This is a genomic window from Parabacteroides caeci (assembly GCF_023656795.1).
GTDB classification, from domain to species: Bacteria; Bacteroidota; Bacteroidia; order Bacteroidales; family Tannerellaceae; genus Parabacteroides; species Parabacteroides segnis.
In genome coordinates this window covers 1-57671 of the sequence record NZ_JAMOKT010000016.1, presented here as the reverse complement: position 1 = coordinate 57671, position 57671 = coordinate 1, and the positions used below count along the sequence as shown (strand labels likewise).

Sequence of the window (57671 nt, the reverse complement as noted above, 5' to 3'; positions counted from 1 at the left end):
ACATATAACAATCTCCTTTTCACGCGAACTGAGTGTCTGCTGTTCCTCTTCTCCCGTATCCGGGCAGGCTTCCTCTGCGTTTAGCCGTTCCAGTTTATGCTTTAACTCATCCGGGCTGTCGTAGATGTTAATCTGGTCATCGTACGACCGGAGCTGGGTATGGTCGGCAGCCATATACGTAAGGGCCAGGCATTTCATTTCGGGACATCCGCATTCCTCCTTTAAACGTTGTATGCCGGAATAACCGGGTAATGCCGGGTTAATCATCAAGACCTCCGGGCGATGCATACGGAGACTTTCTATGAGACATTCGGCGGTCGCTATTTCTGTGAGCTGGATGTGAAGTCCGGGCAGTCGTTTCAGTAAAGTAACCAGTCCGCAACGGATAATGGCAGACGGTTCGGCAATAGCTATTTTGATGTTAGGACTCATAAAGCAGTAGTCATTTTATTGTTTTTTCAATTGCCAGTACGGCGGGGACGAAGAGGTAATCTTCTACCCGGTTATGAGAAGCCAAATCCTGTTCGGTGGCAAAGATGTCGAACAGGACACTGTTCAGCAGGTAATTGTCAGGCCCGGGATAGTATTTGAGCAGGATATTTTTAAGCTCTACGATTTTCATCTCTATCTGGTCGTGCCGTTTGCGAAAAATACTGATATTGTATTTGGAGTCCTTCACACCGTCCTGTAGATTGCGAACATAAGGAAAGACAATCTTTTCTTCGTACGACATGTGCTTATGTACTTCATAAACATAATCGTCGAAGAATTTGGTGATGGCGAAGGCAATATCACCCGGGCAGCCGGTAATCGCTTCCGTCAGTTTGCGGCGGATATGCGGGAGGCGGAAGTTCAGGAAATAATCGTGCGCATTGTGCAGATAGGTAATCAGTGAACCGACAGAGAGGCAGTTGTCGATGCCGTTTATCACAGTGGGAGTTTCTTCCGTCAGGAAATTGACAACGGTCAGGAAGGTACAGCTGTCCACTTCATTTTGCCGGCATACGTCGCCGATGTTTTTCTCTCCGAATCCCAAGTCGATGCCGAAGCGGCTCATTACGAGAACCATTGGGTAGTTCTCGCAAATCAGGTCGCTCATTTTATCTGTCTCTGTGTATTTTCCTTGTTTATACATAGTTGTTATTTTTAGGATGTTATGTTTATAGACAGGGGTATTGCGGAAGGTCGGCCGGTATAATAGCCACGCATTCCGTTTCAATCAGCCATCCCGGACGGCATACCGGTGCCAGTACGATAAGGTGCGGCAATTCCGGATAATGGGTACTGATATATTTCTGTACATTCTCATAGTCTGCCGGGTCGCGCAGGTAAACGATGGCCTGCATGATGTCGCCGATGGAAGCCCCGGCCTCTTCCAGTAGGGCGCTGATGTTTTCCATCATTCGACCGGTTTGTTTCAATATGTCGCCGGGATAGACAATCTCGCCTTTATTGTCGATACTGGCTGTACCGGACAGGAAAATATGCTTCCGGTCGCCGTAGGAGACGGCGGTACCCCGTTCAAAAGTCACCCCGTATTCATAAGTCGGGTTGAGATGGGTAGGGGCATACAGGAACTGTATCTGTTCCGGTTGCAGGCCGTCGACCGTGTAGGCATCCATTTGTACCAATACATCCGGATCGGCATGGCGTCCTTCTATACCGGTGCTGGATATATAATGTGTCTTTTCCGTCAGGTTCTGCGTGATGAAAACTTCCTTGCGGGCTTTTACTACGCCGGCATAATTGACGTCTACATTCTGTACGAAGAACCAGGTCCGGATACAATCGGCAGCCAGGGTACAATGTTGTTCGGTCAGTTGCATCACATAGTCGTTGAGCAGCAACCGGGTCTGGTATTCGGAAGTCGCTGCCTTATTGTGTGCACCTCCGTTCCATAGGTGGCGATACCCGTTGTGGGATGCTTCAAACATTCCTGAGTTGCAGGTTTCTGTCGCCATCCCGGTTTGCAGCCAGGCCCATAAGGCTATTTTGGTGCCGTTGAGGGGTGCCTGTTGCACGATGGATAAGGCGCAGAACGGGTTTTCACACTCCCGTTCCATCAACCCATCCGCTTGGTTGGCCGCATCGCTCAGAAAGTAGCGACGGAAAACGGCTACGGCATTACCAGCCTCTTTTTTAGTCACTGCGTCGTATGCTCTTTGTAAAGAATCCAACTGTTCCCCGAAAGAAAGTGAAGGGTCGGTAACGGAAAACATAATATGATATTCCGTTACCCCTCCCTTGCCTTCAAATGAACAAATTTGAGCGGATATGGTGTTTTGTTCGTATGTTTTTGTTGTGAATCTCATTGTCTGTTTTGTTATTCCTCATTAATTATTTGGAGCTCCTTCTTGTATCCATGTTTTTATAAGCGCAAGAATTTCTTGCTTACCTGTACTGTTGAACATATCTTTATGGATAGGATTTTCTTCCAGTATCTCGAGTATAAAACTATTATGAGGATCACCGGGCGTTACATAGTTCATTCCTTCTTCCGATACAGGAGCTTTAACGTTGACTAATGATTTATAAGCTATATTTTCCCTTAAATCGAGGTTTCCGGCTAATCCCGAACTACTTTCTCCGTGACAGGAAAGACAGTTTGTTTTAAAGACTTGAGACTGGATACGTTTGAAGCTTGCCAATTCTAACTCTCCAAAATTAATTTCAATATTCTCTCCGTTGTTTTCAACTGGCTGGTTACAGTATGAATAGATCACTTTCTTCCCATTGCTGATAATGGCAATATTTATGCTTTTTGTATCAGGACTCAGGTTGTTCAGTTTGACTGTCCGTTCTCTCCCGTCGATTGTCGGTTTGGAGATGCGTTTTGTCAATAAGGGTATTTGCGTGTCTGTTCCAAAGGCTGCAAGAGATAAGTAGTTCTCTTTCGGCCAGGCATCAATACCCTTGAAGGTTACTGTTACGGAAGCGGTTCGTCCCGAGTCGATCGTTTCGTCCGGATAAATTGTTCCTTCATCGCATCCGCAAAGCATTAGAAGAAAGGAGCAAACGAGCCCTGTATATTTATTCTTCATAATACATAAGTTTGTTAGAACGTAAACTGTAACATTGCTGTTGCCGAATGGCGTGCGATACCGATGCCGTCTTCGTCGCGGTCACCTTGGGTAGCGTGTCCGGTACGTCCCATATACTGGTACATGACCTGCAATTTCAGGTTATTGTTGAAAAAGTAATAGTTCATTCCTACTGCCGGCATATTTAACAAACCACCGTCATCTGTAGCATTGCGGTCGAATACGTCATATCTCAATGCCCCCTGTAGTTTTGGTGTAATAAAGTAACCGGCCTGTGCATAAGCTCCCCAGAAATTTTTATCAGGTTTCTGCATGATTTTAGTAAAATGCATATTCATGAAGTAACCTTCCGCAGCAAAATACCAGCGGTTTTTGATCCAGGTAAATTCCAGTCCTACACGGGCATCGCTGGCGGAAAGAAATTCGGCTTCAGCGTTGTAAGAGGCAGAAACTGCGATAGACATTTTATCATCATTCAGATTTTCCGGTGAACCTTGGGAGTTCGGCATCTCTCCTTTTGGCATAAAGGCAAGACGGCCGGAGTAGAGTAGGGATGGTAACCATTCGTGATCATCGCAATTCGTCTTTGTCGCTGTATTGACATCGATGCCGGTCCCGTTGAATATACCTACTTGATATTCCCATTTATTATTGACTAATCCGTGTACCATAACACCCAGGTCGAAACCAGTCGACATACTCGGTATCACGTAATTGAGGTCATAAGGAAGTAAGATGGATTGAGTGGCCGAATAAGGTAATACAGGAAACAACGTTTCTCCCAATGTGCTTAGATAAGCGTGCATAAATGGTGTTTTGAATTTACCGGCGCGGATACGGAAAGATTCTTTTATAGCAATGTCGAACCATGCCTGCTGCAATAGTGCACCACCACTTTTGGCCGGATTCAATGATAAGTTGAAAGTAACTTTGTTGAATGCCTTCCCTGTAAAACCGAGGATGGCATTAGGTATGGCAAAACCAGAGTTCGCCACATTTTTAGCATAATGGCTTTCCAATCCTTGGTCGTCATATCGGTTATAGGTTGCACTAGCCTGTACAAGGGCATAAGGTTTGAACAGGAAATCACCTGCTTTTGTGGAAAAAGAGAACCCTTTTTTACCAGCCAAAGAGACCACATCGTTTTCTACGTATTTGTCGTCAATTTCTTTTTTAGTAGTATCTTGTGCTTGTATCTGAATTGTTGCAGATAATAATGCTGCTGTCAACGCGATATATAATTTTTTCATTTCAATTTGTTTAACTTGTTTATAAACTTTGAAGAAATTTAATAAGAGCTTCACGGTCATCTTTACTCATACGGGCGAATAATGTGCGGGATGCGGCTCCTTCGCCGCCATGCCACATGATGGCTTCCGTCAGGTTGCGTGCCCGTCCGTCGTGCAGAAAATAGCTATGACCGTTGACCACTTCCTGTAATCCCAGTCCCCATAACGGTGTAGTACGCCATTCGTTGCCGTTTGCTATTCCGCTTGGATAATCGTCACCCAGTTCTACTCCCATGTCGTGAAGCAAATAGTCCGAATAGGGGTGAATGATTTGATTGCCGAGTTGAGGAAGTTCTGTATTGTTGAGCAAGACGGTTCCTCGTGGCCGTGTCTTTAGGGTGGTTACATGGCAAAGGTGGCATTTAGCCTGATAGAATAGTTGCTCTCCTTTTTTTACAGTAGCGTCATTAATGTTGCGACGTGCCGGTACACCTAAAGTTTGCAAATATAAGTCTACATCTTCCATATCTTCAGTCGATACCTGTACTCCCGACATGGCAAATCCCATCATATTACTTTGTCCTTCGCCTACTTCATGCGGGAAACGGTCGTTTGTTACACCCAGGTCTGAAGAAAAACCGAGTTCAACAGTCAGATCCTGATGGTTCGCCTTGTTTCCGGAAAGACCGATCTGTTTTTTTCCTTTTTCCGTTACATAATTGAGTCGTCCGCTAATACCATATTCCGGATAATTACTTTTTGCTGCAATTTGTTTCAGTAAATCCAGATCGAGTGCCATCATTTGTCCCATTCCAACATGGCGTAGGGGTTGGCGGACAGATATGCGTATATCCGACATCGGGATACTGTCGGCATACCATTCTGTGATCTGGTAGTGAGGTGTCAGCAGTTCATATTCTTCACCGTCAGGAAATTTGTATTTTTGTGCCGATGTTGTTATCTTAAGACGTCCTTCCGGCTTTGTACCATAAATGGCCTGGTCGTGCAAGACACGCCCGTAGTCAGGGAAGTAACCTCCGCTTTTGCGGGAGATGTAAATCAGCATCGAAGAAAAACCGGCTCCTGACCCGCCATCTGCTATGGCAGGACGTGTTCTACCGGTACTTTTGTGGCAGCTTCCACAGGAATATCCGGCATATAGCGGACCTAAGCCACCTCCGGATACATTTTCTACGCCACGTGCGTCGTCATATAGTCCGTCGCCGCTGTTAAAACGTTTTTCCAGTTCTCCTGTCACCCACTCTGCCTGAGAGTCATAGGCGTCCGGCGCATTGGAAAAAATAGTAGAGATACCGGCAGAGAGTTCTTCGGGGGATGCTACCTGGCCATTCGGCTTTTTGACTAGCCAGTTCTCGATATCTTCCGTTTCACAACTGCAAAGCAAACATCCGATAATAGAGAAATATATGAGTAATCTCTGTTTCATTTTATTGGTTATTGATATATAGCTTAAATGCAAAAGAGGGGAGGAACCTTTTTGTTATAAGGTTCCTTCCCGATACTTATATTATGTTTGTGTTATTCGGCAGAAAGCTTGGCACGGATTTTTCCTAATCCGTTTGTCAATTCCTTGCATGCATCCGTCGCAGCCTTGATTTCTGTTTCAGCTCCCAGATTGTTACGGAATGGACGTGGCATGTCTTCTATCGCTTCAATTGTTTTGTCGATCTGTACAACCATCAAGCTATCCAATGTCGGGTTTATAACCTTGACCAGCGCATGCAGACTATTGGCACTTGCATTCTCTTTATCCAGGTCACGGCCTCCGAAGTATGAGTTTTTGATGCTGACAATATTGTTTGCATAGTCATCGATAGAATTCCAGCTATACCATGATTCTACGGCTAATACTCCCGGGTTGTTCGGGTCTGATGCATCTTTGTTACTGCCATTCCATTTATCAACAGGGTCCTGGATCTTTTGAGTTCCTACCTCGTTGGAAATACCAGCCATACCGTTATCCCCGTTTAATATTGTTTCAATGGCCTGGTAAACAGTACTTAACCCTGTATAAGCCGAACCGTCATGTTTTTTCATCGCATCCCCGTAAGAAGTTGGTACGTTGATATCTCCTAAACCTTTGTCCCATCCATTATATAATGCTGTAACATCTTTCAGCATGTGTTTAGATACAATTTGAAGATATTTCTTTTCATTGTCACTGAAAGGTGATTTCGATATTTGACGGGGATCACCGTTATCGAACAACATTCTTTCTGCTGTGTGGAAGCCACGAAGGTTTTGAGGAGCATCGGCAGGTGCGTCTTCGTCGTCATCAACATCACCATCTACATTACTAAAATCTCCGGACTCTATAATTTTATCAATCCCATTTTTATCCAATGGCCAGCTATCCAAGCTTGGATCATACAAACCTTTATCTGCGACACCGAAAAGAAAAGCTTCCGATTGTTCCCAAGGCACACGGGCAGCACGCCAGGCGGAACATGCATCGGAGAGGTCATTTTGACTATTAGATGCTACGAATTTGTCTACGGCAGCAGTATAAGCAGTCATTTTGTCTAATAAATCCTTATAGGTCGGTAATACAACATGATCTACGTATTGCGTAACAGTCGCACTCATTTGTGCTTCTGTCGGTTTTGTACCTGTGTCATTAGGCAAGAGGTCAAAAGTCCATCCCTGAACATTGTTGTCGGGATCGTCGTCACCGCAAGAAAAGAAACTCAATGAAACTCCCATTAATAAGAGGGGAAATAATGTACTCTTTTTCATCTTTCAAATTCTATTATAAATTTATACTTTCTCTTTTTATTTTTTTATGAACCAGCCTATATAAGCAATGCCTATAGATGCCATGTTTTGGCTGTTGTAATCGCCTCCACCTACAATTTTGTGGGTATAGTCTGCTTTTATAACCAGATTGGGGAGTGCATAATAATTTAAACCTGCCGTTATGAGGCTCTTTTCCAGACGTTTGTCTGCAACTTTGACATTACCTCCTTTTTCCATTTTGTACATGGGACTGTAAAATTCGTAACGTACAAACGGATAAATCTTAGGTGCTTTTTTTCCACAGAAAGAACCAATGTTATAGCCAACTTCACCTCCATAGCTTATGGCATTTTTGGCTACGGTTGATTTGGGGTAACCGGAAGCATTGGAAGAACCATTGTTTATGCTGGTCAATGCATCACTGTCCTCCAGATTGCCATATATGATGTTGGCACGAGCAATTAAATTGTTATTCACGCTTTTGTATTGAGCATCTGCCGAAAATATCGTAACCGGGAATTTATACTTACTGTTTCTTGTGGGTTTGGTTCCGTTTTTAGCCATTTGGTCGTAATAGAAAGAGGCTCCGACGCGTAGTCCCTGGAATGCCTTTACTCCATTATAGTTGACGCGTGCTACAAATGCCGGGCTTGTGAAATTGCTGATTTCGAAAGCGCCCTGAGTCGCTTTTCCTGCCCAGTTTTCTGTGCGGAAAGCCTGCGGGTCAAGACCGGAAACCAATTGTAATTCATAGTCGAAATTACCTAAGTCACCAAACAGCGCAACGCCTGTTTCATGCCAGGTGGAAGGCAGGATGGTCGTTTCACCCTCCGGACGATATACCCCGAAGAAATTCAATGGTTCATGATGCGCATTCGTTAATCCGACAGGAACGATCATGTGACCGAAGCGGAAATTTAAATGTTTATTCATTAAATAAGAAATATGAAATTGTTCGAGAGCTACTTCACCGCCCTTTTCAATTTCGGTTTCATATTCACCATTTTCTTCTTTCCATTCGATTTCCCGGGCAGCTCCGGTTCCTCCATATTCAAATTCGATTTCGGAACTTAACACCCATTTTGGGGAAAACTTGTAGTCAAACGCTAAAATAAAACGAGGTATGGATATTTCTCCTCTGTTTCTTTTTGCTGTTCCGTTGGCTGTTGTCCAATTCCAATCGTAATCTAAGTAACTGGCAGCCATCTCCCCATAACCTCCGAAACGAAACTTTTGATAATCATCGTAGACCTCTTTTGCTTTAACGGTAGAGTTCATATCGCTTTCTTGAGCTAAAACCGGGCAGCAAACACATATCGCTAACGTAAGGAAATTCACTAATCTTTTCATGCCTTTTTAAAATTTTTGGCAAAATTAGCTTGTGTAGGAAGCCTACGCAATCGCATATAGTAGGTAAAAAGTGGTTGAACTTACCTAGTTGTAGGTATTTGCTTTACTGACCTGGCATTACTTCCGGTTATATAGATTGTATTTTATCTGATTCTTGTTCGCGGAAAATAAAACCACTCCGGGAATCTTTATCCTTTGATTATATTTATATCTTTGTCTGTAATATTTATTTATTCAATAATTGTTCTTTATGTATTTAACAGATATCGAATAATTATTCAACAATTGTCAAACGAATAAAGAATATCTGTCGAATGAATAAATTTTCAAGACGAAGAATTAGATTTTTGAGGAAGCATATTGATTCGTCAAAAAGAAACAAACAATATTCAAATGACTAATAATTAATACTATGAGTGCATACTATGACCTGTATGAAACGCCTTCTCCCAAAGGGAAAGATGGCAAGAAATCGCTGCATGCCCGTGTCTGTCCGATAAAAACCTATACGCAGGAAGAGTTTATTAAACATGTGGCTGCCTTCCAACTTCTGCCGAAGAATCAGATTGCCGGGGCACTTACTGCCATTATCGATGACCTTTGTGATCTGCTTGCCGATGGGTACACCGTGGAAATGGGGGACCTCGGATTCTTTAGCACTTCATTGAAATGCCTTCAGGAGACGGATGACGAGAATGATAAAATCAGAGCGGAATCAGTTACCTTTCAAAATGTGCATCTGAGAGTCAGCAGCAAGTTCCGTAAAAGAATCAAACATGCGATGAAGTTCGAACGCGTGCATTCCCTTACACGAAAACAGAAAAAAATTACCTCTACCGTGGAAGAGAGAAAGAAAAGGCTGGTGTCTTTTCTTAAAATAGATATCTGTATCACTCGAAAGGAATATATCCGGCTGACCGGATTGACACCTTATGAAGCAATGAAGGAACTGAACGATTTTATTAGCCAGGGTGTTCTTCGCCGTCGTGGGGTGGGCAGGTCTGTGGTATATGTTGCGGGGGAAAATCTGAAGGTTGAATAATTATATAGGTAATATTTTACCCTGTAATCCCTATTTATGGTTAGAAATGAGCTCGTTTTACATATATATAGGTATTGCCAATGCCTTTCCGGGGGTTTACCTTTGCCGTATCAATTAAGTTTTACTATTAGTATAAATCGTCCTGACCAAAATCCGATTTGTTGATTTTTATGTACACCTATTATTTAAGGTAAATACCCATGGAAGGGAGTTTTTTTATTGGTTGTCCCTTTCATATATAAAACTGAGCCATCCTGTGAAGAATGGCTCTTTTTTGTTTATCAAAGAAAGCAATTTTCGCAAATATTGTTTATTCCAATGATCAATTTTCCCGATTATAACACAGAATAGGTAGTAGGAAGCTCTTTTTATACTATATAATAGGTATTGTGTACTCCCCTTGACGGCTCTATCTTTGCAACATAGAAAAAAAGTAACACTATTAGTATAATCGCTATATCAAAACCTTTTGCTAATTATGTAAGCATATAAGATGATTAAACGTGTGTCGGAAATTTTTTATTGGTTGTTTCCGACATAAAAAAGGGACTCTCCTGTGAAGGATGGTTCCTTTTTTATTTACGGACGGCGGGAAAAGAAAGATATTACTGCCTTGCATTAATTAATAATAAATGTATCAGACATTTCAGATGGATTAGTATCTTTGTATAAACGTTTTAATAGATATAAACTATGACATCAGAAAAGCAACAGGTTGATATGAAATATAGCCTGACCGACATAACAACGGAACCATCGGATGAACAGTTGTCTCAGCTGATGAAAGAAGTTGCTGAAGAGGCTAAACAGAAAGCAGACAAAGCTAATTCAGAATTTTTTCATAAAATGCAGGAGTATATTCGTGAACAGAAAATAAAATTTGCTACTCGTAATATCAACTTGAATAATGCATAAACCGGTATTAATAATTATAGCGGGGCCTAATGGATCCGGTAAAACTTCTATCACGTCGAAAATTATTAAACATGACTGGATGGAAGATAGCATATATATTAATCCTGATAATATAGCACAGGAAAAGTTTGGAGACTGGAATTCATCTGAAGCTGTAATGAAAGCAGCTAAATACTCGGAGGAACTAAGGGAACAATGTCTGAAAGAACGGAAAAGTTTGATTTTTGAGACTGTGTTATCTGTTTATGACAAGTTAGACTATATCTTGCGTGCAAAAGAGGCTGGTTTTTTTATCCGGCTATTTTTTGTCTGTACAAGTTCACCTGTCATTAATGCGTCTCGTATTGCGGGAAGAATTCTGGCCGGAGGTCATGATGTTCCAATTACAAAGATTATATCCAGATATCAGAAATCGATTATGAATTGTGTTATTGCATCTAAATTTGTAGATCGTACTTATGTTTATGATAATTCAAAGGATTTCAATGAAGCTCAATTACTATTCAGATTAACCGAAGGTAAACTGGAGAAACAATACGTTGATGTAATACCTAATTGGGCAAATTCAATTCTTACTTAGACATATTCTCGACGTGACGTAATCGAATATCTATGCCACCAAGAAAAAACCGATAGTTGTATTATTGATCATGCCTTCTTTTTATTTTTTTGATATTATTTATAATCCTTCCTGTTTGATACCTATATCAGGCGATACGCGGCACTATATCTACCGTTTTAGTAACTATTTGTAGGGATTTTGGCCGTTGGGAATACATGATGTATTTGTTGATTGTTTCGCATGCCATATAAATAACGTACCTTTGCATCGAAATTAAAACCGAAGAAAACAAAATAAGGTATGAAGTTTGAAAACGAGAACTGGGCGCAGTTCAAAGGCGAAATTTGGAAAAGAGAGATTAATGTAAGGGATTTTATCCAGAACAACTACAAACCTTACGAAGGGGACGACTCTTTCTTGAAAGACTCCTCAGACAAGACGAAGAAAGTTTGGGATAAATTGACCGAAATGTTTAAGGTTGAAAGGGAGAAGGGTGTTTACGACGCTGAAACAAAATATCCTCAAGGTATAGATACTTACGGACCAGGTTATATTGACAAAGAAAACGAAGTAATTGTCGGCCTGCAAACCGATGCTCCTCTTAAACGTGGCATTTTTCCGAAGGGTGGTATCCGCATGGTGGAAAACAGTCTGGAAGCATATGGCTACAAACTGGACCCGATGACAAAAGAAATCTTCACGAAATACAGAAAGACGCATAACGAAGGCGTATTCTCCGCTTATACAGATGAAATGCTTGCAGCACGCCGTTCCGCTATCATCACCGGCTTGCCGGATGCTTACGGACGCGGACGTATTATCGGTGACTACCGCCGCGTAGCACTTTACGGTACGGAAATCCTGATCGCTGAAAAGAAACATTATCTGAAAAGACTCGATATACAGGAACTGACCGAAGAGATCATCCAGAGCCGTGAGGAAATATCCGAACAAATCAAGGCGCTGAAGGCTTTCGAAAAGATGTGTGCCGGTTATGGTTTCGATGTGACTAAGCCTGCAAAGGATGCACGCGAAGCGGTTCAGTTTGTCTATCTGGGTTATCTGGCTGCGGTGAAAGACCAGGATGGGGCTGCTATGTCGTTGGGACGTACTTCTACTTTCCTCGATATTTATATTGAAAAAGATATCCGTGAAGGCAAGCTGACGGAAGAAGAAGCTCAGGAGCTGATCGACCAGTTTATTATCAAACTGCGTATCGTCCGTTTCCTTCGTACTCCGGAATATAACGACCTGTTCTCCGGTGACCCTGTTTGGGTAACCGAGTCTTTGGGCGGACAGGGTGTCGACGGCCGTTCATTGGTGACGAAGACGTCTTACCGTTATCTGCATACATTATATAACCTTGGCCCGGCACCGGAACCCAACTTAACGGTACTGTGGTTCAACAACGCTCCTGAAAACTGGAAACGTTTTTGTGCGAAGGTTTCTATCGATACTTCCGCTATCCAGTATGAGAACGACGACCTGATGCGTCCGGATTATGGAGATGATTATGGTATTGCCTGCTGTGTGTCTCCGATGAAGATCGGTAAACAGATGCAGTATTTCGGTGCACGTGCCAACCTGGCTAAATGTTTGCTGTATGCCATCAACGGCGGCCGCGACGAAAGATCAGGTGTACAGGTGGCTCCGAAGTTTGAACCGATCACCAGCGAATACCTGGATTACAACGAAGTGATGGAGAAATACGAACAGATGATGCGTTGGCTGGCTAAAGTCTATGTGAACGCACTGAAGATCATCCATTACATGCACGATAAATATGCGTATGAAGCATTTGAGATGGCTTTGCATGACGGTTCGGTAGAACGTATCCGCGCAACAGGTATTGCCGGCCTTTCTATCGTTGCCGACTCATTGGCTGCTATCCGCGATACGAAAGTAAAAGTGATCCGCGACGAACGTGGCCTGGCTGTCGGTTTCGAACGTGAAGGCGATTATGTTCCTTTCGGTAACAATGACGATCGTACAGATAGCATTGCTGTCGACATCACTGAAAAGTTCATGGAGTATCTGCGCCAGCACCAGACATACCGTAATGCAACTCCGACACAGTCTATCCTGACTATTACGTCTAATGTCGTATACGGAAAGAAAACAGGTGCAACTCCTGACGGTCGCGAAGGCGGTACGCCGTTTGCTCCGGGTGCCAATCCGATGAACGGACGTGATACCAAAGGAGCTATCGCTGCACTAGCTTCTGTCGCTAAGCTGCCGTTCCAGCATGCACACGACGGTATTTCTTATACATTCGCTGTTTCTCCTGCAACGTTAGGAAAAGAACGTGATATCCAGATCGCCAATATGGTCGGCCTGTTAGATGGTTACTTTACTCCTGACGGCGGACAGCATCTGAATGTGAACGTATTCGACAAGGAGCTGTTGCTTGATGCTATGGAGCATCCGGAAAACTATCCGCAGTTGACAATCCGTGTATCGGGTTATGCAGTAAACTTTGTGAAACTGACACGCGAACAGCAGCTGGATGTGATTTCAAGAACAATCAATCATTCTTTGTAATTGAAAGTTGGAAATTAAAGGAAACATACATTCACTAGAGAGTTTCGGGACCGTTGATGGTCCCGGAATTCGTTTTGTTGTTTTTATGCAGGGTTGTCCGCTCCGTTGCCTGTATTGCCACAATCCGGATACCTGGGATAGCAAAGGGCTTGCCAAATATCAGATGACGCCTGAAGAATTATTGGCTGAGGTTTTACGATATAAGAACTTTATCGCCAAGGGAGGCGTGACTGTTACCGGGGGAGAACCCTTATTGCAAGCTGAATTTCTCAGGGAGTTTTTCTGTCTTTGCCGGGAAGCCGGTATTCATACGGCGCTCGATACATCCGGCTATATCTGCACACCGAAAGCCCTGGCGGTTCTGGAATATGCCGACCTGGTCTTATTGGATATAAAAACCATCGATCCTGAACTGCATCCACGTCTAACGGCCGTGAAACTGGATAATACGTTACGTTTCCTGGACGAACTGGAAAAACGCGGTGTCCCGGTTTGGATACGCCATGTCATTGTGCCCGGACTGACGGATAATGACGAAACCTTGGATAAACTGGCCGAATACATCAGCCATTATACGGTTGTACAGAAGGCGGAACTTTTGCCTTATCACACGATGGGTGCTTATAAATACGAGGCACAAGGTCTCGACTACAAACTGAAAGAGGTAGAACCTTTATCGGCCGAACGTCTGGCAAATGCCAAAAAAATATTTAAGAAGCACGGTATCACGGTGTAACCTTATTCTGACGGCTCCCGAATGATCTTTACCGGCTGTCTGCGAACTTTGTTAACAATGCGTACACTATCGCTTTCGACACTGCTGACATCTCCTTGACAGTTGGTGAAATAGACATAATGACCTTCATCCTTGAAACGATATACTTTACAACCGTCATGCTCGAATAAATATTCAACCTTGTAACTGGGATTATTATCAGGAGCCACTTTGGATATTGGCTTTTCAGTAATACAGGAAGGAAGACATATGATACCTGACAGTAATGTCACAGTCGAGAGTATAATAAAATTCGTTCTTTTCATATTCTTTTTCTTTTAGTCTGTTTGTGGCCAAAGGTAACTTTTTATTGCTGTAAAAAACATAGTTTTGTTCTATATTGTTACTCAAATAAAAACAGGAATAAATTATGGAACAACATCATCACGATCATCACCACCACGAAATAACCTCTTTGAACAAGGCTTTCATTATAGGTATCTCCCTGAACCTGGCTTTTGTCGTAGCCGAATTTACGGCTGGCTTCTGGTATAATTCATTAGGACTTTTGTCGGACGCAGGGCATAACCTGGGAGATGTAGCCAGCCTGGTACTGGCTATGCTGGCTTTCCGGCTGGCTAAGGTGCACCCGACTTGCAGCTATACCTATGGATATAAGAAAAGCACTGTACTCGTATCTCTTCTGAATGCGGTCATCCTCTTGGTGGCCGTCGGTATTATTATTGCTGAAAGTATAGGAAAACTGCTGCATCCGCGTCCGGTCGAGGGTGATGCGATCGCTTGGGTGGCAGGTATCGGAGTCGTTATAAATGCACTTACGGCATGGCTTTTCATGAAGGATAAGGATAAAGACCTGAATGTAAAAGGTGCTTACTTGCATATGGCAGCCGATGCACTGGTATCGGTCGGCGTGGTTGTCTCCGGAATTGTTATTGCCCATACCGGATGGTATATCATCGACCCGATTATCGGATTGTTGATTGCGATCGTTATCATTGTTTCCACCTGGGGACTGCTGCGCGACAGTATCCGTCTCTCTCTGGACGGTGTACCGGCGGGAACGGACATCGATAAGGTGGAAAAGACGATACATTCGGTTGAAGGCGTTGAAGGCGTCCATCATCTCCATATCTGGGCGATCAGTACGACCGAAACGGCACTTACCGCCCATGTTTCCGTTGCGGATATTTCAGAAATGGAACGTATCAAACAGGAGATAAAACACGACCTTCAGCATGTGGGAATCCAGCATGCTACACTCGAATTTGAAACGTCGGGATTCAAGTGCGATGGGCGCTGTTGCTCAGACTAAAACAGGTATATTATAAACCTGATTTACTGATACTCAAAGATTTTGTCTATGACTGTATAAAACCTTTCGATTGGATTTTTTGTTCTTACCTCGAATCGGCAACTTATCTTTGCACCAGTAACAAAAACAAAATAGTAATAACGATTAAAATAAAAATTCTATGGAACCTATTATCAATTCACAAGCACCCGAGTTTAAAGTTCAGGCATACCACAACGGTAGTTTCAAAACTGTAAGCAGCGACGACATCAAAGGCAAATGGGCGATTTTCTTTTTCTACCCGGCTGACTTTACATTTGTTTGTCCGACCGAGTTGGTAGATATGGCTGACAAATATGACCAGTTCCAGGCAATGGGTGTAGAAGTTTACTCTGTAAGTACAGATTCACACTTCGTACACAAAGCATGGCACGATGCTTCTGAAACGATTCGTAAGATCAAATACCCGATGTTGGCAGACCCGACAGGCGTATTGAGCCGTGCATTCGGTGTAATGATCGAAGAAGACGGTATGGCTTACCGCGGTACATTCCTGGTAAATCCGGAAGGAAAGATTAAGCTGGCAGAAATCAATGATAACGGTATCGGCCGTAACGCCGACGAACTGCTTCGTAAAGTAGAAGCTGCTCAGTTCATCGCCGAACATCCGAGCGAAGTTTGCCCCGCCAAATGGAAAAAAGGTGGCGAGACATTGAAACCGAGCATCGATCTGGTCGGTAAGATCTAATAGTAAAACAGGAGGGCCGGCAACACATTGTCGGCCTTTTTTTGTTTAGCAAGATTTAAGCCATTCTATAAGTAGGAAGGCTTGATTATTACAGGTTCATTTGCCGTCTGCTTTAGCTGACGGATTACAGGCTGTCTCTCTTTTGGCTTTAGCCACATTTTTTTATATCCTGAAACATAAGAAAATGGGACTAAAGTCCAAAGATATATTCCATTATTAAGTCCGTCAGCTAAAGCAGACGGCAAATGAACCTGTAATAGCTAAGTCTTTTGACAATGGAAAAGCTATTTATGATTAAAATAAAGGATTCAACTATGTTAGATTCATCAATGAGAAATCAGTTATCCGGTATCTTTAGCGGATTGACGAACGAATATATATTTGATATACAAGTTTCTCCTGAACATGAAAGCAGGAAGGAATTATTGGAATTGCTGAACGATGTGGCTTCCTGTTCCGATAAGGTCACCGTACAGGTGGCAAACGGTGAAGGCCTGGAGTTCTCTCTGCTGAAAAACGGGGAAAAGACCGGTATTAAATTCCGGGGCGTTCCCAATGGACACGAATTTACTTCGTTGCTGCTGGCTATCCTGAACAGCGACGGCAAAGGCAAAAATATTCCCGACGAAAGTATTTGTAACCGTGTGAAGGCTCTGAACGGCCCGGTCAAACTGACTACATACGTCTCTCTGACCTGTACCAACTGTCCTGACGTTGTACAGGCTTTGAATGTCATGGCTACGCTGAACCCGGAAATCTCCCACGAAATGGTGGACGGTGCGATCAACCAGGAAGAGGTTGCTGCCATGAAAGTGCAGGGAGTACCTTCCGTATTTGCCGACGGTAAACTGATCCATGTAGGTCGTGGAGACTTTGGCGAACTGCTTGGCAAACTCGAAGCGCAGTATGGCGTGAAAGAGGAAGATCTGCCAGTGGTAGAAAAGAACTACGATGTTATCATCGTCGGCGGAGGTCCTGCCGGAAGTGCGGCAGCTATCTATACTGCCCGTAAAGGTTTGGCGGTGGCTGTTGTGGCCGACCGTATCGGCGGACAGGTGAAGGAAACTGTCGGTATCGAGAATATGATCTCTGTTTCGCAGACGACGGGGCAGCAACTGGCTCTCGACCTGATGTCGCATATGAAAGATTATCCGATCGATATCCTTGAACATCGCCGCATCGAGAAGGTGGAAGTGGAAGGACACGAAAAGCTCTTGACAACTTCTACCGGCGAAAAACTGATAGCCCCGGCCGTTATCGTAGCAACCGGAGCCAGCTGGCGCAGACTAAATGTCCCCGGAGAGTCCGAATATATCGGACGCGGTGTCGCTTTCTGTCCGCATTGCGACGGTCCGTTCTATAAAGGCAAGCATGTGGCTGTTGTTGGCGGCGGAAATTCAGGCGTTGAAGCGGCTATCGATCTGGCAGGTATCTGTTCAAAAGTGACGCTTCTCGAATTTGCAGAAGAGTTGAAAGCGGATCAGGTCTTGCAGGATAAGGCTAGAAGTCTTCCGAACGTGGAGATCTTTATGCATTCCCAGACGATGGAAGTATTGGGTAACGGTGAAAAAGTGACCGGTATCCGTATAAAGGACCGTAAGACAGAGGAAGTCCGCAACATCGAACTGGATGGCATCTTTGTCCAGATCGGCCTGGCAGCCAACAGCGGTCCGTTCCGTGAGGTGGTAGATACGAACCGTCAGGGTGAGATCGTGATCGATAGCCATTGTCGTACAAGCGTTCCGGGTATCTATGCGGCCGGTGACGTATCGACTGTCCCTTATAAACAGATCATTATTTCTATGGGCGAAGGGGCCAAAGCAGCCCTGACAGCTTTCGAAGACCGGATGCGGGGAATGTTATAAGCCGCAGAACTTTCCGGAAGGCATAAAAAATAATACCCGGGTATAAATCGATTCAGAAACGTTTCTATGTCGGTTTATATCCGGGTATTGCATTTGCATCAGTACAATTCTTTTACAGACTTTTTGGCGGATAGAGAGCTTCCCACCATTCCGGCTGCTCTTTCAGATATTTGGCGAACCAGGCATAGATGGTTTTATTCCATTCCGCCCGTTTCTTATAATCCAGTATCTGATGGTTTTGTCCCATTACCTGTATAAAAGCGGTTTCCTTACCAAGTAACTTCAGGGCGGTGAACATCTGGATACTTTCTCCTACAGGTACGTTTGTATCGACGGAGCCGTGCAGGAACAGGATCGGCGTGTTGATCTTGTCGGCATGGAACAAGGGACTTTGTTCTACATAGATATCCCGTGCATTCCAGGGATAGCTGTTGGCTGTAGCCAGTGCACTGTAAGAATATCCCCAGTAACCTTCTCCCCAATAACTGGTAATATCGCTGATGCCGGCGTGTGAGATAGCGGCGGCGAAGATATCGGTTTTAGTTTGCAGGTACTGTGTCATAAAGCCGCCGTAAGAGGCGCCGATGCAGCCGATCTTTTTGGCATCCACGAAACTGTGTTCCTCACAAAACTTTTTTGTTCCTTCGATGATCTCGTCTCCCGTACGTTTCCCCCAGGCATTGACGTGGCGCGCGGAGAACTCCTGTCCGAAACCGGTGGCACCGCTGGGTTGTATGATATAAACCACATATCCCAGTGCAGCATAGGTATGCGACGGATAACGGTTTTCGAGTGAGCGTTCCGTCGGACTTGTCCCGCCGTAATAATTAACGATCAGCGGATATTTCTTGCTCGGGTCGAAATGCGGCGGCAGATAGTAACGTCCGTAGATTGTATCTCCGGCAGCCGCCTGGAAATGCCAGTCGTGTACTTCGCCCAGGGTAATATCTTTCAGAATGTCTTTGGACAAGTCTTTCAGGCAAACAGACTCTTTCTCTTTCTTTTTCAGATTCATGGAGTAGAGTCGTTGTGAGTTGGAGGCGCTTTCACCGAAATAAACAAGTTCGGGGGCATTATCAGCAATTGTGAAATCCGATAATATATCTTCTTTCAGTGGAACCGGACTGATCTTTCCGTTTGCGGGATTGAGCGTATACAGGCGGACACAGTCTTTGTCTTCTCCTTGCAGGTAGATTTGTTTATCTCCGGTATTCCATGTAAATGATTGGATAGACGGATTAAAATCTTTGCTTACGGCTGTCGCCTGCTTATTGGAGAAGTCGTAGATGAACAACTGTCCGTCAGCCAGATTGGATGTTTGTCCCGGAGCAATATTCAAGCCAATCTTGTTGAATGCCTCTCCCGAGCCGGAAACAGCCAGTTGTTTTCCGTCCGGTGAAAAACTAGCATAGTTGATGAATGGATCTTCCAGGAGTGTATCAACCTGCCTGTTCTGCAAATCCATCCGGTAAAGGATTTTTGTGCTGAACGGACGCTTCGTCAGTTCGCGCCGGCTGCTGGTGAACAGCAGATAACGGCCATCTTTCGAAATGTCGTTAAGCGAAGTGGAATTGTGGCCGTAAGTGAGGCGTTCGAGAACACCCGTTGCCAGGTCATATTTGTGTAGGAAGGAACGGTTGCGCCATCCCGGCTGACGGTCGTCGGGCACGAGTATTTCTTCCATGTCTTTGTCTTTTTCCGGTCCTTTCTCGGAGATCGTGAAGATCAGGAAATCTTCTGTCGGGGCGATACTGAACCAGCCATCGGGTAAATTCTGGGAGAGGATTGTTTCGGCTTTTGTCACCGGATCGATAGTCACCAGTTCTTTTCCCTGTAATCCTTTACGGGTATAATAAAGACGGTTGCTTTGGGGCATCCAGTTGAAATTGTTCGTACTGCTTTCCATCAGTACCTGTCCGTTGGTTTTATCGGTAATTTGCTGAAAATATGCAGTCTGTCCGCCGGGATAAGTAGTCTGATAGGAGGTAAGCAGATATTTTCCGTTGGGGGAGAGGCTGACAGAGCGGAAACGTGTTCCGTCGAACACGTCGCTGATCGTATATCTTTTTTCCGGATCGGTGGTAGCCGTGATAACAGCCTCTTTTTCCGTATCGAACGAAACTTTCAGGGTTCCGGCTTTATCGCTTTCGGCTAAATATTTGATAACGATTTCGTAACGATGAGGTTCCAGTGACAGGGAAACCTTTCCGTCGGGGGCTGTTTGTTTTTCGTTATTTACATAGACCTCGTATGTTTCCGGGCCTTTAACCTGCAAAGTCCCTTTTACATACCGGTCGCTGTTCAGATAGAAAGAGGTCAGTCCGATATGAGAAGACTGGTTGCCGGCTGGAAGTGTACTTTCTCCGTCGGCGTTCGTTTCCAGCAATTGTGTGCTTTGACGCACATTGTTAAACGGAACGGCTGTTTTCAATAATTCTTTTTCGGTGAATTTCTTACTGTTTACGTCGAGGCTGTCTTTCAGGAACGGCTCTTTCACTTCATACGGGCCGGCATATCTGAATTGCCTGACTATGACCTCCTCAGCAAAGAGATTATAGCAGGAACAGATAGCTGCCAGAAGCAATAGGTTTCTTTTCATGGCGAATAAAATTTGATGTTTCCTGCAAAGGTATTTATTTTTTTCACAGGGAAACCTATACTTTTGAAATCCTGAAATGTATTGTAAGAAATGAAAGAAGAACTTTATTCAACCTTAATAGTGAACCAGAATAAAGTCCCTACCCCTTCTTCCGACTCCACACCCATCTCTCCGCCGAGCTTTTCTACGATGGTTTTGCAGATGGAGAGGCCGAGGCCGGTCCCTTGCTGGAAGTTGTTCAGTTTGACGAAACGTCCGAAGACTGAATCTATCTTATCCGCAGGGATGCCGCATCCGGTGTCTTTTACATAAAAACGTAGCCTGTAGCCTTCCTGTCGATAACCGAAGCGGATACTTCCCCGGGTTGTAAACTTCATAGAGTTGGTCAGCAGGTTGTTTATGACTTGGGTCAGGCGGTTTCGTTCCGTATGGATGATGCATTGCGGCAGACGTTCTTCAAAAAAGATTTGGATTTCCGGATGCCGGTTACGGATACGGTTGCTTTGTTCTATCTCCGTCAGTAAAGAATTCACGTCTACGTCCGAGTAGATGAACTCCAAGGTTCCTGCCTCAATTTTGGAGAGGTCCAGTATGTCGTTGATCAGTTGGAGCAATAACTCATTGTTGTTCTCGATGATCTTGATGAATTCTTGCCTTTCTTCCAGGTTTTCTTCATTGGCTAACAGGGTGGAGAAGCCGACGATCGCATTCAACGGGGTACGTATCTCATGGCTCATGTTTGCCAGGAAGGCCGATTTGAGGCGGTTGGCTTCTTCGGCTTTTTCGCGTTCGCGGATTTCCTGTCTCACCTGCCAGTAGAAGCGAAATCGCATGACGAGGATAATGATCAGGGCACAAAAAAGGGCTATGATACAAATGATAGCCAGCCTGTTCCTTTCGTAGAAATTCGGGGGACGTTGATAATAGATAGCATTGCCCGGATAGAGATTGCTGTCGGTATTATGCAGTTTCAGATGTCGGTAATTCAGGTAGGTTTGTGGTTCGCCTCCGGTGTGGGGCGGAATATTGCGTGCCGGAGTGCCATTTATAATCTTCTGTAAAGTGTGAATGGCTTCCTGGCTGAAATCGGATAGTGAGATGTAATGTCCTCCGGCAAAATTCCCGTTTTCCACTTGCAGGTCGGCGATGGTAAAGACCGGATAATGAGCAAATCCGTAAACGATCCGCTGTATGTTGTCGTTCAGGTAATTATTTTGTTGCATCTGTTTTGAGAACCATGAATAATATAAGATTCCGGTTTCCCGGTTATAGCGGGAGATAGTATCCAGTAATTGTTCAGTGGAAAGCCGTGTAGTGGTAAGAAGATGTAATTTCAGGGACGGATAATGGTCTGCCAGTGTTTGTTCCACTTCTTTTTGTGCACAGAGGCTGATATACCGGTTGTCGGAGATGAAAGCGATATTCCTGATCTCCGGCTGTATGCGTTGCATGAGTTCAAGAGTTTCTTTAATATAAAAAGGCTGGTAGATGGCTGTTATGTTATAGCCTTCCATCATCCGGGCGGCAGGGACAAGTTCTTTGTCCGATATGTTCCGGGAAAGGAGGTTCTCGATGCAGGAAGGCATTGATTTGCGTGAGTAACAGATAAGGACGGGGATTTCTTTCCATTCTTTGTCGAATAAGGGACGGCATACCAACCATCCGGGATCGCCGATAAAGACAACGGCTTTAGGGGGAAGAGGATATTTTTCCAGTAATGAATTTCTTTTGATGCCGGCTTCGTCTGTATTTGCGATGGTCGGAACCATCAGTTCTTCTGTATGGACAGCCTGTTGCGAGCCGTTAAAAGATTCGTAGATAGATTGATAGATACCATTCGTCCAGACTTCGTCGTAATTAACGGAGTTCAGAATAAGGATGTATTCCTGCTTGCCTTGATTATTACCGTATACTAGTGTGAAATGGCAGAGGAAAAGGCTTAGCATGATGATTGCTTTTCGCATAAAGCCTGTATAATTTGAAGTAAAAAAGCCGTCTGAAAGACTTACTGTCGGAAAGAGGTAAGTCTTTTAGACGGCTTTTATGTTGATGTTTTACCCTATTGAATAATAATTTCGTCTACGAACAGATAGGCCGGATTACCTGCGCCGCCATGCCATGCCGGCAGCTTGTCGCTTTTGATGATCACTTCCACGTAACGGGCTTTTACCGGATCGAAGGTAATTTCCTGCGGATAGATACCATCCTTATCGGTTTGTTTCAGGGACGGGATTGTTTTGGATACCACTTCCCTGAAGTTCTTACCGTCTTCGGATACCTTTACGGTAACTCCGGCAGCGCCCATGATCCAGTCGCCTTTGACCACATTGGTGTTGAAAGCCACCTTGCTGATTTCAACCGGCTGTTTCAGGTCGATTGCCGCATCCAGGTCTTTTCCCTGGAAACCCAGCCAACGGCCGGTTTTGTAATTCGTATCACCGGTCAGGCCGTCTGTCATTTCAGGACCACCTTTGAATTCGTATCCTTTACTCGGGGCTACACGCAAAGTAACGGGTTTTGCTGTCGATTTGCTGAAATTGATTTTTTCAGAGAATACGCGGCTGTTGCCTGTCGGACGAACGACAACGGCTTTTATGGTTGCGTTTTTCTTGATCTTTACGGGGGCTTCATATTTATTGCTTGCGCTTGTCGGTTCGCTGCCATCGAGTGTGTAGTAGATATCACCGTCACCCAGGGTAGAGAGATTTACGACGACTTCGCTGTTCTCCGTATCAGTGGTAAATTCTGCGTGAATGTCAAAGATATTCTTGGCATAGTTGTAACCCAGGCGGTCATACAGTTTTGTCATACGGACCAGGCGGGGCAGGAAGCTCTTATATTCCTTCTTACTCGGGTCGGTCCACTGCACTTCGGCAAGGGCTGTCATACGCGGCATAACCATGTATTCAACCTGTGAGAATGTCGGGATATACTCTGTCCAAAGGTTTGCCTGTACACCGATCACATATTTCTTATATTCGTCAGGAATACCGGTAGTCGGTTCCAGTGAATAAACCCGTTCCAGCGGCAGGTAACCTCCGATAGCCAGCGGTTCGTTTTCTGTGTCGGTAGACTGGTAATAGTCGAAATAAAGGTAGGTATTCGGTGTCATGATCACATTGTGATGCTGTTTGGCAGCCTCGATACCGCCGTCAACACCACGCCAGCTCATTACCGTCGCATTCGGAGCCAGTCCGCCTTCCAGGATTTCATCCCAGCCGATGATATGGCGTCCTTTGCTTTCCACAAATTTTTCCATGCGTGAGATCACGTAGCTTTGCAGATATTCTTCGGCGCTGTGTTTCTGGTCTCCCTTGATGCCTTCCGCTTTGATGCGTGCCTGGCATTTCGGACAAGTTTTCCAGCGTACTTTCGGACATTCATCGCCTCCGATATGGATATATTCGGACGGGAACAGGTCGATTACCTCTGACAGCACATCCTCCAGGAACTGCATTGCCTTGTCGTTTCCGGCACAGATCACATCGTCGGAAATGCCCCATTGTGTCCATACTTCATACGGGCCGCCTGTACAACCCAGGTCCGGATAAGCCGCCAATGCTGCCTGCTGGTGTCCGGGCAGGTCGATCTCGGGGATGATTGTGACGAAGCGTTCTTTGGCGTAGGCAATGACGTCGCGGATTTCGTTCTGAGTATAGAAACCGCCATAAGGCTTGCCGTCATATTCACCGGAGTTACGTCCGATCACTGTTTCTTTGCGTTGGGAACCGATTGTCGTCAGTTCCGGATATTTCTTGATCTCGATACGCCATCCCTGGTCGTCGGAAAGATGCCAGTGGAGAGTGTTCATATTGTGCAATGCCAATATGTCGATGTATTTCTTAATAGAATCAGTCGGGAAGAAGTGGCGCGACACATCCAGATGCATTCCGCGATAAGCGAAACGGGGATAGTCGTTGATCGTTACGGCCGGGAGTTCGATGTTCATCCCCTCGGCTACTGCGGGAATCGATTTGCGTAAAGTCTGTACGCCGTAGAATACGCCGGCTTCGCTCGCGCCAGCAATCTCGATTCCTTCCGGAGTAACGGTCAGCCGGTAACCTTCAGGGTTGGAGATGCTTTTGTCGACCGACAAATGGATCGGCTTGGAACTTTTTGCCGTCCCCACTTTCGGGGCATAGCCGGTTGCTTCCTTAATATAAGAAGCCAGGAACTCGCCAGCCTGTTTCAGTAAGTCATTCCCTTCCGGGTAAATGATAGAAGTAGAAGGCGTTAACACAAAAGAGCTTCCATTGACCATGGAAACTTCCTGCGGAAGAGGGATGATGCCGTAATCGCCTTTCGCGACTTTACCATCGGAACATGCCATCATTCCGGCAAAAGCTGCACATAACAGCGTTAGTTTGCTTAGTTTATTCATGCGTTATTAAAAGTTATAAATGATAATGTCTTTTTCATATATCTTATGATCTGTAACAGATTGTTTCCAAAGATAGTGATTTATTTTATTTCTGAAATGAATCCGGATGCTAATCGGTAAACTTACTATATTTCTATTGTTTTATCTTTCTTGAAAAAGTCGTTGACTTTCTTTACCGTACTGCATCTGGTATAAGCATCATGACAGTAAATAAGGACTTGACCTTCCCTGGCGGCTTCTTCCAGCATGCGGACTTTTTCCTGATAAGAAGTGACCGGGAAAGTATCGTAAGCCGAAATCCACTCCGGCGAAACACTGGCTGCCAGGGGAATCACGTCTCCGGCAAAGACGAAAGTCTGTCCGCCGGTTTGAATATAAGGTACGATCTGTCCCGGCGTATGTCCGTCGAAGAGGCGCAGGTCGATGTCCGGACAAAGCTGCGTGTCGGCATCGATGAGGCGCAGTTGCCCGTTGTCGGCTATCGCCTTCATGTTTTCTATGAAGTAAGAATCCTTTTCCAGTGCGTTCGGATGCAGGAAATTTTCCCATTGCCTGCGGCTGACCCAGTATGTTGCGTTGGGAAAGGCCGGATAGATTTCTCCCGTCTCTTCATTTTTTAAGGTTGAATAACCGCAATGGTCAAAATGCAGGTGGGTGAGGACAACGTCCGTCACTTGTCCGGGCGAGATGCCGCGCTTATGTAATTCTTCCCCCAGATCGACCAGGTCGAAGAAATTATAATAGCTCAGTTGCCGGAGATGTTTCGTGCCTGCTCCGTTGTCGATAAGGATCACTTTTTCAGGAACGGTTGATATGAGCAGGCTCCTCATTGCCAGGACGCAGCCGTTTGTTTCGTTGCTGGGGTAACGCCGGCTCCAGGCAGTTTTCGGAATCGCTCCGAACATGGCGCCGCCATCTGCATAAAAGTAGCCCGTATCGATTATCTGTATATCCATTTCACTTTTTTTGTGTCAAAGATAAGCATGTTTTTTCTATTCCTTATACGTTGATGCTTGATGAAAATGTGTACATTTGCGACAAATTCAAAGTGATGCGAAAAGTTCATTTAATCTCCGTAACCGAACCTCTTGTGCTTGACCTGGCTTTGGCTATTCATGAGAAGGGATATGATGTGAGTGTTTCCGGCAATGGTATAACAGAAGATGTGATAGCAAAGCTGCACGCTGCCGGTTGTACTTGTCATGGAAACGGTTGGTTTCCGGAGAGATTAACAAAGGATAATAATTTTGTCGTTCTGGGTGCCACTGTCAAACAGGATAATCCGGAACTGATAAGAGCTAAGGAATTAGGGTTATTAATTCTCTCTATACCTGAATTTATATTTCAGCGGACCAAAGAGAAGACACGGGTAGTTGTTGCGGGAAGCCGCGGAAAGAAGACAATTATCTCGATGATTATTCGTGCCCTTCAGCGGCAGAAGTTGGCCTTCGACTATGCCCTGACCAGTGAGATTCCTTTGTTGCCGAACCGTGTACATATGAGCTATGAAGCACGTATTGCCCTGATCGAAGGAGATGAACATGTTACGTCTGCTTTGGAGAAACGTTTCCAGCTGGAGTTTTTCCGTCCCCATATCGCGATATTGACCAATCTGTCATGGACACCGGATACCGACCATCCCACTCCGGATGCTTATTATGATACGTTCAGGAACTTCACGACCCTGATCGAGCGTGAAGGCAAACTGATCTATTTTGAAGGCGACCCGGCTGTGAAGCAACTGGCAGAGGAAGTGCGCGAGGATATTACAGCTATCTCTTACGGCGAACATCCTGTGATCGAGAAAGACGGGGCGACGTTCCTCCAGACCCGTTACGGGGATTTCCCGATACATGTCCCGGACAGTTATTTCCTGACAAACCTCAATGCTGCACGTCTGGCATGCCGTCAGTTAGGTGTTAAAGATGCTGATTTCTATCGGGCGATATCCGAATATAGTGTATCTTTGCAACCATGATTGTAGCGAAGCAAAAAAGAAAAGAAAATATAGCCGAGTATTTGTTATACATGTGGCAGGTGGAAGACCTGATACGTGCCAACCAGTTTGACATCGATTCGATCCGCCGTACGGTGATCGCCCAATACGACCAGCCGGACGAAGTGAAGGAAGAAATAGCCGGATGGTATGAGGAACTGATTGAGATGATGCGTAGCGAAGGTGTCAAGGAAAAAGGACATATCCAGTTGAACAAGAATGTCATCATTGCCCTGACCGACCTGCATCTGCGGCTGCTTAAATCTACGAAAGAAATGGTTTACGGGGCGGCCTACTATAAAACGCTCCCTTATATAGTACAACTCCGCGCAAAATCCGGAGGAGAGGACTTACCTGAACTGGAGACCTGTTTTAATGCAATCTATGGCTATCTGCTTCTCCGTATGCAGGGAAAGACCGTCAGTCCGGAAACGCAGGAAGCGATCAAACAGATCAGTTCTTTTTTGGCCCTCCTTGCCGAAAAGTATCGTGAAGATATGAACGGAGAATTGAAATTAGAAGATTAATGACATGAAAACAATTCTGGTAACCGGTGCCAATGGGCAACTGGGTAATTCGATTCGTTTGTTTGCCGGCAAATATTCCGGATATAATTTCCTGTTTACAGATGTCGACACGTTGGACATTACCGATCCTGCTGCTGTGCGGGCGATGATAAAGGACAACGGAGTGAACTATATATTGAACTGTGCCGCCTATACAGCCGTCGATAAGGCGGAAGACGACGAAGCCCTGTGCCGCCGCATCAATACTTTTGCTGTCGGTGTACTGGGTAAAGCTGCACATGAGGCGGGAGCTAAAATGATTCACATCTCTACCGATTATGTATTTAGTGGAACAAACTGTCGTCCTTATGTGGAGACCGATGCCACTCGTCCTGTTTCGGCTTACGGCCGGACCAAATTGGCCGGTGAAGAGATTTTACAGGAAGTTTGTCCCGATGCGGTGATTATCCGTACCGCCTGGTTATATTCGGAGTTCGGGAATAATTTCGTGAAGACCGTGCTCCGTCTGGGAAAAGAACGGGATGAGCTCGGTTTCGTATTCGACCAGATCGGGACGCCGACTTATGCAGGCGACCTGGCAGCAGCCATTCTCACGGTGGTTGACTCTGGCGAGCGGGATGCCTTTGTGCCGGGGATTTATCATTTTTCCAATGAAGGTGTTTGCAGTTGGTATGATTTTACGGTGAAAATCCTTGAGGTGGCCGGAATAGAATGCCGCGTCCGTCCGATCGAAACGAAAGATTACCCGACAAAGGCGGTCCGTCCTCCTTATAGCGTGTTGAATAAGAGGAAGATAAAAGAAACATACGGCATTGTCATCCCGCATTGGGAAGAGAGTCTCCGCGTTTGCATGGAGAAACTGTAGGTTGTTGATAACCCTGTTGATATGTTGATAAGTATGTTGAAAACCCTGTTCATAACCCTGTTTGAAATAAAATAAACGATATAAAAATGAGTCAGTATTCAGAAGAGATTAAAAGAAGAAGAACGTTTGCTATTGTCAGCCACCCGGATGCCGGTAAGACCACATTGACGGAAAAACTACTGTTGTTCGGTGGCGCGATCCATGTGGCAGGAGCTGTTAAGTCCAACAAGATCAAAAAGACAGCGACCTCCGACTGGATGGAAATAGAAAAACAACGTGGAATCTCCGTTGCAACCTCTGTGATGGCTTTCGACTATGACGACCATAAAGTAAATATCCTCGATACCCCGGGCCACCAGGACTTTGCCGAAGATACTTTCCGTACGTTAACAGCCGTAGACAGTGTAATTATTGTAATCGACATTGCCAAAGGTGTGGAAGCCCAGACCCGTAAGTTGATGGAAGTCTGCCGTATGCGCAAGACACCGGTGATCGTGTTTGTCAACAAGATGGACCGTGACGGTAAAGATCCTTTCGACCTTCTGGATGAGATAGAAGAAGAATTGCAGATAAAGGTGCGCCCTCTGAGCTGGCCGATCGATATGGGACAGCGTTTCAAAGGGGTATATAATATATATGAACAGAAACTCGACCTCTATACGCCGAGCAAACAGTATGTGACGGAAAAGATCGAGTTCAACGACATCAACAGCCCGGAGCTGGAAAACCATATCGGCGATACGCTGGCAGAAAAGTTGCGTGCGGACATCGAGTTGATCGAAGGCGTTTATCCGGAGTTCGATGTCGATACGTATCTGAAAGGGGATATAGCCCCTGTCTTTTTCGGCTCTGCCCTGAACAACTTCGGTGTGAAGGAGTTGCTGGATTGCTTTATCAAGATTGCTCCGTCTCCCCGTCCTATCCAGGCGGTGGAACGTGTGGTTGAACCGGAAGAGGATAGCTTTACCGGCTTTATCTTTAAGATACATGCCAATATGGACCCGAACCATCGCAGTTGTATTGCTTTCGTGAAGATCTGTTCCGGCCGTTTCGAGCGTAACGCTCCTTATAAACATGTCCGCTTTGGCAAACAAGTGCGTTTCAGTAGCCCGACTGCTTTTATGGCACAGAAGAAGGAGACGGTGGACGAGGCTTTTGCCGGCGATATTATCGGTTTGCCGGATACCGGGAATTTCAAGATCGGTGATACGCTGACTTCCGGTGAAGAACTTCATTTCAAGGGATTGCCCAGCTTCTCTCCGGAAATGTTCAAATACATTGAAAATGCCGATCCGATGAAAGCCAAGCAATTGAACAAAGGTATCGAGCAGTTGATGGACGAAGGTGTGGCACAGCTTTTCACCAACCAGTTCAATGGCCGCAAGATTATCGGTACGGTAGGGCAGTTGCAGTTTGAGGTTATCCAGTACCGCTTGCTGCATGAATACGGCGCACAATGTAAATGGGAACCGATCAGCCTGTACAAAGCCTGCTGGATCGAGAGTGACAATCCTGTTGCTTTAGAGAATTTCAAGAAACGTAAATCCCAGTATATGGCGCTCGACAAAGAAGGGCGTGACGTCTACCTGGCCGATTCCGGTTATGTGCTGACCATGGCACAGCAGGATTTCCCGGATATCAGGTTCCATTTTACTTCGGAATTCTGATAAGGAACGTGTCCGGCTTTGCCACTTTTCACCATAAATTGGGGGATTGGGATTCATTCAAAATTTATCAGGTTTGAGCTATCTTTTATAGCAACTGGTTGTAACTGGCTCCCCTCTGGAGAGGGGGAAGGGGGGGGGTCATATCCCCGCCATACAACCTCCATAATCAGAGTCACTTGACTATTACAGGTTCATTTGCCGTTTGCTTCAGCTGACGGTTTACAAGTTGTTTCTCTCTTTTGGCTTCAGCCACATTTCTCCTAGATAGAAACCTGTAAGAAATGGGACTAAAGTCCAATGAGATAACCCCTTGACTAATCCGTCAGCTGAAGCAAACGGCAAATAAACCTGTAACAAGGCTTGTTTTATTGACTGGCTTTAACACACCCCCTACCCCCTCTCAAGAGGGGAGCCAGTTACAACCAGTCAATAAACAGATGATTCGATTATTGCTATATTTGAACCTTTTCCAATAAGGTTTTTCAGCAAATCAACCATCATACTGTCATAAATGGATGTAATGTGTTTATTACTAATCTATTAGTGTTTGATAGTTGAAAGCCACAACTATCATATCACCTATCATACCCTCATTTTATCCGGGCATATGATACATATTTAACAAAATCATTGCTCTTTTACCTCCCGAAAAATCACTGTAAAGAAGAGTATTCTGCATCTCATATTGCTCTTCCCTACTTAATAATTTCTCTAAAACAATAGACTAATTCTCCGGGAATACTTGCTTTTTGTTTTTAAGATGCCCGTTTCGACCTGTTTTACACCCGGATGTCGACGATGCTCAGACCCGGGTGTAAAGGTTGTTGAGAGCTGGGTGTCAGGCAACATAAATAACTATACTGTTGAAAATAAGCAATATACTTAGTAGAAAAAGACTGTAGTGTATCAGGTTTCAAGACAAGGTTATGACGGATTATGACAGTTAAATGATAGTTGAAAATGATAGCTGTCATGGTGTAATATGCTTATTACATGCGTATTAAAAGAGAATATGATAGTATGATAGTTCATTTTGATAATGCAATTAGATTATCTACTCTCCCTCCCCTTTGGGTATTCTATTTACAAAATATTTTTTATCTCTTCCAGGCTGCTGACCGTATAGGTCGGGGTAAACTCCTGGGGCGGCAGTCCCTGCGGGTTGAACCAGAGTTGGTCTATCCGCGATTGGCGGGCGCCGAAGATGTCGGCCTCGAAGCAGTCGCCGATCATCAGCGTCTCGTTGCGGCGGGAGTTGGTATTGATCAGGGCAAAGTCGAAGATGCCCTTGTGCGGTTTCTGGATACCTGCGTCTTCCGACAGGATCATCCGCTTGAAATAAGGTGCCAGGCCGGAGTTGCGCAGTTTCTTGTCCTGCACTTCGCGGAAGCCGTTCGACAGGATATACAGGCGGTAGGAAGGACGAAGATATTCCAGCAGTTCGATCGCGCCGGGAACCAGCCGTGTCTTGGTGGTCGTGCGCCTGAGGAAATCATTGTTGACGGCCAGTACCGCCTGGGTATCTTCGATGCCCATCGGGCGCAGCATATAACGGAAGCGGTCGATGATAAGCGTCTGCCTGTCGATCTCTCCCGCACGGTATTGCTTCCAAAGTAGCTCGTTGTGCGGCCAATAGATAGCAAAGAAAGCCTCGAAGGAGGCATAATACCGGTCAAAGTGGTGATCGGTATAAAGCTCTTCGAGGCATTCTTTATTATTATGGTACGTATCCCAAAGGGTATCGTCCAGATCTATAAAGAGGTTTTTGTATTTCATCATCCTACTTCGATCACCAGGTATTTGCCCAGGCTCCAGAATGTTTTCGGGTCTGTGATGTTTAGTGTCAGGTTGCCGTCTTCGTCTTTCACGAATTCGTAAGAACCTTCCGGATGGTTGGATTTCAGTTTTGCCTTTGCTGCAAATAAAGGAATTTCCTTTACTTCACGAACGTCGACAGAGATGAAGTAATCCTTGTTGAAACCGCTCTGCAATACTTTTGATTTGGAGAAAAGGCCACCGCCGGAAAGGATTTTCTGGTCTTTCAGTTCTTTTGCCGTGCCGAAGCAGTAGTAAGCCGTGTTGAGCGCTTTGTCCTGTTCGCCCAGTTTTTCAGATTGGGCGGCAGCTGTTGTAGCCAGGTTTTCCACATCTTCGTTCAGTGAAGAGACCATTTCGTCCAGTTCCTGGATACGTACATTTTTCTTTGCCAGGTCTTCCTGCAAAGCGACGATCATCGTAGCTTTCTGGTCCAGTTCGGAAGAAAGGCGGCTGATTGTTTTCCGCAGGGCTGCTGATTGGATACCGCTCTTTTTCAGCTTGTCTTCCAGCTGGCTGATCGTTTCCTTGTTCTTTTTCAGAGTTTCGCTGATCAGTTGCATGTTCTGCTTGATCTGTTCGCGGTTGCTTTTGCTGAATTCACCGCCAGTCTGCTGCTGAAGGTTCAGATAGTTTTCCGCATCGCGGATAGATTGTATGTCTGCCTCTACATCATTCAATGTAGTGAGGATCTCGTTCATCTCGCTGGTCGCTTTCGTATTCTCGATCTTCAGAGAATCGTTTTCGGCTTTCAGCTTTTTGTATTCGGCTGAGTTCTGTCCGCAGGAAACCAGCAATGTCGCGCAGGTACAAGCTAATAATAACTTCTTCATGTTCTTTTTGTTTTTTGAGTTAAACATCTTTTTCTGTCTCTTTTTCCTTTTTATCTTTTAAGCCTGCTAATACAATAACAATCTCACCTCTCGGATCGTTCACGGTAAAATGTGCTATAACCTCTTCCAGGGTTCCGCGGACGGTCTCTTCGTGCAGCTTGGATATTTCGCGCGACACGGATACTTGTCGGTCGGTTCCGAAGAATTCGGCTAGTTGGGTTAGCGTCTTTACCAGTCGGAAAGGTGATTCGTAAAAAATGATCGTCCTGTATTCGACGGCCAACTCCTTCAGGCGGGTCTGACGGCCTTTCTTCTGGGGAAGGAATCCTTCGAAACAAAACTTTTCGTTCGGTAGCCCGGAGGCCACGAGGGCCGGAACAAATGCGGTTGCTCCCGGCAGACATTCCACGTCGACACCCTGCCGCACACATTCCCTGACGAGCATAAAGCCCGGGTCGGAGATGGCCGGTGTCCCGGCGTCGGATACGAGTGCGATGTTTTCGCCGCCTTTGATGCGGGAAGCGATCTGCTCCACAGTCTTATGTTCGTTAAACTTGTGGTGCGACTGCATCTTGTTCTGTATCTCGAAATGTTTCAGCAGAATACCGGTCGTGCGGGTGTCTTCGGCCAGGATCAGGTCGGCTTCCTTCAGCACACGGATGGCCCGGAAGGTCATGTCTTCCAGGTTTCCTACGGGAGTCGGTACAACTGTTAACTTTGCCATAATTTTCAATTCTTCAGAGGAATCGTTTTTCCAATAGCTTGATGAAGTCGGCTACGGCTTCATCTTCTATGTTCCATTTCAGTTCGTTATTCAGGTAGGTTACCGATTCTTCATACGAATGGATCTCGTTGAGGTCGGTAATCGCCTTGTTCATTTTCTCTTCATTGCCACCGAACAGTTCGCGACGGAAACGGAAACGGTCGTTCAGGCTGAATGCCTTGCGGAAGTCGGACAGGTTCTTCTTCTCCAGAATGTCACTCAGGAAAACACTTTGCTTTTCCGAAGTGACGGATTTATGGGGAGGTTCGGGCTGAGTTTTATGTCCTACCGGTCCGATAGGGCGTACCGGTTCAGGCTGTACGGTGACGGCCGGTTCCGGGATAACAACTTCCTCTTTGACTGTTTCCGGCTGACGGACCGGCTCCGGTTGGACGGTAACCTTTTCCTCGGTGACGATTTCCGTCTTTTCGATGATAACTTCCTGTACGGGTTCCACCTTTGGCTCCGGGGCGATTACGGGTTCTGCGACCGGCTCTTCTTTTACTTCCGGTTCTTTTACTTCCGGTTTGTATTCTTCGGGAGCGGGTGCCGCGGTGGCAACCGGGTTCGGAAGTGACTGTATCAATGCCTGATGGGCTTCCATTTGTTTACGTAACATTTCAATCTGTGCAGTTTCCAGCGAATGAAGGTCATTCAGTATTTTATGCGTCAGATTGAATGTCTGGCTAAAGAAGGATACCGGATATACTTCTGCGTCGCGCATACCGGCTATCAACGTCTCCAGTTCCTTGATATCAAGTAACAGATAATCTATTTTTTCTTTATTTGCCATTCCTTTATTTTAATTTGCAAGAGGCGTTGTGTCCCAAAAGGCACTATTTGCGACCTCTCTGTCTTATATTGCAGCAAAAATAACTATTTCTATTTATGTAACGTACTTAATATGTGAAAAAGTGTGCTGTCACTCAACAAATTCATCCGGTAAATTAACCAGATATAGCCGATGGGTGGCACGGGTGAAAGCGGTATACAGCCACCGGTAGAAATCTTCTCCCAGCATTTCTTCCGTCATATATCCGATATCGAGGAAGACATTCATCCATTGTCCGCCCTGTGCCTTATGGCAGGTGATGGCATAGGCATATTTTACCTGTACTACATTGTAATGCGGATCGGCTTTCATCTTCTTCATTTTTCCGGCTTTGGTGGGGATATCGTCATAATCTTCCAGGATGGTGAAGAACAGCTTGTCGTTTAGCTCTTTCGGCAGGGCAGGGGTGTCGGTCTGTAGGGTGTCGAGCAGTATCTTTATATCCAGTTCCAGGTCGTAATCCTGAAAGCGGACGGTCACATCGGCAAAACGAAAGCCGTAAAGCTCGGTCGTCCGTCTGACACGGAGTATCTGTACGATTTCGCCGTTGGCGATGAAGTCCATTTCCTTGCAGTCGCTGGTCCAGTAATAATTGTTTTTGGCAACCATTAAGCGGTCGCCGGTCGATAATTCCTCTTCCCGGTACAGTATCCGGTTGCGGATGCCGTTATTGTAGATGGTGGCTCGTTTGTTGGAGCGCGTGATGATCATTGTTTCTTCGATCCCGTCATGGCTGTAGGCCGATGATATTTCCTCGATCAGTTCATCCCCGTTGACCTTTCTGAAGTCGGTGAAACCTTTCAACTGAAGTTTAGGATAGATTTCTACGGTGTTATTCCGTAGCGCATCCCGCAAACGGGTTGCATTGAGCAGAATACCCGAATCTTCGCTTTGCCTGACGACCTGTGTCAGGGTGATTTCCTGTACTTGCAGGTTGTATCCTCTGAGTATTTCCGGGTTGAGTGCCGGGCTTTCGGTCTGCATGACAGGCGGCAACTGGGCTACGTCGCCCATCAGGATCAGGCGGCAGTTCTCCCCCGAATAAACATATTGTATCAGGTCGTCGAGCAACCGTCCCGTCCCGAAAGAAATCGAGTCGATTCCGTCATTGGAAATCATGGACGCTTCATCAACAATAAATAACGTATCTTTATGTAAATTATCAGCAGGCATGAATCCGGTCGGCTCGTTGGAGAATGCCTTCTGGCGGTAAATCTTTTTATGGATCGTATAAGCCTTTTGCCCCGAATAATTCGAAAAAACCTTAGCTGCCCTGCCTGTTGGAGCCAGCAGAAATGTTTTTTGTTGCAGTTCGTTCAGAGTCTTGACCAAGGCACCGACCAACGACGTTTTTCCGGTTCCTGCGTATCCTTTCAGCAACAGGAGTGTGTCCGATTCCACCGAAAGCAGAAAATCCGTGAGCGTTTTTAATGCAGAAAACTGGTCTTCTGTCGGATTATGTGGGAAATTTTGCGTAATTTGGCGGCTTAAATAACTATTTATCATTTTGATTGCAATAATTTTGGTGATAAAGGTAGTGTATTAAATATTCTTTTTTAAATTTGCCGAACGAAATAAATTCAAAAAAACAATACAAACCATGAAAGTTACATTAAAGATTTTATTAGCTGCTGCAGTTCTCCTGCTAGTTTACATTTGCTACAGAAGCATCATGACGCCGATTGAATTCAATGAAGCAAAAGATGCGCGTGAAAGTCTTATTAAAGCTCGTCTGATCGATATTCGTAAAGCTCAGATCGAGTACAAGAATGTGTATAAGACTCATGCTGGTAGTTTCAATGACTTGGTTAAGTTCCTGAAGGAAGATAAGCTTCCGTTCTTGATCAAGGAAGGTGTTTTGACTGACGAGCAGCTGGAAAAAGGTATGACAGAGAAAGAAGCTGTGAAGAAAGGTTTGATCCGACGTGATACTATCTGGGTCTTGGCAAAAGATACCTTGTTCGGTGCCAGCTACAATGCTGACGATCTGGCCAATGTTCCGGGAACAAGCGTTAAGTTCTCTATGGATACAGCTACACTGACTTCCGGTTCCGGTTATACTGTAAAAGTATTTGAAGCAGGCGTTAAGTATGACGATTATCTGGGTGACCTGGACAAACAGTTGGTTGTAAACCTGAAGGACAAAGCTGAAAAGCTGGAAAAATATCCGGGTTTACGTGTTGGTTCACTGACTGAAATTAATAACAACGCAGGTAACTGGGAATAATCAATTGCTTATGACTATCAGTATTCCTGATACGTTGACTGCTGATAATTCTGGAAAATACATAATGTCCATTCGGCTTAGGTCGGATGGACTTTCTTTTTCAGGATACAGCCCTTCGGAGAGCGAGACTTTCTTTTACAGAAACGTGGAGTTCGACCGGACGAAACCTTATGTCTCTTCCCTGAAAGAGTTTTTCTTTGAGCACGAGTTTATGACTTATTCGTATAGGCGGACGAACCTGGTTTGTGTCACGCCGCAGTATACGGTGGTGCCGGAGGAAGTCTTTACGGACAAGCAGAAAACGGATCTGCTGTCGTTTACGTTTTCTGCCCCGGAGAATAAATGTCTGCATAATTTGCTGACACGTGAGGCGGCAGAGGTCGTGTTCGGCATGAATGAAGAGGTGTATGAGTTTTGTTCCCGCTCGTTGATCAATCCGTCGTTCATCCACCATATTACTCCCCAGTTGGCTTTATGGAAACAGCAGAGCCGTATGTTGATCCCCCGGCAATTGTATGTAGTGCTGCACCGGAAGATGATGGACGTGGTTTGTTTTGCACAGGGGAAACTACTTTTTGTCAATACGTTTGAGTATGATAAGCCGGATGATATCCTGTACTATATATTATATGTATGGAAACAGGTCGGTATGGACCAGGAGAGGGACCAGCTTCATATCTATGGAGGTGTCTCCCTGCGTAACAGCATAACAACTACATTACGTAATTATATACAATATATAAGTCCGGCCGAGATACCGTCGGATGCTTATTTGTTGGGTGCCGAGGTTGTTCAGGCCCCGTTGGATTTAATAGCTTTATCTGTATGCGAATTATAAGCGGAATATATGGCCGGAGGCGTTTTGACGTACCGTCTTCTTTCAGTGCACGGCCGACTACTGACTTTGCGAAAGAGAATCTCTTTAATGTGATCAACAACCTGACCGACCTGGAAGGTGCCGATGCGCTGGATTTGTTTGCCGGAACGGGGAGTATCTCTTTCGAACTACTGTCGAGAGAATGCAAAAGCGTGACGGCTGTCGAGAAGAACAATGCACATGCCTCTTTCATCGCAAAGGTAGCGAAAGAGTTAAAGACAGATTCGCTTCATCTGATCCGTGGCGATGTGTTCCGTTATCTTCATTCGGCACCGAAACAGGGTTTTGATTTTATCTTTGCCGATCCCCCTTATGCGTTGAAGGAACTGCCGGAGGTTCCTGCCTTGGTTTTTGAGCGTGACTTATTGCGTGACGGCGGTATCTTCGTGATGGAGCATCCGAAAACGAATGATTTCTCCCACCTACCGTATTTTGACCAGCAACGTGTATACGGTTCGGTGAATTTCAGTATTTTCATAAAAGAAGAAAAGGCTTAAAGGAGCGGCGAGAACAGGCGCATGAACGATTCGGCGAGGCGCTGTTTGATTGGCCGTTTTAGCCAGCGTGAAGGAATCAGCCGTTCGCAGCTGTGCATATCGTGCATGAACACCCGCTTCATCTGTATGGCGAAAGACGGTTGATAGACGAATGCATTTATCTCGAAATTGTGTTCGAAGCTCCGGAAGTCCATATTGGCTGATCCGATGCAGGCAAGCGCATCGTCGGTTATCATCAGTTTGGAATGGAGGAATCCCGGCTCATAGAAATATACTTTCACACCAGCCTTCACCATCTCGTCAATGAAAGAGTGTGTCGCCATATTAGCGCTGCGGGTATCCGAGCGTTTGGGTAGCATAAGACGTACATCGATACCTCCCAACGCTGCGATCAGCAGTGCCTGGTTCAATCCTTCGGTCGGAAGGAAATAAGGGGTTTGTATATAAATGTACTTTTTGGCATTAGCGATGGCAAAGATATAGGCCTGCAACAGCGTGCGCCATTGCCCGACCGGACCACTGGTAGCTATCTGCATGATATTGTCGTCATGGTATATCGGAGTCGGCGGATAATATATTTTGTCGTTCAGCAATTTCTTACTGATAACATACCAGTCGATCAGGAAAGCGGACTGGAGGCCGTGTACTCCTTTTCCTATTATCCTGAAATGAGTATCGCGCCAGATACCCCATTCCGTACCTTTCTCATAGCGATCGGCAATATTCATACCACCCATATAGCCGATCTGCCCGTCTATAACGACAATCTTCCGGTGATTCCGGTAGTTCACTTTGCTGGTGAAGACCGGGAATGCTACTTTCAAAAAGGCATATACCTCAATTCCGGCTTCCTGCATTTCGTCGAAGAAACTGTTTTTTACGTTCCAGCAGCCTACGTCATCGTATAAAACTCGTACCTGGACCCCTTCTTTTGCCTTTGCAATCAGGGCATCTTTGAACCGTGCCCCGACTTCATCGTCACAAAAGATATAATATTGAAAGTGGATATGATGTTTTGCCTTTTGTATATCGTCCAGTAAATCCTTGAATTTGTCAGCTCCGTTCGTATATATTTTAATCTCGCTGCCATAGAGCAGGGAAGACTGATTGTTGTTACTCAGCAATGTGACTAACGGTTGGTACGGACCGGGGACAGTACAGGCGTCCTGCGGAAGTTTGCCTTCCTGCGGTCGCTTCATAATACGTTTGTAGGTTCTTCGGGAGATGATACGCTGTTTCCGGTTGTCCTGTCCGAAGAAGAAATAAAACAGCAGGCCGATACCCGGAGCCAGCAACAATACGATGACCCAGGGAATGGTTTTTAACGGATTTCTGTTTTCCGCTATAATAACCAGAACCAGTCCCAGGATGGTGACGGAGTATAATATAATGAATATTACTCCAACGACCCATTGTATGTGTATGGCTGCCAGCATTCTTTTTATACTTTGTTACAGGTTGATAAAGGTAGTAAGGTAATTTGTAAATAACAAATCTTTACTACATTTGCGGATATATCAAATAAAAGAAGATGATTACATATATTATTATAGGTATAACCGTTTTAGTGTCTTATCTCTGTTTCAATAATGCGGAATTGTTCCGTAAGCTGGCGTTGATACCTTTTCGCACGGTAAAGAATAATGAATGGTACCGGTTGATAACGCATGGCTTCGTTCATGCGGATATGACGCACCTGTTAGTCAATATGTTTACGTTCTGGTCGTTCGGAACCTATATAGAAACGGTTTTCGGTTATCTGGGTTTCGGAACCTGGGGATTTCTGGCACTTTATTTCGGAGGGATGATCTTTGCTTCCATTTATGACTTGGTGAAACATCATAATGATCCTTATTATGTCTCCATTGGAGCATCGGGAGCCGTATCGGCGATTCTGTTTTCCTATATATTGTTCGACCCCTGGAGTAAAATATTACTGTTTGCGATCATTCCTGTACCGGGAATTATCTTTGGAGTAGTTTACCTGGCTTATTGTCAATATATGGCTAAACGTGCGGGAGACAATATCAACCACAATGCCCATTTTTACGGGGCGGTATATGGTTTTCTGTTCCCGGCTTTACTTAATCCTTCATTGATAAAAGCTTTCCTGTCTCACTTTTAGACGGAAGATATTCAGAATATAATACTGTTCAAGTGTTTGTATTTTAAGGTATTATTTATAGATTTGTGGAAATATCTCAATTTCTCTAATACCATAATGCAGACATAATGAAAAGAAGAAACTTCATCAGGAGTGGGGCATTGGTTCTTGCCGGCTTCACTATTTTACCCCGTCACATTTTAGGTGGAACGAATTTTGTCGCTCCCAGCGATCAGATAAATCTCGGGATTATCGGTTGCGGGGCACAGGGACGTTGGACGTTAGCTCCGGAGTTTGCCCGCCGTGCGAATCTGATCGCAGCATCCGACTGTGAATCCCGGCAGTTGAATGCTATGCAGGCAATTGTCGAAAAAGAAACCGAAAAGGCAAAAGGACAGGCCTATAAAGGTTTTAAATTGTATGCCGACTATCATGAACTACTGAACCGCAGCGATATCGATGGCGTGATTATTGCCACACCGGATCACTGGCATGCGGTACAGACTATTGAAGCCTGCCGTGCCGGAAAAGATGTGTATGTGGAGAAACCCATGTCGCACAGTATCGAGGAAGGACGTGCCATGGCCGATGCCGTAGAGAAATATAACCGGGTATTGCAGGTCGGCAACATGCAACGTTCATGGCGAAACTTCCGCCATGCCTGTGAACTGGTCCGTAATGGGTATATCGGTGAGATAAAAGAAGTAAAAGTTTCCATCGGACCTCCTCCTGTTAAATATGATCTTCCGGCGCAACCGGTTCCCAAGACGCTGGACTGGGAAATGTGGATCGGGCCGGCTCCCATGAATGTATATAATGAGGAACTGGCTCCGCCTATGGAACGGAATATGTTCCCGAACTGGCGTAATTACCGGGAATACGGTGGCGGTATGATCTGTGACTGGGGTGCCCACATGTTTGACATAGCCCAATGGGCTTTGGGTATGGACGATTCCGGCCCGATTGAGTTTACTCCTCCTGAGGAAGGAGAACTGAAACCGCTTAGTATGCGTTATGCCAACGGAACAGTAATGACGCATGAGCCTTTCCGTAAGGCGGATGGAAATGCAGTCCGCTTTATCGGTTCGGACGGTGTGATCGATATCAGCCGTAGTTTTCTGGATACGATACCTGCTAAATTACAGGATGAAGTGATCGGTGATGACAAGATCAAATTGTATAAGAGCGACGATCATTACAATGATTTCCTCACAGCAATGAAGACTCGCAAACAGCCGCTTAGTACCGTTGAGATCGGACATCGTACGGCTTCGCTTTGCCATATCGTAAATCTTTGTTACGAGTTTGACCGCAAACTGGTGTGGAATCCGGAAAAAGAAGAATTTTTCTTTGACGACGAAGCCAACAGACGGAGAGGAAATCCGATACGCGAACCGTATAGCCTGAAAGTGTAGCTATATATAATAATGTATAGGAGAAACGGTAGCGGCGATAAAAGTTTATGAAGACTTTTACCGTCGCTATCTCTTTTATTCAGCCCTTGTTTAGAACCGTGGAGGAGGGCCGCCCGGTCCGCCATGGCCTCTGCCACCCGGTCCGCGCATATCGCTTGCAGAAGCTCCCCCTTTAAAGATGCTGAACCTGTAAATGAAGTGAACCATGAAGTAACTACTCAACGTATTGTATTCCGAATATTGTGTATAGTCAGCTGTTACGCTCTGAGAGATATTACTGCGTTGTTGCAGGATATCATAAATTTTGAAACGCAATGTCGCCTGGTTCCCTTTCAGGAAAGATTTGGATGCGGATGCATTCCATAAAACTTCCTTCTGTTGGTATCCGGCTGCGTAACCGGAGTTGGCCGACCAGGTTATGTCACTTTCAATCTTGAAATCGAGTGGAAGATAAATGGTCGTAGTTCCTCCCACGCCATAATTGTAAATATTCTGGTCGTTCTGGTTTTGCAAAGAGTTCTTAGTCCCACTATAACGGAAGTTTCCGTTTACTCCCAGGTCGATATAATCCGAACGAAAATCGATACCGGCACGTTCCATGGCCGAATAATTCTTGTTCGTATTTTTTTCTTCGTTGATGAAACCGTTTACATTTGCAAAAGAGGCCATTGTCATCGAGTTAACGGAGAACTTTCTGTTCTTCAGTGGCGTGTTGAACATGACGCGGAAATTACCGTTGTAGTTCCCGTTGACATTTTCATAAGTCGTCATCTTCTTTCCTGATTCCCCAACATAAATAGACTTCTTAACGATGTCGTTGACAACATAGTTGGCATTCAACATCAACATGAGAGCTGTCTGCTTTTCCGGAATAAATTTCTGGTAACGGGCAGAGAAGTTATTTGAATAAGTAGGTTTCAAATCCGGATTACCGGTGATAGTGTTCAGCGGGTCGGAGATGTCGGCTACGGGTTGCAGCTGGGTCATCGACGGCTGGCTGGTACGTCCGCGATAGTTGATGCGCAGGTTGGTACGTTTATCGAACCGGTAGTTGAACCGGATCATCGGTGACAGGTTGACAACGTTGCGCGTCAGCTTTGAAAGGGTCGTGTCGCCTACAAAATTCTCACTTACACTGTGCGAAGGCTCCAGGTTCATGCCGATGGTATAATCATATTTTTCCCGGACAGCCTTAAAGGCCAGGCTTGCCTGCTGGTTGATGAAGTTATTGCGGTAACTTTTGCTGTATGCAGTGTCAAGTACATTATAATCTTCGCTGTCTTCTCCCCTTACATAAGAGTTTTTCAGGGATTCCTGTTTATTCTGGCTGATACTGTAGGTTGCCTGGATGAAATTGTTATGCCCGATCGGCTCGACCCATGATAAATAAACGCGGTAGTTAAACCCTTTGTTATCATATCTGAATTGCTGGTCGATCAGTTCATCTTGGTTTTTCCCCATGAAATATTCTGTGTTCGAGTAATTCAATCCTTTGTTGTAGGAATCGCTGAGCCCTCCGGTTAAAGAACCACTGAAGACACGCCCTTCGTCATTCAGCTTACGGCTGAACTCCAGTCGTGCATTAAGGTTGTAACCTTCACCGTCGGATACGTAATCGGATTCTCCGAGGTTGACCGTATCGCCCAGGTTTGTCAGTGTGTTGAACGAACCGAACTCCCGGTTATGGCTGTTGCTATAACTGAAACTAGGCTGGAAAATGATCTGGGTTGCCGAATCCGGCTTCCATTCCATACGGAAATCGGCACCGACGTTATCGCTTTTCGTATTACTGTTGTTTATTTCGTTATAGATAGTAGAACTGTCGTTCGGCAAAATATTTGTCCGGTTGATTTTACTGTTCGCTTCATTGTCGGAATGTGAATAACGGACATTACCTCCCAGGGTCATTTTAGAGTTGAATTCTTTGCTGAAGTTCAGACCTACGTTTCCGGAGGTGGTGATACCGTTCCCGGCTCCTCCCGACCGTCCGCCCCGTCGTCCTCCCATACCGGAGAACATGTTAGAGGCAATATCGGAGAATCCCATATTGTTCGTGTTATTGATACCTCCCATAAGTGTGAACTGGTCGTTGTTGATAAACCGATTCACCATGAAATTACCTTCATACCGATCTTCGCTTCCATAGCCGGCAAAGGCATTGCCGAACCATCCTTGCTTCATTCCTGGCTTGACAGTCAGGTTGATCACGGTTTCTTCATCCCCGTCATCGAATCCGGTCATCCGTGCCATATCGCTCAGGCGGTCCAACACCTGTACTTTTTCCACCATTTTAGAAGGCAGGTTTTTGGAAGCTACTTTCGGGTCGTCGGAGAAAAATTCTTTTCCGTCTATCAATACTTTCTTGACTTCTTTTCCATTGACGGTAATCTTTCCTTCGCTGTCAACTTCCACGCCGGGCATCTTTTTCAGAAGGTCTTCCAGGACAGCCCCTTCGGTTGTCTTGTAAGAGTCGGCATTATATTCGACCGTGTCGTTGCGAACGACCACTTCCGGAGCCTTGCCGATCACGACGGCTTCACCCAGCTGGATAGCTCCGTCGCTTAATGCTAATTTACCTAATTTGACAGGATTTGTTTTTCCGGTGATACGGATGGGTTGGTATAAAGGATCGAATCCCACAAAGCTGACATGCAATAAATAACTGCCGGCTTTAATACCTTTCAGTGTAAAATTACCATTACGCGAACTGGCTACACCGCCAACCATCGTGCTGTCTTTTACATTCAACAAGCGTACTGTCGCCTGTTCGATTGGCTCATTGCTTCCATCTTCTACCACCGTTCCGGTGATGTCAACTCCACCCTGCTGCGCAAATGCCGGCAAAGAAAAGAGGATAAAAAATAACCATAATAAGTACCTTCCCAATTTCATAACTAATGTATTATCTGTATCTAACAAACATTCTCCCGGACTGGTTTCCGGGTACGAGAAGATAGACACGACGAAGGTTATTAAGTTTAAAAATATATGTGATGATTTTGATTTATTAACGAAAACATTTGTCAGCAAATTGACAGATGAAAATCCCGAACTGCCGGAATATCAAAATGCTATATCAAGTGGCTGGTGAAGGATCTGTATAAGATTGGTGGAAGAGGTGCTGTTTTTTATACAAACCTCGGAGGGGTTGAAGATGTTATAATGCTCTTGATGGTGAAGTAATTCTGCCATAATAGGAAATTAAAAAGGATATATGAATCCTTTTTCTGAAATAAATGATGATTGTTTGATATAACGATATTTTAATTATGCACTGTTTTTGAATCGTTCTGGAGAAAAAAACTGTTCGTAAACATACAATTCGGAGCTTGAAAAGTCCTTTTGAGATTGTCAATTAACATCTATTTGCACTGTTTTTTGCTTATAATAAATCTTCATCTCGTTTAAAACGAAAAAAAACTCGTTTTAAACGAGATGGAAATTTCTTTAAAATGAACTGAGAGCTGGATGGTAAGAATGATCGTTGTTAATTATTGTAAAAACAAATCCTGTAGGAGATAAGATTTGAAGAATTCACGTGTTATGATAAAATCTATTTGTGTAACATATTGACGCAATATGGTTGTGTTTTGACTTCTTTTGTCAAATCTATTTTCTCTTTTCAGGAAGGGAATCCGAATAAAAAAGAAAGCAGTGGCAGATAATCCCTTAGTCTGACACGCAGTATTTTCAACGCTTGGCTGATTCTGTATTCAACGGTTTTGACGGATACGCCGAGTTTAGTAGCTATCTGAGTATTCGTGAGTTCCCCGAAACGGCTTAAAGCGAAGGTGTCGCGGTAGGTATCAGGGAGTTCTTTAATAGCTTTGTTAATGTGTTCAGTTAGTTCATTTATAAAATAGTAATCAGGATCTTCAAACTGATCTTTAAGTTTGTCATATATATGGTTATGTATTCGTTCGTGATATAGTTGTTTCTTGATAGCATTCAGGCAACGGTGTTTGGTTGAAATGAAAAGATAGGATTTTAGAGAGGTTTCTATTATAAGGCTTTTCCTTGTTTCCCAAATGAACAGCATCAGATCCTGTACTAACTCTTCAGAATCTTCATCGGAAATATACTGGGAGGCATATTCGCATAAAGGTGAATAGTATTTTAGAAAAAGCTGTTTATAAGCGTTCTCATCACTATTTTGTAGCAAATTCAGAATCTGATCATCATTCATGGAGTTGGATTGTTTGTCTGTTGTGGTATCTCGAATCTATAAGCAAATGTAAATTGTTTCTTTATACATACAAAATATTTTATACGATTTACTAATTACTTTTTTTGAAAAAAGTAGAATATGAGTTTAGGGTACTGTACCTGTAGTTTTGTCGTATATATAGAATGGAAAAAGAAAATAGACATATTATCAGTAATGAACCGGATGAAGCTGTCCTTTTGAGATATATATCGGAAACCGCTTCGGAAGAGGAAAGAATCTGGGTTGACGGTTGGTTAAAGGATGATGAAGCCAGGGAGAACGTTTTATGGCAGTTGGCTACTATAGATCATGCTCTTCGCACGAAAAAAAGAATAGCAGCCCGTAATTCGCTGGAGGCTTTTTGTAAAGTGGAAAGGCGTATTAAACGTTTACAGAGAAAAAACTGGATAAATCGCACTTATCTGGCAGCAGCCTGCTTTTTGGGTGTCTTGATCTTATCCACTGCAATATCTTATTGGATGCAAAAAGGAACAGGGGATGAGGCACAGATAGTAACAGTTCAGGCGAATGCAGGTATGCGTACGCATTTTAACTTGCCGGATGGGACCGTTGCTTATTTGAATTCAGGAAGTGTACTTTCATATCCGTTGCATTATGATAAAAGGGAAAGGCGGGTAACGCTTACAGGTGAGGCTTATTTTAAAGTTACGCATAATCCGGAGCAACCGTTTATAGTTAGTGTGGCTAATGACCGGATGCGTGTTAAAGTGTTGGGGACGGAATTTAACTTGCAGTCTTATAACAATGAAAGTATAGTACAAACGACATTGGTTAGTGGGGCTGTAAATATAGAAGCTGTAAAAAATGGTGATATAGTGTCTAATATTAAACTTAAGCCTTCGGAAAGGGCTGTCTATGATATTTCTTCCGGTTCTGTTTCTATAGCTACCGTAAATACGGAGTATGATACGGCCTGGAAAGAGGGACGTTTAATGTTTAAAGACATGCCGATACCACAGGTTTTGAAGAAGTTGTCTTATTTTTATAATGTAAGGTTTGATGTAAAGGATTCTGTGATCAATACTTATCGTTTTACCGGAACATTTGAAAATAAACAATTGTCGCAAATCTTGGACTACTTGAAAATTTCTTCGCAAATAGATTATACAATTAAGCAAATGACATCGGATGATAGTTCGGGTATTCAAAATGAGACTGTCACTCTGAAGAAAATGAGATAGTGTTAAATCTGAATGTTTAACTTAAAATATATGCCTATGAAGTAATACAGGATTATTGTAAGCCTTATTGAAAACATACGGAAATATGCTGGTAACATATTCCCGTATGAAAATTCGAAAGGTCTTTGGAGACAAATCAAATATTTTTTTTAATCTTAAATCACTGCAAAAGTATGGTAAAGATTTATTATTTCCAATATAAAGGGAATATTAGTGCCTTTATATTACAATCTAAAATCACAAGAATCATGAAGTTAACCAGTCTATTGCTTTTTTTGTCAATCGGATTAGCTTGGGCATCGAATTCATATGCACAAAAGGCTATACTTTCGATGAACATGACTAATCGGACGGTTTTTGATGTATTGGAAGAGATTGAAACGCGAACTGATTTTCATTTCTTTTATAACAGCAAGATTATCGATATCCATAGAACAGTTTCGGTAAACGTAAAAGATAAATCCGTTTTTACAATCCTGGATCAAATATTTAAAAATTCAAATGTTGCTTATAAGGTCGTAGATAAGGATATTATTCTTTCGGCAAATGAAGCATCTGGAATTTTACAGGATAGGCGAAGGATAACAGGGGTAGTTAAAGATAAAAGTACAGGTGAACCTGTTATCGGAGTGAATGTCTTAGTGAAAGGCTCAACAAACGGAACGATTACTGATATAGATGGCAGGTTCTCTCTGGAGGTTTCATCGTCTGATATATTGTCTGTTTCTTATATCGGCTATATGTCACAAGAAATTACAGTAAGTAATAAAGAAGTGATCGATGTTGATTTACAGGAAGATTCGACTAGTTTGGATGAAGTTGTAGTTGTGGGATTCGGTACGCAGAAAAAAGTCAATTTGACAGGATCTGTATCGGCATTAAGCACGAAAGATATAGGGAAATTGAAAGTGACACAAACCTCTCAATTGTTATCGGGAATGGTTAGCGGTATAAATGTTACACAAGGTTCCGGACAACCAGGGGCAGATCAGTCTTCTGTAACGATCCGTGGATTGGGGACTTTCAGTAGTGCGGGAAACTCTCCATTAGTATTGGTTGACGGATTGTCTTCTTCGTTGGATAATGTGAATGCGAATGATATAGAGAGTATTTCTGTTTTAAAAGATGCAGCATCAGCTTCTATATACGGAACCAGGGCTGCAAATGGTGTCATATTGATTGAAACGAAAAAGGGAAAAGAAGGAAAAGCACGAATTACTTATCAGGGTAACTTTGGTTTTTCCCGTCCGTCAGAGACTCCTAAAATAGTGGACTCCTGGGTCTATGCAGAAATGTATAATGAAGCATTGATAAATGGAGGAGGAAGTCCGCAATATACGGCAGATGAAATTGCTAAATTTAAATCAGGGGAAGATCCGGATAATTATCCTAATAAAAGGCATTATGATGACTTGATAAATTCCGGAAGTGGTTTTCAGACCAATCATTATTTAGGTTTGACAGGAGGTACAGAAAAGAATTCTTATATGTTTTCTCTGAGTTATCTTAATCAAAAAGGTATTGTTGCGGAAACAAACTATCAACGTTATAATGTAATGTTTAATGCAAGCAGCAAGCTAAGAGATAATTTTAAAGTAAATGTGAAATTTTCCGGACAAAAAGGGGATAGTAATCAGCCAACAGCTGTTGACAGTAATCCTCCTGAAGGAGTTGAAGGTTTAATAAGCTATGCAATAAAAGTACCGAATACAATAGCCGGCAAACGTTCGGATGGTTATTATGGTAATCAGACGGGATTTACAATTGAAGGTTGGATGGATAGCGAGTCTTTCATTAAGAATGATGATGTAGATGTTATTGCAAGTGCTAATTTTGAATGGAATATATTGAAGGATTTAAAACTGACAGGAGTAGCAGGATATGATTATTCAGCTTCTGACTACAAAAGATTCAGGCCAACGTTGGTAATAGATCAATACCTGACTGCATCACCTTCCGATCTCAGGATACGTAAAGCTCGGAATACTCTTTTAACGTTGCAGGCATATCTGGATTATGACTGGTCTGTAAATTCTCATTTGTTCCATGCTCTTTTAGGATATTCTCAGGAAAGTAATAAAAACGATTGGGTTGAAGCCTTTCGTGATAATTTCCCCAGTAATACTTTGTATGAACTGAATGCCGGTTCGGCTTCTAACCAGCAAAATGCCGGTTCTGCATCAGAGTGGGCTTTGGCCTCTTTTTTCGGAAGATTGAATTATTCATTTCTGGATAGATACCTTTTGGAAGTAAGTGCCAGGTATGATGCATCTTCAAGGTTCCCCAAAAAGAACAGATGGGGCTTTTTCCCGTCAGTTTCCGGCGGGTGGATTATATCACAGGAAAATTTCTTCAATGTACCGGTTATAAACAATTTGAAACTGAGAGCTTCCTGGGGTAAATTAGGTAACCAGAATATTGGGGATTATCCTTATCAACAAGTAATTGCTTTGGGTATTAATGCTCCGTTTGGTGTCTCGGAAGAATTATGGCCCGGGGCTGCTGCTGTAGATGTTCCAAGTACGGATATCACTTGGGAGTCCACAGAGGTAATGAATGTCGGACTCGATATCGGTTTGTTTAGTAATAAATTGACATTTACTGCAGATTACTATGTAAAAGAAACGTCTGATATTTTATATAATGTAACAGCTTCAAAAGTATTAGGAATGACTCCGTCTGTGCAGAACGCAGGAACTGTAATCAATAAAGGTGTCGATTTTTCAGTTCAGCATAGAAATGTTATAGGAGATTTTTCTTATGGAGTTGCAGCAAATGTGTCTTATGTAAAAAATCGTGTGGATAAACTGGCTAATGTGGAAAAGGATATTGCCGGAGGACTTTTTGTCGGTCATTCTTTAAATTCGATTTATGGCTATGTTGTTGATGGTTTTTTCAATAGCCAGGAAGAGATTGATAGTTATGCCAAACAACCCAGAACTGCTAAACCCGGGGACTTAAAGTTAGTCGATATAAGCGGTCCTGACGGTGTACCGGATGGTATTGTTAATGCTGATTATGACAGACAGATAATAGGAACCCAGTTTCCAAAGTTTAATTTCGGTTTTAATATCAATGCTCAGTATAAAAATGTCGATTTCTTACTTAATATGAATGGAGTAGGAGGAATGGACCGTTTTGTCGGAGGAAAAGAAAGTTATCAGGGAAATGCTTTTTACCGAGGCTCAAATCCGCAGGAATGGATGATAAAAGGACGATGGACTGAAGATAATCATGATGCGACTTATCCTAGGTTATTGGTTGTTGGAGGAGGAGAACAACAATTTTATAAATCTACATACAGAGTTATTAATGCGTCTTTCTTTAGGATTAATGATATACAAATCGGATATACATTCCCTTCTGCAATGATTCAATCTTTAGGTATGTCAAATCTGAGAGTTTATGCAAGTGTAAAAAATCTGGCCACTTTCCATAATTTTTTGGAAGGATGGGATCCGGAAAGAACTTCTATGTATCCGGCTGTTAGGGATTTTATGGCAGGTATTAGTGTAACATTCTAATTTGAAGCAATATGAAAAAGAGTTGTGTAAGTAAATATATATTTGTAGGAGCTTTTTTAAGCTTTTCTATTGTTGTACTAACAGGGTGTGATAGTTTATTAAATAAATATCCGCTGGATAGTTTGTCTAATAGTACTTTTTGGCAAACAGAGGGAGATGCCTTATTGGCCTTAACAGGAGTATATCAACAAAATAAACTGACAGGAACCAATGCAAAACAATCGTTTGATTTATGGAATCAGGATGCTTATTTAAGATTGTTTGAGGCTACCACTGATAATGGTTTTGAAAAGGACAATGGCGTAACTGATTTTAATAATGGTGACTTGGTTGCCTCTTATCAGCCTGTAATGGATTTGTGGACAACAACTTATATCAAAATAACGAAGTGTAACAATTTTCTTGAAAATATTGATAATGTTGAAATGGATGTAAGTAAGCTGGAAGAAATGAAAGCTGAAGTCAAAACAATAAGAGCTTACGATTATTTCTGGCTGGCGTTTTTATGGAGTGATGTTCCTTTGGTTACTAAAGTATTGACGGTGGATGAAGCTAATAGTGTGTTTCGTGATAGCCGTGAAAATGTGATCAAATTTGTAATAGAGGAGTTGCAGGCGGCAATTCCTAATTTACCGGTAACACGCCCGGATAAAGATTATGGTAGAATAACGAAAGGGGCAGCTTTAGCTATTTTGGGAAGAGTCTTTTTGGCAGAAAAAAGATGGGAAGATGCGAAAAATGTTTATAAACAGATTATGGATCTGGGTGTCTATAATATAGATGCACGTTTTAGTGATCTTTTTATTGAAAAAGGTGAGAACAGCAAAGAATTCTTGTTGGTAAGTAAAAGAATGCCCGATATATATGGAAATTCCATTTTGTTGAGTTGCCTTGGATTTACCTGGGGAGGATATCATCATTACAGTCCATATAATGAATTAGTGGAAGATTTTGAATGTATAGATGGTCTGCCTGTTAAAGAATCTCCATTGTTCGATCCGGAGAAACCTTATGAAAATCGTGATCCGAGATTGCTGAAAACAATATTTGTAGATAATATATCCGTCTTTAAGAATATATTATATATCGCCCATCCGGATTCGTCTCCGACAGTTTATCAGGATCAATTGACAAGACGTCAATGGAGTGGTTATATGGTTCGTAAATTTTGCGATGAAGATTACAATGGAAATCTGAATGTATATGGATGCGATTTTCCAATGATCCGTTATGCAGAGGTCTTGTTGAGCTATCTGGAAGCGAATATAGAGTCCGGAACTCCTATAACGCAGAATTTACTGGATGAGACAATAAACCGTGTCAGAGGTCGCGAAGAAATAAAGATGCCTCCTGTTACGGAAACAAATCCGGATAAGTTGACAACTATTCTGAGACGTGAAAGGCGTGTAGAATTGGCTTGGGAAGGTTTAAGATTGTTTGATTTGTTCCGGTGGCGTACAGCTCATATATTACTTAAAGGGCGTTTTCATGGTATGAAAATCTGTTCTAAAGAGAAAGCTCCGGGATATACGAAAGTTCCAGTCAATGCAGATGGCTATTATTTTTGTGAGGAAACTTTTTTTAGAGAAAATGTCGATTATTTATGGCCAATTCCTCAGGCAGAACGGGATGTAAATAAAAATCTGACTCAGAACAGTGGTTATTGATTCTGACGAATATGGAAAATGTTCGGTAATAGCTTATGGATATGAATAGAAAAATAATAAATAATATGTTGATATGAAACTACATTCCAGAAGAAGATTTCTAAATAATATTTGTGTAGGAAGCGTTGGTCTCGGGGTGCTGGGATCTATCTCTTCTTGCGTGGAATATGGAACGAATACAAAAGCGTCATCTGTTAATTTACCGATAATTGATGAGGTTGATATATGTATATTAGGTGGAAGTTGTACCGGTGTGTTTGCCGGGGTACGTGCTGCTCGTTTGGGCGCTTCCGTTGCTGTTGTAGAAAAACAAAATGCATTTGGAGGAGTCGCAACAAGCTCTTTGGTGAATATTTGGCATTCATTGTATGATACGGAAGGGAAGCAGCAAATAATAGCAGGCCTGACAAAAGAAGTGATAGACAGGCTGGCAGTTCGTGATGCAGTAAATGTCAGTTCTAATCCAAGTTCGGCATACACTTTTAATTCTCAGGAACTTAAAATAGAATTGGACGAACTTGTATTGGAAGCTGGTATTCATCCTTATTTACATACATTGTTTTCTGAGCCATATTTGGGGGAAGATGGTAAACTGATGGGTGTAATTGTAGATAATAAGTCAGGCAGAGGCATCATAAAAGCAAAATACTTTATAGATGCTACGGGGGATGGAGACCTTTGTTATCGTTTAGGTCTAAAATCTTATGCTTTTGAATTACTGCAACCTCCCACGACTTGTGCACATTTTGAAGGTTGGAATTCTGGAGAATTCGACGGACTATTAAAAAAGCATGGAGCAGAATTTAATATTCCGGATGGATTTGTTTGGGGAGCAACGCTGCCTGAGACGAATGTTTATATGCTTGCGGGAACACGGGTATATAAAGCGGACTGCGCTGTTGCAGATGATTTAACGAGAGCGGAAATAGAAGGCAGAAGACAAATTCGTGCAATTATGGATATGTTGAGGAAATATGGGAAGAAGGAAAATCTCCCCGGTCTGGTTGCTTTACCGTCATACATTGGAATACGGGAAACAAGGCATATAAAATGTCTTTATCAGATTAGTGATGAAGACGCAATGTATGGAAAACATTTTGATGATGCGATAGCGAATGGAAGCTATCGTTTAGATATTCATCATCAGGATAAACCAGGTTTGACTTTTAGATATCTTGATGGTTCTGAGGTATATGTAAGGCCGGGTTTTGCAGATCAGAAAGGGCGGTGGAGAAAAGAAATGGATGTAGATCCAACTTTCTATCAAATACCGCTTCGTTCGATCATACCAGAAAAACATGATAATCTGATGGTTGCCGGAAGAATGCTGGATGCTGCGATTATTGCTTATTCCGGCATAAGGGTTATGGTGAATATGAATCAGGTAGGTGAGGCTGCCGGTGTTACTTCATATCTGGCACTACAACAGCAAAAAAGAATTAGGGATGTTTCAAGTAACGAAGTTAGGAACGAGTTGAGAAAAGGGGGATCTATAATTATCTAGGTTAGAATTTATTTTTATTGGAAACCGGACTCGGGATACTATTCCTGAGTCCGGTTAATTTCATTTTTGTTGTTTTTTTAGTTTAAGTTTGTGTATTCTGTTTTTATCTTATTACTTTGTAGAGTGTTTTTTACAATATCTTATATCTAATAATAAATCTAAAGTACATGAAAACAAACATTCTGACTTTTTTGTGTTTTGTCTTCCTTTGTGCCTGCCAGGCTCCACCGGTCGAAGAGTATGCAATCATCCCGCAGCCTCAGGAAATTACCTATACACCTGGGTTTTTCAAAATGGGGAATCATCCGGTTATTTCTTATTCCGGGGATTTGAATAATGAGGCAGGGTTGTTGCAAAAGGCTCTTTCTTCTGATTTTTCACTTAGTGCTACTGTAAAGGATACAGGTAAAGGTGATATTAACCTGATACTTGATCCGGCAGTTTTACCGGATAAGCCGGAAGGATATCAACTGGAAGTATCTTCCGGAAAAGTGGAGATAAAAGCCGGAACTCCTGCCGGTATTTTGAATGGTGTGCAGACGTTGCGGCAGATCATCAAGGAGAAAAATGGAAAATATATGATACAGAAAGCTTCTGTTTCTGACTATCCGGCTTTTTCCTGGCGTGCCTTTATGTTGGATGAAGGACGTTACTTTAAAGGAAAAGATGTTGTACTGAAACTTTTGGATGAAATGTCACAACTGAAAATGAACACGTTCCATTGGCATCTTACTAATGACCAGGGTTGGAGGATTGAAATTAAAAAATATCCGAAACTGACTGAAATCGGCGCTTTCCGCGATTCTTCGGAAATCAACCATTTTGGTAGTGACGTGTATGACGGGAAACGGCATGGAGGATTTTATACACAGGAAGATATAAAAGAAATTGTTGATTATGCCTCTAAACGCCATATTACCATTGTTCCGGAAGTAAGTATGCCGGGACATGCCAGTGCGGCTATCGCTTCTTATCCCTGGTTGGGTACAAGCGGAAAGCAGATCAAAGTTCCTGGAAAATTTGGAGTGCATTATGAAGTGCTGAATGTTTCCGATCCTAAAGTGTTGCAATTTCTGGATGATGTAACCAATGAAGTAATAGCGTTATTCCCAAGCCCGGTATTCCATATCGGAGGGGATGAAGTGAAATACGATCAGTGGAAAGCATCTCCGGCAATACGTAGTTATATGGCAAAGAAAGGTTTGAAGACTCCGGCAGAACTTCAGATCTATTTCACAAATGAAATCTCCAATATGCTGGCGGCAAAAGGTAAGCGAATGATGGGATGGAATGAGATTACCGGAGATAAACTGCATGAATATCAGTCGGAAGAGGATACAAAAGAAGCAGAACAGCAGTTGGCAAAAGGTACGATCGTTCATTTTTGGAAGGGGGATCCGGCTCTTATCAAGAAAACGATCGATAAAGGATATGATGTGGTAAATTCTTACCATGAGTATACTTATGTGGATTACAATTATGAATCGATACCTTTATCCAAGGCTTATGCTTTTAATCCGGTTCCTGAAGGGTTGTCTCCTGAAGAACAAAGCAGAGTCTTAGGACTTGGTTGTCAGATGTGGGGTGAATTTATTCCTACGGTTGAAAGCATGAACCGGTTGACTTATCCACGTATTGCTGCTTATGCAGAAACAGGATGGAGCGGTTCGGATAAAAAAGATTACAATCGTTTCCTGAAATCTCTTGATTACTTTAAGAATAAATGGGCTGCTGAAGGAATAGTGATAGGACCGACTGAATAAAAAATATTTTTTTTGCAGAACGATTAAACTATTTCCATGTAACAAAGTCTATTATATCGAAGCGCTTCACAAACAGGAAAATATTAATTTAGTAATAAGTATTAGTTTATGAAGAAGGTAATAGGATTGTTTTTGGTTATCCTGATTAGTTCGGCAACAGTTTTTGCACAAAGTGGTAATCGTCAGGGAAAGAAGGGAGATCCCTCTCAACGTAGTGAAAAAATGATCGAGGAATTGAAACTCGATGATAAGCAAGCTGCGGAGTTTCGTAAGGTTGAGGCTGATTTCCGGGAACAAATGAATAAGGAACGTGAGGCTGTAAAAGATGACCGCGAAAAGATGCGGGAAAAGATGACAGCCATGTATACTGAAAAAGAGGCTCAAATTAAGAAGATTCTGACGGACGAACAATACAAGCTGTATCAGGAAAAACAAAAAAAAGTTCCTCGTAAAAAAGGACATGGACGTAGATGATAGAAATAAAAAATCCCCGGCAGTTCATTCCGCCGGGGATTTTTTTATTTGTAATTAATTGATTATAACGTTTTCAGTTTCAGGTTACGCCATAATACTTTGATGCCACCACCGTCGTGGATCTGTAAAGCGATGCGGCCCTGGCCGGCACCGATTTTTTCATCATTGATGTTAACCATTTCTTCGCCATTCAACCAGGTCTGTACATTGTCACCCTGCACTTTGATACGCATGGTGTTCCAGTCACCTTCTTTCAGGATTGTTTCTTTTTCATCCGGGATCTGGACTAACCATCCGCGTCCGTATGATTCGTAGATACCGCCAGTATCGTGTCCTTTAGGAGCAACTTCAACCTGCCATCCGTTTACTTTTACGTCTTCTTCAATGAAAGAACGGATAAATACGCCAGAGTTACCGTCGGCTTCCTGTTTGAATTCTACTGTTAGGTCGAAATCATCATAGTAATCGCGTGTTGCCAGATAACCATATTTTTTATCCGGACCGCTTTCGCAAATCAGTAAACCGTCTTTTACATACCATAATTCTGTACCGTATGCTTCCCAGCCTTTCAGGTCAACACCGTTGAAGAGGTTGACTTCTTTCGTTTTACGGGGAAGTTCTTTGATCTTTAGATTACGGAAAGATGCGGGATAACCATGATCCTGTAAACAAAGAACACCTTTCTTTGCCAAACCGTATTCAGGAGCATTTGCCCATTTTCCACTGTTTTTCTTTTCATACCAATCATCTGTCCAAGCTTCAAATTCCACAATCTTTTGTCCATTTAACCAATGTTCTACATGGCCATTGTCGAATACAATCTTGGAATTGTTCCATTCGCCTTGTGGATTTACCTTCATTTTGGATTTGTCAGGCAAATGCATGGCATAATCGACACCTAGTTTCTGCCATTCTTCCAGAGGTTCCGGGAAGTTAGGCTCGTCGATCAACTGATATTCCGGACCTGTTACATAGGGTACGGCAAATTGCGGACGTTCAACAACATGATAAAGCATACCGCTGTTGCCGCCTTTAGACAGTTTCCAGTCCCATGACAATTCGAAGTTTTCATACTGTTTGTCGGTTACGATATAACCGCTGGCATCGCTGCCGTCACCTTTAGCCTGGATACATCCGTCTACTACGTGCCAGGGTTGTGTCAGAGTGGTTCCGTTATAGTCTTTCCACCCGTTGAGTGTTTTTCCGTCGAAAAGAAGTTGCCATCCGTCAGCGACTTCTTCGGGAGTAAGCGTGTTTTGCTCAACACCTGCACAAGAGGTAAACAAGGCCAATGATACTGCACAAGAGGCCAATAAGCTTGTGGCTGTTACTCTTTTCACTACTGATTCCATTTTAGATTAAGTTTAAATTAATGATAATGATAAATTGCAAAGATAAAAAAGTTATTTAAAAGATTCTGCAAAAATACACGAAGAGGTTGCTTTCGCCGTATCTTTGAATGCTTTATCACTTATTGAAGGGAAAGGAAAATTGAAAGGTCAGTTAAAAGAAATAGCAACTCATTTAGGGGAAGAGGATAATCCTGTGGTTATGCTGGCTAAGATAAAAAACTTCTGATTCAAAATCATTAAGTCTTGTATCGAACTCAGCCCGATTACAGTATAAGTGATTCGTTTGATATATATCAAACGCAAAGAACACATATATGCTTTATTCATTTGATAATTGTTCTTTATTCGTTTAATATATATTGAAAGAATAAAAGAAAGGGTGTCCTGTCCTGAAATAAGTTGACAAAATACCAAAGTAAACTTATGTCAGAATCGAAACATGTAGGTTGTATCCGTTACAGCCATGAATTAAAATTAGAGATAACTAAACGTTACTTGTCCGA

Annotated in this window: 45 protein-coding genes (1 of these 45 running past the window's edge); 23 read left to right on the top strand and 22 right to left on the bottom strand. The window is 43.5% G+C overall.

From position 1 onward, the window contains the following. The 8 genes from NBH15_RS10385 to NBH15_RS10350 form a co-directional block, all read right to left on the bottom strand. Positions 1-432: the 5' portion of a response regulator transcription factor gene (locus tag NBH15_RS10385; RefSeq protein ID WP_186960228.1), read on the bottom strand. The gene continues 177 nt to the left of window position 1, outside the view; the window shows 432 of its 609 coding nt (coding positions 1-432); its start codon is at positions 430-432; its stop codon lies beyond the left edge, outside the window. Between the two features lie 10 nt (positions 433-442). Continuing rightward, positions 443-1135 (bottom strand): hemerythrin domain-containing protein, encoded by a 693-nt coding sequence (locus NBH15_RS10380; protein WP_128133845.1) that lies wholly within the window; start codon positions 1133-1135, stop codon positions 443-445. A gap of 25 nt (positions 1136-1160) precedes the next feature. Next, positions 1161-2312, bottom strand: a complete 1152-nt coding sequence (locus NBH15_RS10375) for a Rid family hydrolase (RefSeq protein ID WP_250822607.1) — start codon at positions 2310-2312, stop codon at positions 1161-1163. A gap of 21 nt (positions 2313-2333) precedes the next feature. After that, positions 2334-3041: a hypothetical protein gene (locus tag NBH15_RS10370; protein WP_250822606.1), complete on the bottom strand. Its 708-nt coding sequence runs from the start codon at positions 3039-3041 to the stop codon at positions 2334-2336. Positions 3042-3055: 14 nt separating this feature from the next. Further along, on the bottom strand, positions 3056-4291 hold the full coding sequence (locus NBH15_RS10365; RefSeq protein ID WP_186960225.1) for a porin: 1236 nt from the start codon (positions 4289-4291) through the stop codon (positions 3056-3058). A 19-nt stretch (positions 4292-4310) separates the two neighbouring features. Then, positions 4311-5717 (bottom strand): di-heme oxidoredictase family protein, encoded by a 1407-nt coding sequence (locus tag NBH15_RS10360; RefSeq protein WP_250822605.1) that lies wholly within the window; start codon positions 5715-5717, stop codon positions 4311-4313. Between the two features lie 92 nt (positions 5718-5809). Beyond that, on the bottom strand, positions 5810-7027 hold the full coding sequence (locus NBH15_RS10355) for an imelysin family protein (protein ID WP_128133850.1): 1218 nt from the start codon (positions 7025-7027) through the stop codon (positions 5810-5812). A gap of 36 nt (positions 7028-7063) precedes the next feature. After that, positions 7064-8377 carry a putative porin gene (locus tag NBH15_RS10350; RefSeq protein WP_009859728.1) on the bottom strand — a complete coding sequence of 438 codons (1314 nt, stop codon included), beginning with the start codon at positions 8375-8377 and terminating at the stop codon, positions 7064-7066. Between the two features lie 412 nt (positions 8378-8789). Here NBH15_RS10350 and NBH15_RS10345 point away from each other — a divergent pair, with 412 nt between their 5' ends. The 5 genes from NBH15_RS10345 (at position 8790) to pflA (ending at position 14173) form a co-directional block, all read left to right on the top strand. Then, complete coding sequence (locus NBH15_RS10345; protein WP_244050665.1) at positions 8790-9419, top strand: HU family DNA-binding protein; 630 nt, start codon at positions 8790-8792, stop codon at positions 9417-9419. A gap of 693 nt (positions 9420-10112) precedes the next feature. Further along, positions 10113-10334, top strand: coding sequence for a hypothetical protein (locus NBH15_RS10340; protein ID WP_128133852.1), 222 nt, complete (start codon positions 10113-10115; stop codon positions 10332-10334). Next, positions 10327-10914 (top strand): ATPase, encoded by a 588-nt coding sequence (locus NBH15_RS10335; protein WP_128133853.1) that lies wholly within the window; start codon positions 10327-10329, stop codon positions 10912-10914. The genes NBH15_RS10340 and NBH15_RS10335 overlap by 8 nt, the downstream gene beginning before the upstream one ends. Before the next feature lie 282 nt (positions 10915-11196). Beyond that, positions 11197-13437, top strand: a complete 2241-nt coding sequence (pflB, locus tag NBH15_RS10330) for a formate C-acetyltransferase (protein ID WP_128133854.1) — start codon at positions 11197-11199, stop codon at positions 13435-13437. Positions 13438-13450: 13 nt separating this feature from the next. Further along, on the top strand, positions 13451-14173 hold the full coding sequence (gene pflA / locus NBH15_RS10325; protein ID WP_250822628.1) for a pyruvate formate-lyase-activating protein: 723 nt from the start codon (positions 13451-13453) through the stop codon (positions 14171-14173). Between the two features lie 2 nt (positions 14174-14175). On the opposite strand, the gene NBH15_RS10320 is transcribed toward pflA, so the two are convergent. Next, a complete protein-coding gene (locus NBH15_RS10320; protein ID WP_128133855.1) occupies positions 14176-14478 on the bottom strand; it encodes a DUF4884 domain-containing protein in 303 nt (100 codons plus the stop codon). A 104-nt stretch (positions 14479-14582) separates the two neighbouring features. Here NBH15_RS10320 and NBH15_RS10315 point away from each other — a divergent pair, with 104 nt between their 5' ends. From NBH15_RS10315 to ahpF, 3 genes are all read left to right on the top strand, one after another. Beyond that, positions 14583-15485, top strand: coding sequence for a cation diffusion facilitator family transporter (locus NBH15_RS10315; RefSeq protein ID WP_186960217.1), 903 nt, complete (start codon positions 14583-14585; stop codon positions 15483-15485). Positions 15486-15645: 160 nt separating this feature from the next. Next, positions 15646-16212, top strand: coding sequence for an alkyl hydroperoxide reductase subunit C (gene ahpC / locus NBH15_RS10310; protein ID WP_009859723.1), 567 nt, complete (start codon positions 15646-15648; stop codon positions 16210-16212). Positions 16213-16526: 314 nt separating this feature from the next. Beyond that, positions 16527-18077 (top strand): alkyl hydroperoxide reductase subunit F, encoded by a 1551-nt coding sequence (gene ahpF / locus NBH15_RS10305; protein ID WP_250822604.1) that lies wholly within the window; start codon positions 16527-16529, stop codon positions 18075-18077. 112 nt (positions 18078-18189) lie between these two features. On the opposite strand, the gene NBH15_RS10300 is transcribed toward ahpF, so the two are convergent. The 4 genes from NBH15_RS10300 to NBH15_RS10285 all read right to left on the bottom strand — a co-directional run bounded on the left by NBH15_RS10300 (position 18190) and on the right by NBH15_RS10285 (position 26013). Continuing rightward, entirely contained in the window at positions 18190-20676 is a 2487-nt protein-coding gene (locus tag NBH15_RS10300; RefSeq protein WP_250822603.1) for an alpha/beta hydrolase family protein, read from the bottom strand. Positions 20677-20780: 104 nt separating this feature from the next. Next, the gene (locus tag NBH15_RS10295; protein ID WP_250822602.1) at positions 20781-22640 is read right to left on the bottom strand and encodes a sensor histidine kinase; all 1860 of its coding nucleotides are present in this window, start codon (positions 22638-22640) and stop codon (positions 20781-20783) included. A gap of 95 nt (positions 22641-22735) precedes the next feature. Continuing rightward, the gene (locus tag NBH15_RS10290; protein WP_250822601.1) at positions 22736-25057 is read right to left on the bottom strand and encodes a glycoside hydrolase family 20 protein; all 2322 of its coding nucleotides are present in this window, start codon (positions 25055-25057) and stop codon (positions 22736-22738) included. A gap of 125 nt (positions 25058-25182) precedes the next feature. Then, positions 25183-26013 (bottom strand): MBL fold metallo-hydrolase, encoded by an 831-nt coding sequence (locus tag NBH15_RS10285; protein ID WP_128133859.1) that lies wholly within the window; start codon positions 26011-26013, stop codon positions 25183-25185. Positions 26014-26108: 95 nt separating this feature from the next. Here NBH15_RS10285 and NBH15_RS10280 point away from each other — a divergent pair, with 95 nt between their 5' ends. The 4 genes from NBH15_RS10280 to NBH15_RS10265 all read left to right on the top strand — a co-directional run bounded on the left by NBH15_RS10280 (position 26109) and on the right by NBH15_RS10265 (position 30112). After that, positions 26109-27035 (top strand): Mur ligase family protein, encoded by a 927-nt coding sequence (locus tag NBH15_RS10280; protein WP_046146539.1) that lies wholly within the window; start codon positions 26109-26111, stop codon positions 27033-27035. After that, positions 27032-27580, top strand: a complete 549-nt coding sequence (locus tag NBH15_RS10275; RefSeq protein WP_128133860.1) for a DUF4924 family protein — start codon at positions 27032-27034, stop codon at positions 27578-27580. The genes NBH15_RS10280 and NBH15_RS10275 overlap by 4 nt, the downstream gene beginning before the upstream one ends. Before the next feature lie 4 nt (positions 27581-27584). Then, entirely contained in the window at positions 27585-28445 is an 861-nt protein-coding gene (gene rfbD, locus NBH15_RS10270) for a dTDP-4-dehydrorhamnose reductase (RefSeq protein ID WP_128133861.1), read from the top strand. Positions 28446-28531: 86 nt separating this feature from the next. Further along, positions 28532-30112 carry a peptide chain release factor 3 gene (locus NBH15_RS10265; protein ID WP_186960209.1) on the top strand — a complete coding sequence of 527 codons (1581 nt, stop codon included), beginning with the start codon at positions 28532-28534 and terminating at the stop codon, positions 30110-30112. Positions 30113-31195: 1083 nt separating this feature from the next. Here the strand turns inward: NBH15_RS10265 and NBH15_RS10260 are convergent. The 5 genes from NBH15_RS10260 to NBH15_RS10240 all read right to left on the bottom strand — a co-directional run bounded on the left by NBH15_RS10260 (position 31196) and on the right by NBH15_RS10240 (position 35861). Further along, entirely contained in the window at positions 31196-31888 is a 693-nt protein-coding gene (locus tag NBH15_RS10260; protein WP_186960207.1) for a YjjG family noncanonical pyrimidine nucleotidase, read from the bottom strand. Then, positions 31888-32760 (bottom strand): Cbp1 family collagen-binding glycoprotein adhesin, encoded by an 873-nt coding sequence (locus NBH15_RS10255; protein WP_128135043.1) that lies wholly within the window; start codon positions 32758-32760, stop codon positions 31888-31890. The genes NBH15_RS10260 and NBH15_RS10255 overlap by 1 nt, the downstream gene beginning before the upstream one ends. A gap of 19 nt (positions 32761-32779) precedes the next feature. Continuing rightward, on the bottom strand, positions 32780-33484 hold the full coding sequence (gene rsmI / locus NBH15_RS10250) for a 16S rRNA (cytidine(1402)-2'-O)-methyltransferase (protein WP_009859710.1): 705 nt from the start codon (positions 33482-33484) through the stop codon (positions 32780-32782). A gap of 13 nt (positions 33485-33497) precedes the next feature. Next, a complete protein-coding gene (locus tag NBH15_RS10245; RefSeq protein WP_128135044.1) occupies positions 33498-34316 on the bottom strand; it encodes a DUF8457 domain-containing protein in 819 nt (272 codons plus the stop codon). Positions 34317-34445: 129 nt separating this feature from the next. After that, positions 34446-35861, bottom strand: a complete 1416-nt coding sequence (locus NBH15_RS10240) for an ATP-dependent DNA helicase (protein ID WP_250822600.1) — start codon at positions 35859-35861, stop codon at positions 34446-34448. A 94-nt stretch (positions 35862-35955) separates the two neighbouring features. Between NBH15_RS10240 and NBH15_RS10235 the strand changes: the two genes are divergently transcribed. The 3 genes from NBH15_RS10235 to rsmD are packed head-to-tail and all read left to right on the top strand — an operon-like array spanning position 35956 to position 37956. Then, entirely contained in the window at positions 35956-36582 is a 627-nt protein-coding gene (locus tag NBH15_RS10235; RefSeq protein ID WP_010800638.1) for a hypothetical protein, read from the top strand. 10 nt (positions 36583-36592) lie between these two features. Next, entirely contained in the window at positions 36593-37420 is an 828-nt protein-coding gene (locus NBH15_RS10230) for a DUF3822 family protein (RefSeq protein ID WP_128135046.1), read from the top strand. Continuing rightward, positions 37408-37956, top strand: coding sequence for a 16S rRNA (guanine(966)-N(2))-methyltransferase RsmD (gene rsmD, locus NBH15_RS10225; RefSeq protein WP_009859705.1), 549 nt, complete (start codon positions 37408-37410; stop codon positions 37954-37956). Before NBH15_RS10230 ends, rsmD begins: the two co-directional genes overlap by 13 nt. On the opposite strand, the gene cls is transcribed toward rsmD, so the two are convergent. After that, positions 37953-39392 carry a cardiolipin synthase gene (gene cls / locus NBH15_RS10220; protein WP_128135047.1) on the bottom strand — a complete coding sequence of 480 codons (1440 nt, stop codon included), beginning with the start codon at positions 39390-39392 and terminating at the stop codon, positions 37953-37955. The genes rsmD and cls overlap by 4 nt on opposite strands. A 95-nt stretch (positions 39393-39487) precedes the next feature. Here cls and NBH15_RS10215 point away from each other — a divergent pair, with 95 nt between their 5' ends. Both NBH15_RS10215 and NBH15_RS10210 read left to right on the top strand, forming a co-directional pair. Continuing rightward, a complete protein-coding gene (locus tag NBH15_RS10215; protein WP_128135048.1) occupies positions 39488-40081 on the top strand; it encodes a rhomboid family intramembrane serine protease in 594 nt (197 codons plus the stop codon). Positions 40082-40188: 107 nt separating this feature from the next. Continuing rightward, complete coding sequence (locus tag NBH15_RS10210) at positions 40189-41475, top strand: Gfo/Idh/MocA family protein (protein ID WP_128135049.1); 1287 nt, start codon at positions 40189-40191, stop codon at positions 41473-41475. Positions 41476-41565: 90 nt separating this feature from the next. On the opposite strand, the gene NBH15_RS10205 is transcribed toward NBH15_RS10210, so the two are convergent. Continuing rightward, positions 41566-44367: a TonB-dependent receptor gene (locus NBH15_RS10205; RefSeq protein ID WP_128135050.1), complete on the bottom strand. Its 2802-nt coding sequence runs from the start codon at positions 44365-44367 to the stop codon at positions 41566-41568. Positions 44368-45097: 730 nt separating this feature from the next. Next, positions 45098-45661, bottom strand: a complete 564-nt coding sequence (locus NBH15_RS10200; RefSeq protein WP_128135051.1) for an RNA polymerase sigma-70 factor — start codon at positions 45659-45661, stop codon at positions 45098-45100. A gap of 164 nt (positions 45662-45825) precedes the next feature. Here NBH15_RS10200 and NBH15_RS10195 point away from each other — a divergent pair, with 164 nt between their 5' ends. The 6 genes from NBH15_RS10195 (at position 45826) to NBH15_RS10170 (ending at position 55816) form a co-directional block, all read left to right on the top strand. After that, complete coding sequence (locus tag NBH15_RS10195) at positions 45826-46884, top strand: FecR family protein (protein ID WP_250822599.1); 1059 nt, start codon at positions 45826-45828, stop codon at positions 46882-46884. Between the two features lie 173 nt (positions 46885-47057). Then, a complete protein-coding gene (locus NBH15_RS10190; protein ID WP_250822598.1) occupies positions 47058-50408 on the top strand; it encodes a TonB-dependent receptor in 3351 nt (1116 codons plus the stop codon). A gap of 11 nt (positions 50409-50419) precedes the next feature. Beyond that, positions 50420-52075: a RagB/SusD family nutrient uptake outer membrane protein gene (locus NBH15_RS10185; protein WP_250822597.1), complete on the top strand. Its 1656-nt coding sequence runs from the start codon at positions 50420-50422 to the stop codon at positions 52073-52075. A 73-nt stretch (positions 52076-52148) separates the two neighbouring features. Then, a complete protein-coding gene (locus NBH15_RS10180) occupies positions 52149-53579 on the top strand; it encodes an FAD-dependent oxidoreductase (protein ID WP_128135057.1) in 1431 nt (476 codons plus the stop codon). A gap of 167 nt (positions 53580-53746) precedes the next feature. Then, positions 53747-55342 (top strand): beta-N-acetylhexosaminidase, encoded by a 1596-nt coding sequence (locus NBH15_RS10175; RefSeq protein WP_250822596.1) that lies wholly within the window; start codon positions 53747-53749, stop codon positions 55340-55342. 108 nt (positions 55343-55450) lie between these two features. Next, the gene (locus NBH15_RS10170; protein ID WP_128135059.1) at positions 55451-55816 is read left to right on the top strand and encodes a DUF4890 domain-containing protein; all 366 of its coding nucleotides are present in this window, start codon (positions 55451-55453) and stop codon (positions 55814-55816) included. A 62-nt stretch (positions 55817-55878) separates the two neighbouring features. Here the strand turns inward: NBH15_RS10170 and NBH15_RS10165 are convergent, their stop codons facing one another. Further along, positions 55879-57168, bottom strand: coding sequence for a 3-keto-disaccharide hydrolase (locus NBH15_RS10165; protein WP_128135060.1), 1290 nt, complete (start codon positions 57166-57168; stop codon positions 55879-55881). Positions 57169-57671: the final 503 nt, after the last annotated feature.

Excerpts from the sequence above, each read along its gene's own strand:
- NBH15_RS10245 (WP_128135044.1), bottom strand. The coding sequence starts at position 34,316 with ATGGCAAATAAAGAAAAAATAGATTATCTGTTACTTGATATCAAGGAA.
- NBH15_RS10180 (WP_128135057.1), top strand. The coding sequence starts at position 52,149 with ATGAAACTACATTCCAGAAGAAGATTTCTAAATAATATTTGTGTAGGA.
- NBH15_RS10355 (WP_128133850.1), bottom strand. The coding sequence starts at position 7,027 with ATGAAAAAGAGTACATTATTTCCCCTCTTATTAATGGGAGTTTCATTG.
- NBH15_RS10340 (WP_128133852.1), top strand. The coding sequence starts at position 10,113 with ATGACATCAGAAAAGCAACAGGTTGATATGAAATATAGCCTGACCGAC.
- NBH15_RS10320 (WP_128133855.1), bottom strand. The coding sequence starts at position 14,478 with ATGAAAAGAACGAATTTTATTATACTCTCGACTGTGACATTACTGTCA.
- NBH15_RS10335 (WP_128133853.1), top strand. The coding sequence starts at position 10,327 with ATGCATAAACCGGTATTAATAATTATAGCGGGGCCTAATGGATCCGGT.
- cls (WP_128135047.1), bottom strand. The coding sequence starts at position 39,392 with ATGCTGGCAGCCATACACATACAATGGGTCGTTGGAGTAATATTCATT.
- NBH15_RS10365 (WP_186960225.1), bottom strand. The coding sequence starts at position 4,291 with ATGAAAAAATTATATATCGCGTTGACAGCAGCATTATTATCTGCAACA.
- NBH15_RS10290 (WP_250822601.1), bottom strand. The coding sequence starts at position 25,057 with ATGAATAAACTAAGCAAACTAACGCTGTTATGTGCAGCTTTTGCCGGA.
- NBH15_RS10345 (WP_244050665.1), top strand. The coding sequence starts at position 8,790 with ATGAGTGCATACTATGACCTGTATGAAACGCCTTCTCCCAAAGGGAAA.
- NBH15_RS10205 (WP_128135050.1), bottom strand. The coding sequence starts at position 44,367 with ATGAAATTGGGAAGGTACTTATTATGGTTATTTTTTATCCTCTTTTCT.
- NBH15_RS10195 (WP_250822599.1), top strand. The coding sequence starts at position 45,826 with ATGGAAAAAGAAAATAGACATATTATCAGTAATGAACCGGATGAAGCT.
- NBH15_RS10210 (WP_128135049.1), top strand. The coding sequence starts at position 40,189 with ATGAAAAGAAGAAACTTCATCAGGAGTGGGGCATTGGTTCTTGCCGGC.
- rsmD (WP_009859705.1), top strand. The coding sequence starts at position 37,408 with ATGCGAATTATAAGCGGAATATATGGCCGGAGGCGTTTTGACGTACCG.
- NBH15_RS10255 (WP_128135043.1), bottom strand. The coding sequence starts at position 32,760 with ATGAAGAAGTTATTATTAGCTTGTACCTGCGCGACATTGCTGGTTTCC.
- rfbD (WP_128133861.1), top strand. The coding sequence starts at position 27,585 with ATGAAAACAATTCTGGTAACCGGTGCCAATGGGCAACTGGGTAATTCG.
- NBH15_RS10200 (WP_128135051.1), bottom strand. The coding sequence starts at position 45,661 with ATGAATGATGATCAGATTCTGAATTTGCTACAAAATAGTGATGAGAAC.
- NBH15_RS10360 (WP_250822605.1), bottom strand. The coding sequence starts at position 5,717 with ATGAAACAGAGATTACTCATATATTTCTCTATTATCGGATGTTTGCTT.
- NBH15_RS10235 (WP_010800638.1), top strand. The coding sequence starts at position 35,956 with ATGAAAGTTACATTAAAGATTTTATTAGCTGCTGCAGTTCTCCTGCTA.
- NBH15_RS10375 (WP_250822607.1), bottom strand. The coding sequence starts at position 2,312 with ATGAGATTCACAACAAAAACATACGAACAAAACACCATATCCGCTCAA.
- pflB (WP_128133854.1), top strand. The coding sequence starts at position 11,197 with ATGAAGTTTGAAAACGAGAACTGGGCGCAGTTCAAAGGCGAAATTTGG.
- NBH15_RS10230 (WP_128135046.1), top strand. The coding sequence starts at position 36,593 with ATGACTATCAGTATTCCTGATACGTTGACTGCTGATAATTCTGGAAAA.
- NBH15_RS10350 (WP_009859728.1), bottom strand. The coding sequence starts at position 8,377 with ATGAAAAGATTAGTGAATTTCCTTACGTTAGCGATATGTGTTTGCTGC.
- NBH15_RS10280 (WP_046146539.1), top strand. The coding sequence starts at position 26,109 with ATGCGAAAAGTTCATTTAATCTCCGTAACCGAACCTCTTGTGCTTGAC.
- NBH15_RS10275 (WP_128133860.1), top strand. The coding sequence starts at position 27,032 with ATGATTGTAGCGAAGCAAAAAAGAAAAGAAAATATAGCCGAGTATTTG.
- NBH15_RS10315 (WP_186960217.1), top strand. The coding sequence starts at position 14,583 with ATGGAACAACATCATCACGATCATCACCACCACGAAATAACCTCTTTG.
- NBH15_RS10285 (WP_128133859.1), bottom strand. The coding sequence starts at position 26,013 with ATGGATATACAGATAATCGATACGGGCTACTTTTATGCAGATGGCGGC.
- rsmI (WP_009859710.1), bottom strand. The coding sequence starts at position 33,484 with ATGGCAAAGTTAACAGTTGTACCGACTCCCGTAGGAAACCTGGAAGAC.
- NBH15_RS10240 (WP_250822600.1), bottom strand. The coding sequence starts at position 35,861 with ATGATAAATAGTTATTTAAGCCGCCAAATTACGCAAAATTTCCCACAT.
- NBH15_RS10190 (WP_250822598.1), top strand. The coding sequence starts at position 47,058 with ATGGTAAAGATTTATTATTTCCAATATAAAGGGAATATTAGTGCCTTT.
- NBH15_RS10185 (WP_250822597.1), top strand. The coding sequence starts at position 50,420 with ATGAAAAAGAGTTGTGTAAGTAAATATATATTTGTAGGAGCTTTTTTA.
- NBH15_RS10295 (WP_250822602.1), bottom strand. The coding sequence starts at position 22,640 with ATGCGAAAAGCAATCATCATGCTAAGCCTTTTCCTCTGCCATTTCACA.
- NBH15_RS10370 (WP_250822606.1), bottom strand. The coding sequence starts at position 3,041 with ATGAAGAATAAATATACAGGGCTCGTTTGCTCCTTTCTTCTAATGCTT.
- NBH15_RS10165 (WP_128135060.1), bottom strand. The coding sequence starts at position 57,168 with ATGGAATCAGTAGTGAAAAGAGTAACAGCCACAAGCTTATTGGCCTCT.
- NBH15_RS10380 (WP_128133845.1), bottom strand. The coding sequence starts at position 1,135 with ATGTATAAACAAGGAAAATACACAGAGACAGATAAAATGAGCGACCTG.
- ahpF (WP_250822604.1), top strand. The coding sequence starts at position 16,527 with ATGTTAGATTCATCAATGAGAAATCAGTTATCCGGTATCTTTAGCGGA.
- NBH15_RS10215 (WP_128135048.1), top strand. The coding sequence starts at position 39,488 with ATGATTACATATATTATTATAGGTATAACCGTTTTAGTGTCTTATCTC.
- NBH15_RS10300 (WP_250822603.1), bottom strand. The coding sequence starts at position 20,676 with ATGAAAAGAAACCTATTGCTTCTGGCAGCTATCTGTTCCTGCTATAAT.
- ahpC (WP_009859723.1), top strand. The coding sequence starts at position 15,646 with ATGGAACCTATTATCAATTCACAAGCACCCGAGTTTAAAGTTCAGGCA.
- NBH15_RS10175 (WP_250822596.1), top strand. The coding sequence starts at position 53,747 with ATGAAAACAAACATTCTGACTTTTTTGTGTTTTGTCTTCCTTTGTGCC.
- NBH15_RS10170 (WP_128135059.1), top strand. The coding sequence starts at position 55,451 with ATGAAGAAGGTAATAGGATTGTTTTTGGTTATCCTGATTAGTTCGGCA.
- NBH15_RS10260 (WP_186960207.1), bottom strand. The coding sequence starts at position 31,888 with ATGAAATACAAAAACCTCTTTATAGATCTGGACGATACCCTTTGGGAT.
- NBH15_RS10265 (WP_186960209.1), top strand. The coding sequence starts at position 28,532 with ATGAGTCAGTATTCAGAAGAGATTAAAAGAAGAAGAACGTTTGCTATT.